Below are 57671 nucleotides of genomic sequence, written 5' to 3'. Positions count from 1 at the left end.
AGTCAATTTAACAGGGGATTTCGGATCACAAGGCGGTAGTACGATTACGCAGCAGGTGATAAAAAATTCATTTTTAACTCCAGAAAAAACATTAAAGCGAAAAATTCAAGAATGGGACCTGGCGTATCAGTTAGAACAAAAGTATTCTAAGCATGATATTTTAATGATGTACTTAAACAAAATCTATCTTGGAAACCGATCATATGGTGTGGCTGCAGCAGCGAAGAATTACTATGGTATTGAAGCGGATGAATTGGACAAATTGACGCTGGCACAGGCGGCAATGCTAGCGGGACTGCCACAAAGTCCAAATAATTATGATCCAACAAAGCCAGAAAACAGAGATGATGCCACGAAACGCCGTAATATTGTTTTAAGTTCAATGCTAAGAGATGGTTATATAACAGCGGAACAAATGAAGGATGCAGCAAAAGTTCCCGTAACAGAGGGGCTAGTAGGAAAGACCACACAACAAAGTATGCCTTACGAGGCCTTTTTGGATGCTGTGGTGAAAGAGGTAAAGGGAAAACTAAAGGATGTTGACATCAGCACAGATGGGTTATCTATTTATACGACACTGGATCCAAAGGCACAGGATTATGCAGATAAAGTGATGAACACCAATGAAGTCATTGCCTATCCAGATGCAAGTTTTCAGGGAGCTTTCGTCTTTTTAGATACAAAGACAGGGGAAGTCAGGGCGATTGGAAGTGGGCGAAACGAATATAAAGCACAATTCCTTGGCAACAATTTCGCCGTCGATTTAAATCGCCAGCCAGGATCTTCATTTAAGCCGATTTTTGACTATGGCCCTGCGATAGAAAAGTTAAAATGGTCCACTGCCCATTTAATCAATGATCAGGCAACTTTCTATTCAACCGGTCAGCCCATTTCAAACTGGGATCACCAATATCATGGTTTACTGACGATTAGGACAGCACTTGAAAAATCTTATAATATTCCTGCGTTACTAACGCTTAGAGAGGTTGGACTTGATAGGGCCAAGAACTTTGCGGAACAGCTGGGGATTACTTTTAAAAATAATCTAGTATATGAATCTTATTCAATTGGGAGTAATACCGTCAATCCTGTAGAAATGGCAGGAGCGTACAGTGCTTTTGGTAACGATGGTGTCTACAATAGACCACATTTTGTCCAAAAAGTTGTTTTTCCAAATGGAAAAGTCGTTAATTTTGCCGAAAAACCAAAACGTGTAATGCAAGATTACACTGCCTATATGGTAACGGATATGTTACGATCAGTCGTAAACGAGGGGACAGGGACTACTGCAAATGTCCCAGGATTAGATGTTGCCGGGAAAACAGGAACAACCAATTTTGATGCTAAGACGCGTGCAAGATATGGTTATCCAAGTACTGCAACAAATGACAGCTGGTTTGCTGGTTATACACCACAATACACCATGGCCGTCTGGACTGGATATGCACAAAACGGCTCTGGAAACTATATGGCTGGTAATACGACGAAAATTGCTCAGTATATGTTTAAAGCCATGATGCAATCCTTTGGAACGGACTCTTCCAATTTTCAGCAGCCAGAAAGTGTATACAGCTACAATAATGAACTATATATAAAAGGAAACAGCTCAGCAGAAATCCCTGTAAAACCTAAAATCAACAAAGAAAAAGCAACTCCTAAAAAGGTTGAAAATACTCAAAATATGAAGGAAAAAGGTAAGGATAAGGGCAAAGCCAAGGGGAAACATAAAAAAGACTAAGTGGAATGGAAGCATGGGGACGTATCTTATGCTTCCATATAACGAGAACTATCCCAAAATATTGGGTATCCCTTTAGTATTTCGAGTTTAAGAAACATTACAAAGAGTTTTTTAACCTCAATATTTCCAATGACATTTTTACAGATAGTTGAAAAGAATTTCCAAGATCTTATGATTAAATAAACTGACGAAACCTAATGAGAATAAAATTAAGCCAATAATCCAACAAATTGGCGCAGCTTCTTCGGTTAGGCCATTGTTCCAAAAGAACGATCCTAACAATATAAATAAGATTCCAATCACAATTACAATTAATGCTGCCAGCAAATTAAATCACCAACCTTTTTCACATCTTATTATTTTACTGCTCGTCAGTTGAATGATATGATATGAAGTTGATCAGAATAATTTAAATATATAAAATATTTTAATATTGACTGGATCTCATACATTGACTAAACTATTGTTAATTAACAAAAAAAGGCATTGAAGAGAAAAAGTAAAATGATGTTGTTTTCCACAGAGAGCTTCGGAAGCTGATAAGAAGCAAAAACGCTCATTTGAACAATGGTCATGGTTTCTGAGCTTCGTACTGAACATACATTAATGTATTAGTAGGCTGCGACGAGTTTTGGCACTCGTTATCAAAGTCACAGTATAAGAGCAGCTTTCTTACTCCGTACTTGTAAAGGCAACTAGTGTGAGCTATTTGCAAAATAAGGTGGTATCACTTGGAATTCAAACCTCGTCCTTAACATTACAGTTAAGGCCGGGGTTTTTTTGTTTTTTATTAAATTTGTTATGAAACAAGAAGGAGTGTGGCCAAAAGAGATTGCCGATCGTTATCATCAAGAATTTGCTGATTGTTTTTCCAGATTAGGATTTTCATTCGATACCTATACAAGAACGGATTCCGAACATCACCACAGAATCGTCCAAGAAATATTTATAAGTCTCCTTTCAAAAGGGCTTATTTATAAAAAAGAAATCGAACAAACCTATTGTGTACATGATCAGCAATTTTTACCTGATCGCTATGTTGAAGGGGAACTTGTCCCTATTGCGGTGCAAAAGCACGTGGAGATCAATGTGATTTTTGTTCAAGTGTTTTAGAGCCACTTGATTTATTAGAGAGAACTTGTAAAATTTGCGGAAACACCCCTGTAACGAGAAAGACGGAGCATTTTTACTTTTCGCTAAGTTCCTTCCAAGTACTCTTAGAGAACTACACTCAAGAAGCTGACATCAATAAACTATGGCGTGAAAATGCCATATCATTGACGAAAAGGTATTTAAAGGAAGGTTTGCAGGATCGCGCAGTTTCGAGAGATTTGCCTATTGGAGTAAGCGTTCCGGTTGCAGGTTATGAGGATAAGAAAATCTATGTTTGGGTTGAAGCCGTTTCGGGATATTATACGGCCAGTAAACTTTGGGCGAAAGAAAAGAATCAGGACGATTCAACGTTCTGGAATGCTTCGGCCACATCCTATTATGTTCACGGAAAAGATAATATCCCGTATCATTCGATCATATGGGCAGGAATCCTGGCTGGTCTTGGCATAGATCCATTACCAACACATATTGTTTCAAACGAGTATCTTACAGTGGAAAAGAAAAAGTTGTCGACTAGTAAAAATTGGGCCGTTTGGGTTCCAGAACTATTGGATAGATATGACCCTGATTCCATCCGTTACTTTTTAACCATCAACGCACCAGAAACCCGGGATGCTGATTTTTCTTGGAAGGAATTCATTTATAGCCACAACAGTGAATTGTTGGGGGCCTTTGGTAACTTTGTCAATCGCACATTGAAGTTTATTCAAAAGTCATTTGAGGGTGTTATACCTGAAAATGACATCACTCCATCCATACAAGAAAAGGTTAATCATTTATATAATGAAGTAGGATCCTTGATTGAACATACCTCTTTCAAACTAGGCTTGGAAAAGGTTTTTGAATTGGTTAGGTATGCAAATAAATACTTTGATGAACAGCAGCCTTGGAAGCAAATTCACGAAAAACCGGAGTCCGGTAAACAAACACTTGCCAATTGCGTTTATTTTATTGGAAATTTAGCACATGTATTGACTCCGTTTCTTCCTTTCTCAAGTGAAAAAGTTAAAAACATGTTAAATCTATCAGAAACAAATTGGAGTTCTACTTTGGTTAAACCAATACGAATATCAAACGTGGAACCGTTATTTGAACGAATGGATTTAATACGAATAGAGGAAGAGCTTGAGAGATTAAACAGTCCAACTGTTTAAAAATTTATCAGGACAGCGCCTAAGAGTATTTGAAGAAGATGTATTATTAATGAGCCTTTATGGGGATGTCGAAATTTGGTGAAAAATATTTTTTTACTGTATCCGTTTTCAGTTGTTAATATATACACATGCTTAAATATTTTAAATATTTACTCTCTTACGACTACTTTGAATAGTGTTGTGTATTCATTAGAACTTTTGCTAGGAGGTTAAATTATGCAGCAAGTACACAAATGCGAAAAACTGAATGAAAGGAAAGGTAATGAAGCCAATACAAAAACTGTTCGATTAAGTATTGAAATCCCAGAAAACATTAGAGAAAATTTCCGTGATGCAGTGGAAAATAACGGAAAGTCAATGAAAGATGTACTTCGAGTATACATGCAAAAATATATATGGAAACAGAGCGAATTACAAAGAAATAGACAAAAACGTCGTCAGAATATCTGATGTAAAAGAGTGAAAACCAAAGTGCCTTCCCACACGATGGTTTTCATACAAGGAATAATGTCACAAGTTTATTATAATTAAAAAACGAAGTATTTCCCAAGTATCTTGTAAGATTTACTAACACACTTTTTCTAAAATAGTGAACAAAAAGAGGCAGGCTTAACCAAAAGCCTGTCTCTTCCTGTATTTTTTACTAGTTTTCTAACTTCTTCAAGGTTTGAAGGACTTCTTTGATAGCCTCGTTTTCGTCATCCCCTGAAACCTCTAATGTAATCTCTGCTTGCTTAGGAATGGCTAATGATAAAACGCCGAGAACTGATTTTACACTTACAGTTCTTCCGTTGTGGGTAAGAAAAATATCCGAATTAAATTGAGAAGCCGTTTGAACTAATTGGTTGACCGGTTGAGCGTATAGTCCTGCTTTGTTATTAATTTTCACTGTTTGTTGAATCATTGTAGCCTCCTTGGGTGCCTTTGTACTGTTTATTTGGTTTACTATCACCATTCTCTTATGTATGAAACAAAATCATAAAAAATGCGGTTGATTTGTAAGTTAGGCAAAAATTTGTAGGGAACTCCAACTAACAGTGGGAAAACAATATAGCAGGGACACTGATATATTAAATTAATAAAAGGTTCAAGTTTATGCATTGAACCCATTAAACTAGTTGTTTTATGATATTTTGATTCCTGCGATACCACATAAACAGCCCCGCACGTAGAGCATTATCAACGGCAATAGAGCCCCATACGGCGGGTAAACCAAGGCCAAGCTTCCATGCGAATATATAAACACCCAGAGTGCGGATTAACCATATGCCAATAATGGTGACAACCATTGGATATTTACTATTTCCGCCAGCTTGGACTACAGATGTATCGACCGTCACTGAAGCTAGGAATGGCTGTGAGAGAGTGTCTATGAATAAGACAATCATGATTAAATGAATAACCTGTTCATTGGTTGTAAAAAATCTCCCCAGCCAAGGGCTTGTACTAGCTAATATAGCGGTTATGACTGTCATAGTTACCGCCGATTGAAGGTAACTCCACTTTCGATATTCTTGAACATCAGACCAATTATTTCGACCAATTGCTTGACCTATAAGAGTACTTGCGGCTACTGCAAAGCCACCGCCAATCGTAGAGGAGAAGGTGGTAATCGTACCGGCAATGTTATGCGCTGCATAGACTTCTGTTCCCATTCGGACAATGAATCCAAAATAGAGAACCTGGCCTAATCTCATGGATAACCTTTCAACCGTAGCAGGAACGGCAAAACGTATCATGCTGCGTGCTAATTTCCCAATGAACTTAAAATCGCTTCTTTTTAAAGCAATGTTCGAAATGTTTTGGGATTTTATAACCAAACGAGTAAATCCATATATTCTCGCAAAGATCATAGCTATTGCTGCACCTGTTAAACCTAAGCCAGCAAAAGAGCCTATTCCAAAAATTAAAAGGTAATCGAGCATAACATGGACGAAATTCATCTCAAAACCGATCCGAAGCGGGGTTTTGGTATCACCTATGGCTCGAAATGAAGCAGATTGGGCAGTAAATAAGGCCATGAATGGGGTTAAACCCAAAACAATCTTAAAGTAGGTTAAAGCGGCTTCTTTAAGCTGCTCGTTTGCTCCTGTAAATACTAATAATGGTTTGGCGAACAAGACTGAAATAACAGAGAAAAGTAAGCCAATTAAAAAGGAGATTAATAGCCCGTGAAAAATAACGTACTTACTTTGTTCAGTATCCTTTGCCCCAAAGGCTCTTGATAAAAAGACGGAAAGGGTGGCTGAAATCGCTGTAAAAACTCCAATATAGGTCATACTATATATATTTGTCAAACCGACTGCATTGATTGCTAATAGACCTAATCTTGCGATGAAAAAAGAGTCTGCTACTCCAAGTAGACTTTGCAAATAAGATTCAACTATCGCAGGTAATGCCACACCTAAGACTTCTTTTGCCTTAACGGGAAGGTTCATAATTGTATTCCTCATTTTTAAAGTTTAAGAGTTTATTTTATTTTCTCTCGTTTGTAAAGCAAATGCTACTTATGTATAGTGATTCTTTGGTGTTTGATATACGAGTAGACCCCGATAATAATAAAAATAATAATTGCCCCATTTGCAGTCATATTAATTATATTCATATCCGGAAATAGCCTATTCATTGTAGTGATCCAATCAGTCAAAACGGGATCCTTTAATATGCCGATAACCGCATTCTGTGCAATAAAAGCTCCCGCGATAATATTAATCCAAAAAAAGGTGGTGACAAGTTTTATCACTAATGGGAGAAATAGGAGGGATACTAAAAGACTAGAAAAGATTCCAAGCGTGACAGCTTCAACATGTTGAGATATTCCGGCAATAATGACCACACTGTCAAGACATATTAAAAAGTCTGTAGCCGCAAGAACCGATAAAACCTTAATTTTTATAAAGATTGATTGATAAGAAGGCCTTGTAAATGATTCTCCATCGATTGATTTTCGAACAAGTTTAAATGCTATAAATAGCAATATGATTCCCATCACGAGTTGGAGCATAGGAATATCTAATAATCTTTTTATAATAAATACATAAAAAGCTCTAGCGAGTGTAAGTACGATAATAGCTGGCAGGGTAATCTTTAAATGTGTATATTTACGTAATATAGCTCCTAATATTAACATATTATCAATGTCACTCACGAAAGTGACTAAAAAAACCTTAACTAGTTCATTCATTAGAATTCCCCTTTTTTTCATCTCCTTATTACATTTATGTAGAAATACATTTTAATATTAAACTATTTCGATTCACCAATGAAACTTTGGACATGAATCCCACTGGGTTCGTGTTCTTTTTTATTTGGCTGGTATTGAACTTGTGCATGTACAGTAGAAAAAGTTTCGGTGAAAATTTTTTAATAAATACTGGAAAATGATAAAGGTGTGTTATATAATTACAATCAATTAATTAAACTGTTATATAACAATTGAGAACGTAAAAAGTTAACATTAATTGAAAAGGGGAATGGAAAATGATGAAAATTGATGCGATTGCACGGAGAATCCTAGGTTGGAAGTTAAATAGATGGGACCGCTGGTATGATTATGAACAGGGGAGATTTATTCATGAGTCCGAGTTTCAGCCTGAGCAAAATATAGATCATGCCATGCTTATCGTCGAACGTTTACAGGAGCTAGGCTTTACGTATCAAATTAAAGGCCTCTCAAAAGTTTGCTTTAATGATATTTGTGCTACAGGGGAATCATTGGCGCAGGCTATTACTAACGCAGCCTACGAAATTGTGGAACGGCATTCCATTATGAATAGCACCAGGTTGTGGCAGAAATTGTGTTAGCTGTATTATTAATAGGTAGGATAAAAGTAACCCCCATCTTTGCGAAAGGGGTTATTTTTATTTTCGTGGGAATTTTTCGGATAGCATATCGTAAAGCAAACCTGTCCGTCTCGAATCTCGACCTCAGTCCTTCCTTTGTAGAAGTGAATAATTTTTTGCGTTATAGTTAGCCCAGGTCCAAAGTTACCTTTCGTACCTTTATAGAGTGTTTTAAATATCTGATTAATGCTCTTCTCAGGAATATGTGGTCCATCATTTTTAGCTCAAAAATCCATGAAGGACCCGAATCTGTGAAGTACTTTGCAGGAATTTCTTTTCGTCATCATCGGCCAATTGAAGGGCATCTTTTATTTCCAATATGTTGTTTCAATCTACAGATCCGAATACTGAGGTATTTTTGTGGAATTTCAAGTAAATATGTGAAATTCTTTTGAATGGTTTCAGTGGATTACAAATAATTGGTAGAATAGTGACATAAGACAAGGGGGGAAATGAATGAGTGAGTTAAGTAAATTGTTTCATGAAAGAATTGGCCTGTCACAGGGGCAAAACATTACTTTTGATTCATTAGATCGTGTTCTAGAAAAAACAGCGAAATCAATTCCGTTTGAAAATATATGTATTATTAATCGTAAGACAAGCGGGATTTCAAAGGCTAACTTAGTCGACAAAATCTTGATAAGAAGGGAGGGGGGAATCTGCTATGAATTGAATTCGCTTTTCTATTTCTACCTAATTGAAAATGGGTTTGACGCTGCCTTGGTCCGTGGTGTTGTTTACAATCATATTAAACAGGATTATCATGATCTTGGCAGAACGCATGTTAGTATTCTAGTGAATCATGAAGGTCGAGGCTATGTTGTGGATACTGGCTTTGGCGGGAATTTACCTTTGAAACCTGTTCCTACAACAGGAGAGACGGTCAGTTCTAATAATGGAGAATTTAGAATTCGCAAACTGGAGACGAATTATGGGGATTATGTGCTGGAGATGAAGTTAAAACATAAAGATACCGAGTGGAAAAAAGGCTATGCTTTTGACACTAGGAAGCTTATTTACAATGTAACAGAATTTAATGAGATCCAATCCATTATTTCCGAACATCCGGAGTCTCCTTTTAATAAAGTACCGTTACTTACTCGTCTTACTTGTAATGGAAATATAACTTTAACCAATTCTACATGGACAGAGTGGAAGGATGGGAATGCTTCAAAAGAAACCATCGATGCTGAAAGATTTAAGGAATTGGCTAAACAATATTTTGGTCTAAATCAAGAGTAAAATGAAAAGCAACGCCCAAAAGCGTTGCTTTGATTATTTTTCCGAAGTGTGAATGACTTGTACACGCCCTACTTGTCCATCTGTCAGGCGGACCTTAATACCATGAGGATGGGTCGCCGATTTGGTTAGGAGATCTTTGACAATTCCCCTCGTTAGCTTCCCCGTTCTTTGGTCTGCTTTTAAAACAATGTCAACGGTCATGCCCGGCTGCAGGTCGATCCGATTTCGTCCGTTCATTAGACACCCATTTTTCTGCGGGTATTGCTTGGCTTCTTTGATTGCTGGCTTTTCATTTTCTGTGTCGCTAGGCTGCCATTTGCAGTTCCTTTTCCTGAAGAAGATTGATTCTTTTTGTTTGCTAACTGTTGCTTCATTAGTTCTTGAAGACTAACCTTCTTTTTAGATTCTTCGGTTTGATTATTTTCAGTCATGGAAAATCTCCTTTTTCAAATTAGGTTTTGTTAATACAGTATAATCTATTTTTAAGGATAGGGAAAGGATCGCTAAAGTAAAATGTAAGTAATTCTTGGGAGAACAACTGTTAATTCAAAGCCTCTTAAATTTATAATAATATTGGTGGAAATATATGCTAATATCGTAAGATTTATTGTCTTTCTTTCAGAACAGTTTTAAAAAGGGGAGGTCACTTTAAATGATCGTGAAACAAAAGGAATTTTTCATTCGAAATTTGCGATATCTGGTAAGATCTGCAATGGAGAAGGATGCGAAAAGGTTGTCCAAAGTTAGAGTGCAGATCGATGGCGAAACGGAAAATATGGATAGGGAACAGGGGGAGGCATACATAGACGAATCAGGATTTATACAAAGCATTAAAAATGACACGGAAAGTTTAAATAATCTCTTTTTAGTGGCAGAAGTCAGTGGGGAAATTGTAGGATTCTCAAGATGTGAGGGGAACAAATTAAAACGGAGCTCTCATAAAGTTGAATTCGGTGTCTGTGTATTAAAGGAATATTGGGGATTCGGGGTAGGGAGAAATCTTTTAGAACAATCAGTTCAGTGGGCAGATAACAACGGTATTCATAAAATCATGTTAAATGTCCTTGAAACCAATGAAAAAGCTATTAAGCTTTTTCAAAAATATGGTTTTGAAGTAGAAGGGGTATTAAAAAAGGACAAACTGCTTTCTGATGGAAAATACTATAATACTATTTTAATGGGCAGGTTTAATGAAAATAAGTCACATTGACGTGAAATTCAACCTAAAAATGAGAACGGTCAATGAAAAATCATCTCATTGACCGCCAAGACTCCAAATTTCCTTAAATAATAAACAAAGCACTAACTAAATACAAACCCATCGCAATCGCAGCCCCAATCACAGAAATCTTCAATTTAAAACGAGCATAATCCACCAGCGGCATATCGAGAATAGAGGCCGTCGTAATCGTCGTATCGCCGAGCGGCGAAGTTAATGCGCCAAACGCTCCGCTGGCAAATACGGCACCGACTGTTAACGGAATCGATGCCCCAGTCGAAACAGCCAATGACATACCTAGGGGCATAAACAAACCCCAGGTTCCCCAGGAAGAACCGATGAAGTAACCAATCAAAGAACCGAGTACAAAAATCGTAACCGGGGTTAAAAAGGCTGGCAGAAATGACCCCAATGTTGAACTGATAAATTTTGAAAAACCGAGATCCTCAGCTGACAATGTCAATGACCAAATCAGGACTAGTAAACTAATGGCCTCCATCATTTGGTTCCCGCCATCATAAAAATGGTATAAGATTTCATGCAAAGGTTGGCGCCTTATGATGTAAAACACAAAGGATAGTACAAGTGTAATAAAAACAGCTAATAGCATAACGAAAGTCGCATCTGCCATCGAAAAAGCTTCGAAAACCGTATGAGCCCCTTTATCCGTTCCATCTTTCCACAATAGGAATAATGATAATCCCAAGAGTAAAAAGACTGGAAAAATTAAATGCCAAGGCTGTGCTTTTACTAAGGACAACTCTTTTTGAATGCCCGCCCGATGAAATTCATTTCCTTCCTCATCTAACAGTTCATGATCACGTTGTTGAGAGAGATTCCTTTTTGCTGGATTCCAAAAGGTTAAAAGGACCCCAATCACTAACATAACTATCGCAAAAAAATCAAACAAGATACTTAGCAAAAATACATGATAGGCCGACATGTTTAAGTGCAGCTTTCCGATACTTCCCTCGACTAAAGAAACCATGAATCCCACAAACGCTGTCGCAACGGGTAAAAGGACAATGACTGATTCCGTGGAGATATCCATCATCAAGCCGACCCTTTGTTTCGGAACGTTCATTTTTTTAATAAGAGATTTTACGACGGGCCCAATCATCATAATCCGAAACATCGGCATCATAAACGTGAACGGGAGGGTAAGCCAAATGAGTCCCAACAGTCCACGTTCAGTCTTAATCCTAGTTCCAATCCATTCCGAAAACCCTTTAATGCCTCCTGAAATATTCATCATGCCGACAAGCCCGCCAAATAAATAAAGAAACCCGATAATTTTAATATTGTTCCCATTGGAGAGGGTCGTGACGATATAGGAAACTGTTTGATAGGCTCCAGCTAATAAATCAGTTTGAACAATAAAAGCACCGGCCAGCAAGCCAACAACAAGACCCGGCAAGATGTTTTTCAGCCATATGGACATGGAAATAACAATAATAAAAGGTAACAGAGAAAGCCAAGTATGTTCCAAAGTCTCTTCCTCCGGCAATTAATCTTTAAACTATTTGTTTATTATTGCCAAGGCCGTGAACATTATGTTGCATGGCAGAATTAATTGCTCCTTTTGAGGGGAATGACACAAAAAAAGCCCGTATCACAAAGGATACAGGCCAATTATTGCTTTTAAAGTTTAGTCCTTTTTCAATCTTCCCGCTTTTTTGGCAGCCTCTTTTAAAATAACCTCTATTTGGGCGTTTACACTTCGCAGCTCATCTTCTGCCCATTTTTCCAATACTTCATATAATTTCGGATCCATTCGAAGCGGAAAAGCTTTTCTCTTACTCATTTCCTACACAACCTTAATAAATGCTTCCGGTATTGATGATTGGCTGCGTACCTTTCTCTGAGACAATCGCTACCATCAAATTATTGACCATCTGCGCTTTTTTCTCTTCATCAAGCTCGACAATGTCTTGTTCAGTAAGCTGGTCAATAGCCGCTTTTACTAGTCCAACTGCACCGTCAACGATGACTTTACGAGCGGATAAAACAGCTTGTGCCTGTTGTCGTTGCAGCATAGCAGAAGCGATTTCGGAAGAGTAGGCAAGATGCATAATCCGAGCTTCGATTACATCGACACCAGCAACATCAAGTCTTTTTTGAAGGTCCTGAACAAGCACATCGGCCACCTCATCACTATTTTGACGAAGAGTTAAAGTATTTCCGGTATTCTCAAACGAATCATAGGCATACCGGCTGGCAATATGACGAATACCGGTTTCACTTTGTATCTGGATGAATTTTTCATAGTTTTCTACATCATACAATGCTTTAGCAGCATCATTTACTTTATAAACAACAACAGCGGCAATTTCAATCGGATTACCTTCTAAATCATTTACTTTTAATTTCTCGCTATTAAAATTCGTCACACGTAGTGAGACACTCCGCTTGAACGTAAAGGGAATAGTTGCCCATAAACCTTGATCGCGAATGACACCGAGATAAGTACCGAAGAACGTTAAGACTTTAGCCTCGTTTGGTTGAACAATTGTTAAACTTGTTGCAATAACTAATCCTAAAATTAACACAATAACTCCGGCTATTTTTTCAGGGATTGTTGCACCAGTAACGAGTAAATAGATACCGAATCCAATACAGGCAAGTGCAATAATCATTGCGGCAAATCCATTGATTTTAAAAATTGATTTTTCCCTCATCTAGAACCCCTCCCAAAGGTAAAGTGATATAAAAGTGATATCACATTAATATCATAGTTCATTTGGTCAAAAAAGTAAATCATTACCAATGTAAAATTAATTACATAAGGGATGTATTAATTGATGGTGGAATTTGCTAAAATTAGTTAGAAATGGAGGAAGGGCTTTATGAAAGAAACCTTTTATCTAAAACTAAATGTTTATTTATTGCTTACAATCATTCCTTTATCCGTTCTTGGTTATTATTTTGCCGTCTTACATGAATCTATGTTTTTCTTATATGAATGGCTGCTTGCTGGTCTAGTACTCATTTCTATATTCATCTCCATTAAAAATATCGTATCCATCAGAAGTGGGCTAAAGTGGGTTGCTATTTCTATTCTGGCTTTCTTACTTCAATTTTCGGTTCTTGGATTATTTTTGGGACCATACACATATTTTCTAATGATTTATCTATATTATGTTGTGGCGATCCTTTCTTTTATTGTCTATATAGTAACGATGAGGAAAAGCAAAACCTTTAAGACGGTCCCAATCATCTTTACTATATTAACTGGACTATTTACGTTATATATGGTGTTTTTAGATGCTTTATGGGGAAGTAATTTAAGTTAAAAGTGATAATGATAGATTAGTTTTTTAGGAGGGTTCGTGTTGGACGAAAGGTATCCGATAGGGAAATTCGAATTTAATGGTGAAATGACGAACGAAGTAACAAGTGGTTGGATAAAGCAGATTGAAGAACTACCAGGACTTTTAAGAGAAGCTGTAAATGGCTTAAATAAAGAGCAGCAAGACACTCCATATCGATCTGGCGGCTGGACAGTCCGGCAAGTGGTCCATCACCTCGCAGATAGTCATATGAATGCTTATATTCGTTTTAAACTAGCTCTTACTGAAGACAATCCTGTCATCAAGCCTTATGAGGAAGGAAAGTGGGCAGAGCTTTCAGATAGTAAATTATCCATTGATGTTTCATTAGAACTTCTTGAAGCATTACATAAACGATTGGTCAACCTTTTGCTTCATTTAAGTCCGGCTGATATGAAAAAAACATTTATTCATCCTGCATCCGGCGGGATTTCTATAGGCAGGAACATCGGAATGTATGCTTGGCATGGCAGTCACCATCTTGCACATATTACATCTTTAATTAGTCGAAAAGGCTGGTAGGGACCACATGTCATTTTGAAAAATAAAAAGGGGGCATAGAATATGGAAGAAAATATGAAGATTCGAGAGGAAGTTTTGCAGTCTGTTAGTGGTTTATCTGATGAACAGTTGAATGTCCAAGTACAAGATGGACGCTGGTCGATTATGCAGGTTCTCCATCATCTGCACTTAATAGAGCGGGCCATTACATTTGCTATATCAGATCAACTGGCAAATGGAGAAACTAAAAGTGTAAGCGATAAACCAATACATGTAGCGATTAATCGGACAACGAAGATAAAAGCACCTTCAATTGTAGATCCCCAATACAAATTTATCACCCTAGTTGAAATGAAGAATAAGCTCTCACAATCTCGAGAAGCGTTAACGAAAGTGCTGGACACTGCTGAACCATCATTATTAGCGCAAAGAGCATATCCGCATCCTGTGTTTGGGGAATTAAGTTTAAAACAGTGGATTCCCCTTTTAGGATTGCATGAAAAAAGACATCTTGCACAAATTGAAGAATTGAAGGAAGAATTAAATTAACACTTTTTTTAGAGAATAAATTATTTATGCTGTCACATAATAAGAAGGAGTATTAGCATAGCAATTTGTCACACTAAAAGGAGGAAAAAAGTTTGATACAAGACAACTCTAACTCCAAAAATACGAAAAAAGCATCAACGGCAGACGGGGTAAACCAGCCTTTGATGTCAACAGGAACAACCGAACCAAGTTTTGATTGGGTTCCTAATGAATCCAACTCCACGACCGAACCGAAAATCGGAAATGCGGTGATCGGTGACAGAGACAGCAAAAACAAGTAAATCTTTGTTAGAAGGGGCACTATTTATTTAGTGTCCTTATTTTTTGATAATACGATCCTTTAGGAGGTTTCTATGAAATTTTGTTGAACTTGTATATAACAATAAAATTTCATTTCGGGGCGGTGGGAAGATGGAGGAAATTCAATATGCTTTTTTAGATGAATTGGGTGATTATCGTTTTGATTTTGAAAAGGGGATAGGATCAACCCACTTTATTATTGCGTCTATACTCCTAAAGGAATCAAATAAAGAGTCTTTAGAAAGGGAACTTGAGCAGATTTGCCAAAGGTACTTTCAAACTGGAGCAATCGATCCGAACATTATTGACCATGATCCAACTCAGACCATGCAGCTCATAAATGACCTAAAGGACTTACCATTCAGTATCTATGCCTATGTCATTGATAAAAGAAAAATAAGAGAAAACCATGGGATCTTGTATAAAGTACCTTTCCTTAAATACTTAAACAGACAAATCTATGATGACTTAAATCGAACGTTCGAACAGCTTGACTTTGCGGCAGATGAACAAGAATCTAAGCTATTTATTAGGTCATTTAACAATTATATTAAAACAAGAAGCATACCGGATTTATTTAATTACTCCACCTTCGGATTCAACCAAACTCGTTCAGACATCCTTCTTCAATTAGCGAACCTGTTAACCAGGATCCTTGCAACAGGATATGAAAGAACAATCTATACCGATCAATACCGTTCTTTTTCTAAAATCTTTAAAAGCAAGATTGCTGCCGTAAACCTTTTGCCCCAAGACTATAAAAACTTTCTTTTTGATTATCAACCAGAGCATCCTCACTCAAAAGATGATGAAATTATAATTAAGCAAGCGGTGAACTTAACTTATAAATATATTGAAAAGCATCGAAAAAGTGAAGATGAAGATGAGAGGCTTCGCTTAGATTTTCTAAAGTTACTTTTATTTAATTTAAAGGAAAATCCGGACGAGTATGTATATACGGAAGAGATCTTAGATAATCTGAATGCAATTAGGGATGTTAAATTAAATCCGCATAATTTCCGCTCTAACATAGTCTCTAAGCTGCGGGACAGCGGATTATTGATTGCAAGCAGTAATAAAGGCTACAAATTGCCGGTTTGTTTAAATGACTTATATGACTTTGTGAATTTATCAAGTCTCACGATTCATCCCATGATTCATAGAATAGCGAAATGCAGGGATCAGATTCTCCTTGCTACTAACAATGAGATCGACATTTTAGAGCAAAAAGAATATGATTATCTTAAAAGAATCATTGATTTAGGGAAAATGAAGATATAAAGTATCAGCTCAGTCAGCCGGCTGAGCTTTTTGCTATTTATAAATAAAAAATGACCTATTTACACTATATTAGCGTTCAAGTTCGAAAAACGTCATTTTAATGCTACTTTTTAAAAAGAAAATACGTTCTGCTTATGTTTATAAAGCGAAAGGCACAGGTCTATTGATAACTTTGCATATTTTTGCAAGTTTATTTATAAGGATCTTTTTGTAAATAGGGATTTACCCTAATAAACCTAAACAAAATTGAAAACGCTTTCGAAATAAATGTAATAAATATTCAAAAAAATATGCAAAAAAGGATTGTCAAACTAGTATTTTTAAAATATAATCTAGTTATTAAATGATGTGACAAAATATAACATGAAAATGAGAGGTAATGTGACGTGGCTGAAACACTAATTTCAAACGCAACTGCAAAAGCAACTTTAGAACAAATTAAAGAAGTAATCAAAGAAAAAAGTGTTGAACTTTTACACTTGCAATTTGTCGATATTGAAGGAATTTTAAAACACGTCACTGTTACAAGTGCGCAATTAGAAGATGTTGTTGAAGGAAAAATGATGTTTGATGGATCTTCTATCAAAGGGTTTTCACCTATTAATAAATCTGACCTTTATCTTCAACCAGATTTGAATACATTTGCTGTTCTTCCTTGGACAGTAGAAGAGGGATATTCAGAAGCTCGTTTCCTATGTTCAGCAGCAAATCCAGACGGAACTCCTTTTGAAGGAGATACTAGAAATGTTTTGAAAAAAACAGTAGAGCGTGCTGCTGATAAAGGATATACCATTTCAGTAGGCCCTGAGTTAGAGTTTTTCTTATTTAAAAACGATGACAATGGTTACGCAACTACAGAGTTAACTGATAAAGCTGGTTATTTTGAACCATCACCACATGATCTTGGCGAGCGCGTTCGTTTAGAAATCTACCGTGCGTTAAAAGCAATGGGCTTTACTATTGAAGCTTCTCACCACGAAGTAGCTGAAGGACAACATGAAATTAACTTTAAATATGCGGATGTATTAACAGCAGCTGACCTTGCAACTACCTATAAATGGGTTGTGAAAACAGTGGCGAAGAAATTTGGCATGCATGCTACCTTTATGCCCAAACCAGTATTCGGAATCAATGGTTCTGGTATGCACGTGAATATGTCATTCTTCAAAGGAAGCGAAAATGCATTCTTCGATCCAGCTGATGAGATGCAATTATCAGAAAAAGCGTACCAATTTATTGCGGGTGTTTTAGAAAACGTAAAGGGGATTGCAGCGGTAACAAACCCGTTAGTAAACTCTTATAAGCGTTTAGTACCTGGTTACGAAGCTCCTTGTTATATCGCTTGGTCTGCTTCAAACCGTTCAGCTCTAATTCGTATTCCAGCAAAACGTGGTCTTGCGACTCGTGTAGAATTGCGTTGTCCAGATCCATCTGCTAACCCTTATTTAACATTTGCAGTGATTGCATCTGCAGGTTTAGATGGAATTGAAAAAGGTCTTGAAGCACCAGCACCAATTAACGATGACATTTTCCACATGAGTGAAGAACAAAGAGCATTCAGGGGGATTGATAACCTACCAGGCAGCTTAGCTGAAGCTGTTAAAGAATTAGAAGCAGGAGAAATTGCTTTTAATACACTTGGTGAGCATGTTTACAATGAATATGTATCTATGAAAAAAGCAGAATGGGATAGCTACCGTACAGCAGTTCATACATGGGAAATCGATAACTATCATTCTAAATTCTAATAAGAAAAGCTGGGCAGGGGTAATCAAAGCCCCTGTTACCCGCTTTTTTTATTTGTTTTGAAAAAGGATGCCACTAAATATAGTAATGTCTTCAGTATTTTTGTTATTAAATGATTACTAATTTAACCTTCGCTTGATTAGCCGCGGTTATCCCACGCCCTCTTAAATAGGTATAATCCAAAGACAAGAAAAGCAAGCAAGCCAATTAAAGCAATTAGGAAGTTAATAACGGTAACAAGTAAACCGCCTAGGCCGATGATTCCAAGCAATGTGCTAATCCAGCCCAATACAACTGCTAGTACCCAAAAGACCCCTGTTAAAAATCCAAGAAAAAGTCCCCAGGAAGAAGAATTATGACTCATTTCATTTCACCTCCTGTCATCGGTAGTTCATCAACATTGTATGCGTTTACCTGATGATTTGTTTTATTAAAATAGAAAAAGAGGCATATGACCAACATAACTCAAGCTTGAAAACTGGGCATTCGGAAAATGTTTTACTCCATCATTCTTATGAATGGTGGATTTTTTCGTCATGGTTCTATCCCTATAAGATTTAATTAAAAAAGACCTGATTCTATACAGAGTCAGGTTTTGTTTGTAAAAAGAATTCTAAAAATTTACATGACTTCTACACTCCCTTCACATTGGCTTAATGGAGTTAATGTATTCAAAGGCATCTGTGAAGGTGACCTATAATGACGGAACAAAGAAGACGGTACCACTCAACTATGAAACCTTGTTCAAACCTGGAGATGTGATAAATGGTAAAATCGCGGGCGTTTCCATGAATGCAAACGGCCAAGTTATGACCAAATCAAATGGAACTCCATACGTATCGACAGCTCCTGATATGAATAGCTTGATGAAGGTTCCCGGATTACCAAAAAATACATATTATTTGATCAGCCACTATGAATCCATGCCCAAAAACGAAAATGGATTAGAAAATCCCGGAACCATGAGCCTGAGCACACTAAAGATGGACCCGGCTACAGGTGGATTGACTGTCATCGACATCAAACCTATTGATTTTTCAGCTGTTCACGGGATTTGGAAGCCGTGTGCTGGTTTATTGACTCCATGGAATACCCACCTTGGCTCGGAAGAAACAGACCCAGATGATAGAGCACATGAAAAAAATCCTTCAGCTTCTGCGGTAACTAATTTCATGAAAAACTACTATAATCATCCAACTATAACGGGCAATCCCTACTACTACGGTCACGTACCAGAAGTAACAGTGGACGCTAAGGGTGCCACAAAGGCGGTCAAACATTACAGTATGGGCAGAATGACCTTTGAACGAGTAAAGGTAATGCCTGATAATCGAACCGTTATTTATGGAATCAACAGCAATCCTGGCGGGTTGTTTATGTATGTGGCTGACAAAGGAGAAGGATTTATCCGCAGGTACACTTTATGCGGCTAAATGGGTCCAAACCCGCACAGAAAATGGCGGTTCTGCTAATCTTGAATGGATCAAGCTTGGACATGCAACTGATAAAGAAATACAAAGGCTCGCTGAAAAAACCAAATTCAGCGATATCTTTGATGCTACAGATGATGCTGTAAAAGGAAAAGCGGAAGGGTATAAAGCGATTAAAACAGCGGCGAATGGCGAGAAAGTAGAGTGGGTGAAAGTGAAACCGGGGATGGGTACCGCTGCCGCGTTCTTAAAAACTCATCGTTACGCAGCTAACCTCGGCGCAACAGTTCAATTTAATAAGATGGAAGGTCTTGATTTTAACGAAAAAGACAAGAAGGTTTACGTTGCTATCTCCTACCAAGAAAAAACGATGTTGGCTGACCCAACTGCACCTGCAGATGGTATCCATCTTTCAAAAATTAGTGCAGGGGGAGTTTAAGAGCTTTCCTTCAAATCTAATAGAAAAACAAGGGATGACAAGAAAATTAACAGTCATTATGTACCCGTAAGCATGACGGGAACCCTAATGGGCGAAGATTTAGCAGCTCCGGATGCGGATGGAAATACCGCCAACGTTGATAAGATTGCGAATCCGGACAATGTCGTATTTTCACAAGATATGAGGACGGCTGTTCTTTGCTGAGGACTCGGATAACCATGAAAATAACTATACATGGGCTTATAATGTTGATACCAAAAAACTCTCTAGAATTCTATCAGTGCCAGGCGGCGGGGAATCTACCGGCCTGCAAATGGTCGATAACCTTGACGGACATACCTATTTGATGAACAGTTCACAAAATCCAGGATATGTTGGTTATCTTTTAGGGCTTCCGTTTCTGGGGAAGGATCATAAATAATTGGACAGGTAGTATGGCGCAGTCTTGTTTTAAAGCGAGGCTGCTTTTTTTGTATGATAACCAAGTCGGCCGTTAATCTGATGTTAAAGGATCATCGTCAGCTAGTTTAACATTTCCAACAGTTTCTATGTGGACTTTTTCTTCCTTCAACGTTTCATGAACCTTGATAAGTTCTTCATATTGATTTTTACATATTTCAACATCATTCAGTATAGTTGGGGTCAATGAGACCTCAATCTGATCTTCAGATAAAGGAATGCGGATCGTTTCCATTTTTGTATCCGCAGGATTTTCTGGATTTGCTACTTTTTTCTCGATAATTAGGTCCTCACGGGTGACAGGAACCAGAATTTGCTTTTCCTCGGTATACTTTTTCTTATAAATGGTAACATCGGCTGTATCAACCCACTTTTTATTTATTTCGATTTCTTCCTTATGTAGTTGGAGTGTTACTTCATCTTGGTGGTCTAATGGTGAATTCTGCTGTTCAGTCAACTAAATTTCCCTCCATAGGAAAGTGATGGGACACCTATTCATTGCCTAGCAATGAATAGGTGCTTTTTTTTAACTGTTATTTATATCGCTAAAGCTTGACGAATCGGAAACGATATTCACACTTCCAGTTGTATCAACATGAGCCTCTTCGCGTTTGAGCGTCTCCTGGACTTGCTGTGTTTCCTCAACTTGACGTTTAGAAGCAGTGATTTCCTCAGTCGTTACCGCATACTTGTTTACCTCCACTTGTTCCTGAGATACAGGGATTGTGACGGTCTCCTGCGAGATGGCTGATGAATCGCTTCGTTCGTTATTCATAGGGGTTCTCTTTATGACAACTTCCTCATGCATGACAGGAACCTCAACCGTTTTTTGCTCTTCAACAACATCCTTAGAAATCACTACTTCTCCAGCATCGACATTATTTTTTGTAATGTCTAACTCTTCTTTATGAAGTTGAAGTGTGCTGTCATTTTGATTACTTTGGGTAGTGGAAGTGGTTTGGTTCCCTTGATTACTTGAATCAGTCTGGCTATTTTGATTGTCGGTATTTTTTGATTGGTCATCACTAAATAAACCTAAGAAGTCGCTCATAAAAATCCCCCTTGTAAGTTTGATATTGGTCAAGCCTCTTATAGAATGTGCTAGGAAGAAATCTTTATTCTTTAAAATTGTGTTGAAAAAATGGAAAAAGTATGAGGTTCACGAGTGGAAGGTGAATAAACATTAGAAATAATGTGTTGATTTTTGGACACAGAGCTTTGGGTGAGTTTGTGATATTCTGAACATAAATTATTAAATTCATTATTGGAGGATCATAAAATGAGCTGCAATTGTACATCGAAACTAAAAAGCGGGAAAGATGTTGTTGATCATGTGAAAAGTAAAGGTAAGGAAAACTTTTCCCCGACAGTGGCTCGTAAGATAACATGTGAGTGTGGAGAAACCTTTACATTACAAATTATTGTTATGAACTGTCCAAAATGCGAAATGACCTATGCTGTTACGCCTTGCGGTTCATCTGATAAAAACAATATTAAGGCAGCGGGTATTAAATACGCCTAATATAGGCTAACATTAATAAGCCATAAAAATACAGGTTCGAAGTCTATCCTGTATTTTTGTGGCTTATTTTTATGTTAAAATGACATAATCTGAAAACAAATCAGGAGCAAATCGTCTGTTGTAATTACAACCTATTTACTTTAATGAGAAGGAGATTTTAGCAAATGATGAAGTCTAATGAAAAAACCGCGTTATTAATTATGGATTTGCAAAATGGTATTGTTTCACGATACTCGGAAAAGCAAGACATTCTTGTTCCATTTCAAAAGGCGGTGGAAGCAGCGCGTGGGAACGATATTCCCGTAATATTTGTTCGCGTGGCCTTTAGTGAAGGGTATCCTGAGAACAATCCACGTAATAAAATGTTTTCAGTATTGTCTAAATCTGGTGGAATGACGGTTGTAGATCCAGGGACGCAAATTCATGAAGCTATTCAACCACGACCTAATGAACCAGTCGTAACTAAGTTTCGGGTTAGTGCTTTTGCTGGGAGTAACCTCGAAGTCATTCTTCGATCGATGGGAATTGACACTTTAGTATTGAGTGGGATTGCTACAAGTGGTGTTGTTCTATCAACATTAAGGGAAGCGGCGGATAAAGACTATGCAATTAAGGTCCTTTCGGATGCTTGTCTCGATGGTGACCCTGAGGTTCACCGTGTTCTGACTGAAAAAGTGTTCCCGCGTCAAGCAGAAGTGATGACAGTGGATGGCTGGGTTAATTCCTTGAAATAAGCATTTAACTATCTGGTGGCACGGTGTGCTACTGAATGCAGATGATATTCAGACAAGGGCAGGTGAAAAAATAAGAGCCCTATCCGAACAAGGGACGCCTTTGGACAAGAGAAGGCAAAAAACTGAGAGCCCTGTCCGAACATGAGGCGTCTTCGGACAAGAGAAGGCAAAAAAATAAAGTCCCTGTCCGAACATGGTGCGTCTTCGGACAAGAGAAGGCAAAAAAATAAAGTTTCTGTCCGAACATGGGGCGTCTTCGGACAAGAGAAGGCAAAAAAATAAAGTCCATGTCCGAACATGGGGCGTCTTCGGACAAGAGAAGGCAAAAAACTGAGAGCCCTGTCCGAACATGAAGTGCCTTCGGACAAGAGAAGGCCAAAAAATAAAGCACGTGTCCGAACATGGGGCGTCTTCGGACAAGAGAAGGCAAAAAGCTGAGAGCCCTGTCCGAACATGAGGCGCCTTCGGACAAGAGAAGGCAAAAAAATAAAGTTTCTGTCCGAACATGGGGCGTCTTCGGACAAGAGAAGGCAAAAAAATAAGGTCCCTGTCCGAACATGGGGCGTCTTCGGACAAGAGAAGGCAAAAAAACTGAGAGCCCTGTCCGAACATGAAGTGCCTTCGGACAAGAGAAGGCAAAAAGCTGAGAGACCTGTCCGAACATGAAGCGCCTTCGGACAAGAGAAGGCAAAAAAATAAAGCACGTGTCCGAACAAAGGTCACCTTCGGACAAGAGAAGGCAAAAAACTGAGAGCCCTGTCCGAACACGAGGCGCCTTCGGACATGAGAAGGTAAAAAAATAAAGCACGTGTCCGAACAAAGGGCTTCTTCGGACAAGAGAAGGCAAAAAATAAGAGAATCTGTCCTAACACGGTCCACCTGCAGACAAGAGATTGCAAAAAGTAATAACCCTGTCCGAATTCAAATCCACTTCGGACAAGGGCATAATGAAAATGGAGAACGAAAGTCTGAACCTTGTCCAGTTGGTACAAGGGAAAACACAAAGACTTAATCAAGTCCCGGGGTATTGAAAAATCATAAAACTAATATCTATTTATAATAGGTATCACTAGTAACTCCAAACGCAGTAAAGTGTTTCTTCAAAGCTCTAGAAAATGTCCTTCTATTTAAGTCCACATTGCACCACTCATAAATACTTTGAGTCGTTATCTTACGTTCAGGAAACAAAAGCATTAATTCCTTCGTATGCCGAAAAATAGCTTCCTCAATCTTTTCATGACATCCACACTTTTCGCAAACAAATTCATTATTTTTAATAGAAACCTCAAAAGACATACAAATTTTACAATAAACGCCTTTTTTTTGCTGTTCATAAAAATATTTAGGCAAAGTTGTAAATGGATTTTTGGTTTGATGTAATGAAATGAGTTTTTGGGCTAGTTTTTTATGACCGTCATTCAACTTAGAAGGAGTTTTATTTAAATCATTAAAAAAGCGATTTACCTGCGTTGGTAAAATAATAGGTAGATCCATGGGGGCTCGATATAATGTAAATTCAGGATTGATAAAAATAACGGAAGCTTCCACTAGGTAATTAAGCTTGAGGGATTGAAGAAGTTGGCGGAGTAGACTCGAACTTCTTTTTAACTGAACTACCGGATTTTTATATTCACGATCGGTCTTTACGGAAATAAGTTTGTCAGATTCTAAGTGGAAATCACATTGAAAATTTTTCACATCCAATAAATGAATAACTCCTTGTGAAATAATCAAGCTATCAATTTGAAAATAGGATTGTTTACTTTAAGGAACAAGTCATTTATGATATACCTTTCTTCCTGAAGACTTTCTGCAAGAAGGTCAAATTTCACTTCGCCTTCGTAGCCTTTTTCCAAGCTTAAATAGTGCCATTTTTCTTCTTCTGCTAATTCCATTCGTGCATTTAAAAATCTCATCATCAATAATTCATATGACTCTGATCTTCCTTTGAGTAACATATGCCACTTCCTTTCTTAAGCTCTAAGTTTATTTTATAAAAAAATATCAAACTGCCATTTACGAGATATGAATATTCTGTTACATTTCAATTATTTTTTTTTAATATCAATATAGGACCTTTTGAAATACCATTTATTAGTCACTAAACCAATTCCCACAATTTAAAAAAACTCGCCGTCGATCGAACATGGCGAATTTTTTACAGCGCTTAAATAAAACTTCTCACATTATTATTCCGGCTAAACTTATAAATCGCAATCATGAAGAACACAAGAGCGAAGGCCAATAAGGTTACCAGATTCAATGACAAACTGCTGAGCGTGTGTCCTTTTTGCAGATCGGAAATGGTGTCGAGCAGCCATCTTTGCGGCAGAAAATCCGCAATTTTTTGTGCTGCCTTTGGCATAATTTCCACTGGCCAAAAGCAGCCGGCCAACAGACAAGTGGGTGTCATGATAAGATTTTGCAAGGCACCTGCCGAATTGGAATTGGTGGCGAATGCAGTAATGACCAATGATAAACCGACAGAGACAAGCGAGAAAAACATCATCACACCAATCAATTCTAAGTAGGGGACTCCAGCTGAAATTCCAAAGATTTTCGTCATAACGGTCAGGGTGACTACCACTTGAATGGTCATAATGATCATATTGACAATCACATTAGAAAGAACATACTTTTTTCCGTCAATTGGTGCTGACATAATCCGGAAATAGGTACGGTTTTCTTTTTCTTTTAAAATCAATTCAGATAGGCCGCCTGCAGAGTTAAGCATAACCATCAGCAGAAAGCCAATCGTTTGAATGGTCATATCGTTGTTATTAGATGTATCTTTTAAAGAATGGGTAGATACTTTAAACTCCGAATTGTGGTAATTTTGATAGAGAGTATTAAACACCGTAACATCCCCATTGGCAGCAGAGCTTAAGGACGAGAGGTTACCAATATAGTTGTTTAGGTAAGCCTTAATATAAGTCGTGACCTGTGCCCCTTTAATGGAGACGATTTGCACCTCCGGCTCTTCACCGTTCATGATCGCTTCTGAAAAACCTGGTTCGAGGATAATTGCGCAATCCAGGGCGCCAGAAGCGATTTTGTTTTTGACCTCAGATTCTGCTAGTTTACTTGTTTTTACATTATTTAAATCGCTGATAAACCTGCTGGTATTTTTCGAAATCGTCGTCTGATCCAGATCGACAATCCCGGCATTGAGATAGGTGGGACCTGTATTGCCATACGCCATGAAGGCGATGAAGATGCCCAATAACGGCACAAGAACGTATGCGAAAATTCTTCGCTTGTTTAAAAAGATGGAACGTAATGAATTGGATACCAGCCACATAATTTCCTTCATCCTAGAGACCCTCCCGTTTTCTGAATGCAACAATGGCTATCAAAAGAAAAACAATGGCTATTCCTATATTTAATGAAATCGCAGGCAGTGCCGCCATTAAGTCATTGTTATAAATAATTTTTGTTAACGCATCCCTTGCCCATGTAAGTGGTGACAAATTCATCATGAGCTTAAGAAACCCGTCCGCGTTGTCAATCCTGAAATACGCCCCGCCAAAAAAGGCAGCAAGCTGCAGGACGATCATGACAATGGTTTGCATACCTTGATCCGTCTTAATAATATAGCTGAGGCCGAGCCCAAAGCTGACAGCAAGGAATACGAGCGTAAACAGAATGAGCACCACCATTCCGGGATGGCTGCCCCAATTGGCGCCAAAAGCAAACCGGCTGAAAGCCATTACAAGCAAGATGCAAACAAAGTTAATACCGATTCCTCCCAAAATTTTACCCAGAAAAATTTCAATTTTGTTGATAGGTGCGATGGCGAGTCGAATGGCTGTATTCCGTCTTCTTTCCCCTCGGATCAGGGAACTGGCGGAGATGGCACTGTATAAGGCTATCATTGTTGTCATTGCCATCGCATAATAATCCATTGATCCTGGTGCTTTATCAGCATTTAAGGATGTTTCTTTTACATAGTCGCTCGAGGTACTGGCCAATACGGCTTGCACTTGTTCAGGTTTTTCCTTTGCTACCTCGGTGATCAAATTGTATTTATCGGTAAAAGCATTCAGCATGCCTTCAACCATACTTGCCTGGATGCTGTTCCGCTCACTGCCAAAAAATTGAATTCCTTTATCAGTAACTATCACATAAGCATCATATTTGTTTTGTTGAACAGCCCGCTGTCCATTTGTACCATTCGCTGCTTCTGAAAAATGTATGTCATGCTTTTTCGCTTCCTTTATAAAATTTTGGAAAGGAACTGAGAAGTTACTATTATTTTTTTCGGTATATAACACATTGATTTTTCCAATTTTAATGCTTGTGTCAAAGGTACTAGACAAAGCGGTTCCGAGTATTAGCATTAATACAATAGGGAAGGCCAGCATAAACACCAGCGTTCTAATATCTCGGATGTTGCGTTTGAATTCATTAAGAGCAATATTGATGATATTCACGATGGTCTCCTCCTAATCTCTTAAATTTCTACCTGTTAAAGTAAGAAAGACGGTTTCAAGGTTTGGTGCCAGCTCCTGGAGTGAGCGGATTTCCTTTTCTCTGTTAATGAAAAACTGAATAATTTGGTTCAAGTTGATTACTTCCGATTGGGAGTTAATTTTCACCACGTTTTCCTCGATGAGAACGGAATTGACGCCTTGGATTTCCTTTAATGACGCTTCATCGAGGTTTTCTGAGCTTTTCACTTCAATTAATATATCCTTTGTATCCGTAATAATCGCTTTTAATTGCTCCTTTGTTCCTTCCGCAATGACCTTACCATGATCGACAATGGCAATCCGCGAACAGATTTCTTCCACCTCTTCCATGTAGTGGCTCGTGTAAATGACAGTACAGCCCATTTCGTTTAACTTGCGGACAGAGGTTAAAATATAGTTTCGTGATTGTGGATCGATGCCAACAGTTGGTTCATCCATTATAATCAGCTTTGGTCGGTGGGCAATTGCACAAGCAATATTCAATCTGCGTTTCATTCCTCCGGAAAAGTTCTTAGGATAGCTCTTTTGCTTATCTAGCAGCCCGACAAACTCGAGTGCCTCTTCGACCCTTTCTTTCAACTCTGTACCTCGGAGACCGTATAATCCTGCAAAGAATCTCACATTCTCGTAAGCTGTCATATCCTCATAAATCGCTAGGTCCTGCGGTACAATCCCGATATTCATTTTGGCAAACTTACTGTGCGAAGCAATGTTCTTGCCGAGGATATGGATCTCTCCGCTGTTATTTCGTAATAGACCCGAAATCATATTAATCGTTGTACTCTTGCCAGCTCCATTGGATCCAAGGAAACCGAAAATTTCACCTTCTTGAATCGCTAAGGACATATTATCAACAGCAATAAAATCGCCAAATTTCTTTGTTAAATTTTTAATCTCCAACACGTTCATAAACTCACCTCATATGGAATGGTGCCTGACACCATTTCCTGTATTTGTAATTTAATTATAAGGAAAAAGGGTGAACTAACATAAGTGCATTAGTTCACCCTTCATACATGAGAAATTTCATGTCTTTCATATGAATGCTTTCATTAGGCGATGGGGAGGAGGGTGGTGACCGAGAATCCATTGGTTCCATCGACGATAATTGTGCCTTTTATGGAGGCGGTCCGTTCTTCCATTCCTACGATGCCGAGCCCTTTTACTACTTTGCCGGATCCAATCCCTTTGCCGTTATCCCGGACCTCGACACGAACTAGCTTATTCAATACCTGAAAGTCAATCGATATTTCCGATGCACCTGAGTATTTTAATGAATTCGTGAGGGCTTCGGTGATATTCTCAGTAATAATCTTCCATTGAATCGGCGTAATCAGATCTATGTTTCCTTTGTATACAAACGGCATTCGTAACTGGTGCTGGATGGAAAACTCTTCTATGAACAGTTTTAGGCGCTGCAAGCCGATTTGTTCGGAGGGAGGCTTCATATTTTTTAAGGTAATCCTAATATCCTCAATGCCTTCTTTTGAAATGTTTATCGCATTCTGAAGCAGCTCCACAGCTTTAGTCTGATCAATGGCCACAAGAGTCTTCGCGGCTTCCATTTGAATCAGTGCGCCAGTCATGGAGTGGCCGATGCTGTCATGAATCTGCTGGGAAATCCGGTTGCGTTCCTCTAAGCGATAGGTATATTCCGATTGCCTAATGTACTCTTTATTTTCATGAAGGCTTTTGGAGAGCCGCTGCATATCAACGCGCATCTTATCAAGCGTATTCTCATAGCTGAGCAGCCTTTTCGAGAAATGGATGCTCATAAAATATACTACAAAGCAGAAGAGGGCAACCAAACTGTATGATGCCTGTTGCAGAGGGACAATCAATACAGGCATCAATCCCACTACCAATAACAACCACTTTTTTCCGAAAAAAGGCCAGGTAAGCTCATAGATATTATTTGGAAGGAGCAGGATGAATAACGAATTCACTTCCCGAAAGAAAATAAAAATAAGCGTCATTGACACGAGGTGAATGCCAATCTTCACTTTTTCCGATTGAACAAGGTAAACAGTAATATTGATACTGATATACACTAAAATCGAAAGGACAATCCAAGCCAGATTGCCCGTTTCGGATTGGACATAGGAAAAGCTGAGAAACAGGATAATAATAAGCTTGCTGAAAATGATCCATAATTCCATCGCCTGGTCCTCTTAATCTACTGAGCCAGTAAGAAAGTAAATGGCAATTTGTGTTCGATGCTCCAAGCCAGTTTTACCTAGAATTGAAGTAATATAGTTAGCAACCGTGCCTTCCGAAATAAACAGCTCCTTTGAAATCGCCTTGTTGGAATAGCCCTTTGCAATCAGTGTCATGATGTCCATTTCCCGCTCGGTGAAGAGGCTCGCATCCACCTTGGACTCGGGTTTTGCATTGCCAGTCATTTTGGATTTAACCTTATCGAGTACGACATCCTGCATAACGGTGTTACCATAGTAAACACTTTTAATGGCATCGCGGATCCGTTCCGGGTCGGTATTTTTCAATAAGTAGCCTTTTGCCCCATTCTTTATCGCATCCATAATGTACTCATCATCATCAAAGGTAGTCAGAATCATCGGCTTAGTCTTTGTTGTTTCCGTCAGAAGTTTTGTTGCTTCAACGCCATTCATATTGGGCATCCTTACATCCAGAAGCGCAATGTCAACTTGATGATGTTGACAATATTTAACTGCTTGCTTACCATCATCTACGGTTGCCAGTACCTCAAACTCTCCGTATGTACTTAAAATGATCTTCATACCCTCGCGAATAAACGAATTATCGTCCGCAATCAAAATTTTTATATTCATCTCACAGCAGGACTGACCTGCCCTTCACATCCTTAAATTGGTAGTAGGTAACATAAACATAGCAGAAAGAAGGATTTTTGAGGAGTACCTGATCATAAATAAATTTTATGATACAAAGAATTAGTGCACATTAAAAAGGAGCTTTATTTTTAGCTCCCCTTTTAAAACATAATGAATCTTTATTAATTTTTTATCCAGGTCAATAATCGTAGTATGTCAAATGGTTGATTCCAAGTAACAATAAAACTCAAAAGGAAAAATGAAGAAACTGCTAAAAACTTTATATTACCTTGCTCCATTTTATACAATGCAGCAAAACTTGCAAATAATCCAAATAAACAAAATACTAAATCCTGAAACCATTAGTGACTCAAAATAAATTGAAAAATTATAAGCAGAACTTATGAATAGGACACCTAAAATAGTAAATATAATAGATAGTTTACTAATAGTTTTCATAAGAAACTCTCTTTTTACCAAATTATACCAATCTCAAACAAGTACGCTAATATTTGTTGAGGGTGCATAAAAAGATTTGGTCCCTTTTTTGAAAGAAAAGTTAAAAAACGCCAAATGATTGGCGTTCAATTGTCAATAATTATCTAGATCAGTATCGATTTGTCCTCCATACTTGCCACGTGGTTCAGGAACCTCGTCTAATATGATCGGCTTTTTAGAAGCATCGGTTGTTGAATCGTTATTGCTTTTATCATTCGATTTATGATTTTTATCCAAAGGTATCACCTCCATGTGTTAAGGTATGGAAAAATCGGGATAATATACAGTTAATTCCATAAAATTAGTTGAAAAATTATTAGTGGTCACAGTCTGAATAATTAATATATAATGGTAGAATCACGCTTTTGGAACATATGGAGTGGAAAGATATGCTTAATGAAATATTCATGTACAGATTTACCGTTATCATAGCAGGCGTATTAAGTCTCTTTTTATGCTTTTTCGCACAATTCAGGCTCAAGGATGCGCCTGGCGCAAGGCCTTATATATTAGTAACTCTGTTCTCGGCTTTTTTTACTTTTTCATATGCCCTTGAACTAGCAAGTCCGTCGCTAGAGCGAATTAAATTTTGGTTAAACATCGAGTACCTTGCTATGCCTTTTATCCCCGTATTTATTCTATTAATGTGTTTTGAATATGTGGAACAAAAGCTAAAACGATATTTATACTATGTCCTTTTCGTAATTCCAATCATAACCATCTTTATGCATGAAACAAATGACTTGCATCACTTATACTATACCTCCATGGGGCTGAATAGTGACAGTCCATTCCCGATTCTAAAGGTAGAACACGGTCCTTGGTTTTACGTTCATTCTATCTTTCTCTTTTTATGTCTAATGATCAGTATTATTACATTACTCATGAAACTAAAAAGGGCGAAATTTCGTTTTCGAATCCAAATCATCTTGATGGCATCAGGAATAGTTATGCCAATCATAGCGAATTATTTTTATTTAAATGGATTAAGTCCATACGGCATCGACCTAGGACCGGTTTCCATGAGTATTTCTTTTATTTTCCACGGTGCTGCGCTTTTATCCTATCAAATGTTCAATGTCACTCCCATTGCAAGGGACTCGGTATTTGAAAGCATGAAGGATGGAGTACTTGTTTTAAATCAAAATGGTGTAATCGTCGATTTTAATAATGCTATGCTAGATGTCCTACCAAATTTAAACTCTCAAGTAATTGGAAAATCAATAGATAATGGATATGGTCGACTTGCGGACATTATTAGGCTTGAGGAGGAATTGGATTATGAACTGTGCGTAGACGAAGAAAAGACTTACTACCATATTCGTTTTTCCACTGTTAGTAATAAAAATAATAAACTAATAGGGAAGATCATCACTTTTGTGAATGTGACAGAACGAGTCCTTCTTCAGGAACAGTTAAAGAATTTAGCTAGTATCGATGGCTTAACAGGAGTATACAATCGAACCTTTTTTATGCAGGAATCGGAAAAAATGCTGGCTTCCCGTAACTTAACCGGGGGAAAAGTGTCCGTCATCATGTTTGATATTGATCATTTTAAAAATGTAAATGATTCGTTTGGACATCAAGCTGGAGATAGGGTTTTAGCGCATGTTGCTAGTTTGGCAAAGGAAAGTCTGCGAAGCACCGACATCATAGGGCGGTATGGCGGTGAGGAGTTCATTCTATTACTGCCAGATACACCTTTAAACGTGGCATATGAGCTTGCCCAATCCCTTCGTGTAAAAATAACAGAGAGTGTAACTCCTTTTATGGACAAAGAAATTTATGTCACATCAAGTTTTGGGGTATCATCAGCTAAAATTATGGGGGGAGATCATGGTCAAACCTTACAAAACCTAATGAGAGAAGCTGACCAAGCGCTCTATGGAGCTAAACGCAAGGGGAGAGACCATGTTGAACTTTTTGAGCAAACTTTAGAGTATTCAAGTTAGGAGTAACTGAGAATAGATCGGGAACTTTCTGGTATAATATTACAGGATTTAGCTGTATCTGTAAAAATTTTTGTTATTTTGACATTAAAAAAGACAAGCTGCTCTTCATATATTCTAATGCATGATAAATTTATTTGAAGGGAGCATACATTTATGGTTTTTCTTTGTGTTTTACTTGCGATCCTATTGGTGGGAATTATTGGTTTCTTCATAGTGAAAAAGTCAAAAGTAAAGCAGGAAGAATTTCAAAACGCTGACACTTCAGAGGCATTACCCAAATTTAGATTTGATGATTAATAAGATGTTTCTATGAAAATTAAATGGTTTACTATTAACGGGTTCATTTCGGCTGTCACATTTTTGGCAGCCTTTTTGTTTGTATTGATAGAGGATTAAAGTCAAATATCTGTAGGGTGCTGATTAAACTATTTTGCTCTAAAAGTTAGCCCACATGTTTCCAATGCAGTCCTGAGCTTGGGGATAGAAGCTGGTCCCATACCATGAAATTGCAAAATCTCATTTTCGCTATAGTTGGAAAGCCGTTGTAAAGAAGTGATCCCATTGTCTTCCAACGCACGTCTGGCTGGTGCCGAGAGAATAGACAGAAATCCTTCTGCAGGTTTCCGTTCTTGCTCACAAATTGGGCAGGTTGGACAGTCGCTGCTTTTATAGAATTTGTGGCCTTTATCGCAAGTCCTTAAACTATTTATTGAAGTTGTCATTTTTTTAGACCCCCTGTTTGATCGTACATTAGTTAATTTAATCATATATTAACATAAAATCCCATTAACTTAGAAGAAGGTTAGATTTTATAGTGTTGAAAGGTCGGAAAAATAATACATTTTTTTCAAAAAATAGATAAGTGTGTTATAATTTCAACTAATTTAATAAAGAGGGTGAAAAGAATGATTAATATGTTAGGTCAAATCATGTTGTATGTGAATAATCAAGATGAGGCAGTTAAATTTTGGACAGAAAAAGTAGGTTTTAAGGTGATTTCAGAGGAAAATAATGCTCAGGGGATGAGATGGATTGAAATTGCCCCAACCAATGGAGTCGAGACAAGTATAGTCCTACATAATAAGGAACTAATTTCTAAAATGCAGCCAGAATTAAATCTTGGTACACCCTCCTTAATGTTTTTTTCAAAAGACCTAGATCAATTATATACTGACTTATCAAATAAAAATGTTACTGTTGGTGAAATGGTCACTATGCCTTCAGGTAGAGTATTCAATTTTGCAGATAGTGAAAATAATTACTTTGCCGTAATGGAAAGAAAGTGAAAATTAAATTACAATGTTCAGCTGTCATGTAGGAAAAACGATTAAATAAATCAAAGCGTTTCTACTAAAAGTGGAAGCGTTTTTTTTACTTTTATAATAATCAGAACATCACAAATATATAAAAAAGTATACCAATGTGTGAGTTATATAAAATGGATTTACTTGGAAGTTATCCATATGTTTTAATAGAATTATACCTGTTATTTAGGATATCTCAGTGTAAAAGTGGGTGTATCGGTTTGACGAATAATGAGACATACGACGTGCTGACCATTGACACGGTTTCACGACAACTAGGCATTACACCGAGAACGCTTCGTTACTATGAGCAATTCGGGCTAATTTCCCCTGCATTACGTACAAATGGCGGGCATCGTCTTTATGAACAAAACACGATTGATCGTCTTAAGCAAATACTGCGGCTGAAAGATTATTTGGGTATCTCCCTTCAAGAGATTCAGGAAGTGATGGAGGCGGAAGAGTCGCTTAAAGACATAAGACAGACGTTTCATGAGAATGCCGAGAGTGCCGATGTACAAAGAGTGCTGGTGAATGAGTACATCGATGTTTTGCACAACTTAATTGAAAAGATGAATTCGAAAATAGAAAACGTTGTAACCATGCGTGATATGTATCAAGAGCAAGTGGAACGTTCTTTACACTTTATGGACGAATTGAAGAAAAGGTAAAAGTCCCAATCTAATTCCTTGGAGCAAGGTCATTAATAAGATGATTAATGACCTTGCTCCTTTTTTTTATTTATTAAAAGATATGAAACAAGGAATATATTTTTCTAAAAATTCATATTATTTAATGACGTTGACGTTAACGTCAATTATGAATGAGGAGGTTTTTATGATGTGGCAACTTTGGCTTACTGGACTAATCGGTATCTGGCTCATCATTTCTCCGTGGGTGTATGGTTTCACAATTAATGTTGGCGCTATGTGGAATAGTGTCATTTTTGGAATCATCGTCTTAATACTAGCTATTTGGTCAGGCTCGGCGAACAAAAATAATTCTTAGAACAGTTTTAAATCTGCCAACAGCAAGCTATCTTTATTTTTTGCCGCTGTTGTTGGCAGAAATTATAAGTATGTATAGGAGATGCACAATGGATTGAATCAATAACAAAAATAGATAGCAAACAAGTGAGATGATTTCTAGCATAGGATTTCCATAAATCAGAGGAGCGGATGCGTTTTGGAATATACAGTTCGAAAGGTGAGAACAAAAATATTTACAGGTTCCCCTAATGATGTCGAGGAACAGGTAAATATTTTTTTAAATACGCTTGACCAAATGAATTATGTAGATGTCAAGGTAACAACTTTGGACGGAGGCATAATTTCTGCAGTGGTTGTGTATAAGGTCGTGCAAAAACTATAGAAGAATGGTCAAAGCTTGAAGAAAATATTTTAGTCACAAAGGGCAGCTCTATTTGATTTTTATAACCCAATGGTTTAGTTGCAGAAGGAAAAATAAAAAAGAGTTGAATGCTGTTTTTTTATTTTTCTTTTATTTGAATTAAATAGTAGGTTATTTTGCATTTGAATATGATTTCAACTGGAGGTAATACTAACCAAAAATGTGGATGAAGGAGTTCCCATGCAAACGATCAAAACTATTAAATTAAGTTCAAATAAAACAAACACGAAAGAAAAATTAACTTCAGCAGAAATGGGCAAACTTTGGGCAACTTATACGGGAAACAGTATGGAAAAATGCGTTTTAAGTTATTATCTCCAACACGTTGAGGATGAGGATATTAAAACTTTATTAGAGAATGCATTAAAATTATGCGAAGAGTTTATGAAAGTATCCAAAGAAATTTTTGAAAAGGAAAACTTTCCTATTCCTATAGGGTTCAGTAAAGAAGATGTAAACCTTGGTGCCCCTAGGTTATTTGAAGATCAATTCTATGTTCATTAATTGAAAAATATGCAGCTAAAGCCGGTATGAGTATCTATAACGTAGGATTACCTCTTGTTTATCGAAAGGATGTAGTGGAGTTTTTTACTTATTGTATGAATTCCACCATGGCTTTGATGGAACAAATCAAAGAGATACTAATGAACAAAGGTTTTATCATCAAACCACCTCTTATTCCGGTTCCGGATAAAGCGGAATTTGTTCATCAGGACTTTTTAAATGGTTTTTCGGACATGTCAGGCCTTTGCATGCTTTAGAAATAACTCATTTTTACGATAATATTGAAAATAATGTAACGAGTAAAGCGCTCATTATGGCATTTGCACAAGTTGCAAAGGATGAAAAGATTAGGAAGTTATTTGAAAAAGGCCGAGACCTGACAACTAAAAATATTGAAGCATATATGCAAAAGCTTTCTGGTGAAAATCTGCCTTCCCCGCCTTTTCTTGACCATTTAGTAACGGCATCTACATTTTCTCCCTTTTCTGACAAGTTAATGTTATTTCATAAGATGGATATGTTTTCAATGAAAATAAGAGCTTTTGGAAATTCAGTGGCTGTAAATGGACGACATGATATAGGCATGATCTATTCAAAATCGTTTATGAAAATCTCCCTATTTGTTGAAGAGGCTGCAAAAACGATGATTGAAAAGGGGTGGATGGAACAACCACCTCAAGCAGTGGATAGAAAAAATTTAACAGCAAATTAGTAGTTATTTGAGCTGAAAAACTGATACCGTTTCAATTACTTAACCCGTCCATTTTTACTCTTGTCCATCATTCTTAATTTAGAGATGACGACATATTAATAGATTAAAAAGACAGGACAAGGTGATATAAATTTTCCAGAAATTAGTGGCTACTCTTATTGGCAGTTTGCTATTAGGAATTGGGGTAAATGGGTTTTTAGTACCCCATCATTTAATTGACGGCGGAGTCCTTGGAATTGCGCTAGTACTTCATTACTTTTTTAATTTTCAGACTGGAGTTACAATGGTGGCTCTGAGTTTGCCAATCTGTATAATCGCATCAACAACGGAAAGAGGGTATTTTTTTAGCAATGTACAAGGGCTGTTGTTTTCTTCTCTGTTCATTGATTTGCTTTCACCGCTGCGTAATCAATTTTTCCTATCACACCTTTCAAGTGCATTAATAGGAGGAGTCATGATTGGAACGGGTGTTGGTCTAATGCTCAGATATAAAACTAGTACTGGAGGCACTGACTTACTTGCTAAAATCATTGCTGAAAATTTCACCTTAAATATTGCCCTTGCCATCATAATCATTGATGGACTCATTGTTTTAGCAGGTTTTACTGTACTGGCATTAGACACATTCCTTTATTCATGCGTGGCTATTACGATTGTTGGCATAACAACTTCCTTGATTAAAGGGTATTCTTCTTAGGAAAGTTGAAAAAAATAAAGCAGCGTAAATAATGTGTTTTGACTTAAAATTAAGTTTTAAGGGTTGACTGATGTTAAAAAAAGTAATAAAATGGTGAAAATTCAAAAAAGTTAAACGCAATGATTGGGAGTATTAAGGGATATTTATTGTTTAGAGAGCTGTCGGTTGGTGTGAGACAGTCAATAACGCCCCCAACTCACCCAGGAGTGGTAAGGCTGAAATGTAGGCCTTAACGGTTGATCACCGTCATAAAGTCGTTAAGTGGATTCGTTTGCTTTTTAAATGAATCAAAAAGAGTGGTACCACGTAGGCAAAGCCTGTCGTCTCTTATGAGATGATAGGCTTTTTTTATTTAAAAAGGACAAATTAAATTGATAAAAAAGGTGGGCAACAGAATGAAAAATATTGAAAAGTATTCCAGAGGATATTTTATGCCTCCAGTAAAAAGCTTAAAATGGACGGAAAAGGAGTATATTGAGGAAGCTCCAACATGGTGCAGTGTGGATCTGAGAGATGGAAACCAAGCCTTGGTTGTGCCGATGAGTCTAGAGGAGAAGCTGGAATATTTTCAATTACTGTTGGAAGTAGGCTTCAAGGAAATAGAAGTGGGCTTTCCTGCGGCATCTGAAACAGAATATACTTTTTTACGTACCTTGATTGAACAGGAATTAATTCCTGAAGATGTGACGATTCAAGTTTTGACCCAGTCAAGAGAACATATTATCAAAAAAACGTTTGAATCGCTTCAAGGCGTAAATAAGGCTGTCGTCCACCTTTACAATTCAACATCCGTCCCGCAGCGTGAGCAGGTGTTCCAAAAAACGGAGGAAGAAATTATCGACATTGCTGTAACCGGGGCAAAAATGGTTAAGAAATACGCTGCCGAAACGGAGGGGAATTTCCAGTTTCAATATTCACCGGAAAGCTTCACGGGCACAGAAATGGAATTTGCGCTTGAAATTTGCAACCGGGTACTGGATGTATGGCAGCCTACAGCTGACAACAAGGTGATTATCAATCTTCCAGCTACAGTATCCATGTCAATGCCACATGTTTATGCGAGTCAAATCGAATACATGAGTGATCATCTAAACTACAGGGACAATGTGATTCTTTCCCTTCATCCACATAATGACAGGGGAACCGGGGTCGCAGATGCAGAGCTCGGAATGCTTGCAGGAGCACAGAGGGTAGAAGGAACACTGTTTGGAAATGGAGAAAGAACAGGAAATGTAGACATCGTCACACTTGCCTTAAACATGTATTCGCATGGAGTGAATCCAAAGCTTCATTTTGAAAATATCTATCATATCCTTGCCAAGTATGAAAAATTAACAAGAATGAAAGTTCATGAAAGACACCCCTATGGCGGTGAACTTGTCTTTACGGCCTTCTCAGGATCACACCAGGATGCTATCGCAAAAGGAATGAAGTGGCGTGAGGAAAGAGAAAATGAGTTTTGGACAGTCCCTTATCTATTAATTGATCCAAAAGATATTGGCAGACAATATGAAGGCGATATTATCCGGATTAATAGCCAATCTGGTAAGGGCGGTATCGGATATGTGCTGATGCAGAATTTTGGACTTGATCTGCCGGCCGAGATGCGTGAAAGCTTTGGGTATAGTGTTAAACATGTTTCGGATCATTTGCACAAAGAACTTATGCCAAATGAAATCTATGATATTTTCTTAAAAGAATATGTCAATATTCATACCCCTGTTGAGTTTCTCAATTACAGATTTACTCAAAATGAAAAATATGAAACAACTGTATCAGTTAAAATAAATAACGAGGCTCATGAATTTACTGGTGTAGGGAATGGGAAACTTGATGCCATCAGCAATAGTCTGCAGACCACACTTGGTATCAATTTTAAAGATTTAGTTTATAAGGAGCATGCACTAGAAAGAGGATCGGAATCAAATGCTGTATCTTATGTCGGGTTTACGGCGCTAGATGGTGCTGTTTATTGGGGCTGTGGGATTGATGCTGATATTATGACTTCTTCCATAAAGGCGTTGTTTAGTGCCGTAAATAAAATGGTATCTAGTGTTGAATCTACCATTGGAAAAGATTATTCTCTTTCAAAGAGATAAGTTTTCCAGATTTATTTTATAAGTATCGATTTGGGCAGCTGCGTGATCTGTTGTATACAGTTAATGCGGCAGCCCTTTATCTTATTTTGAAATTAATCTTTTAAAAGCTAAAGCTACTTTAACTAATACGATAATTTTGGTTCTGGAAGTGTAAATACATATGAAAATGATCGATGCTCATATTCATTTAGATCAATATGAAGATCAAGAAGTAGAGTTGATATTGGAAGGTTTAGATTCGATTGAAGCATTGCTGTCCGTTTCATTTGACCTTGAGTCATGTAAGCAAAATTTAGAATTATCGAGAAAGTATCCAAAGGTAAAGCCTGCATTTGGGTTCCACCCTGAGCAAAGTCTGCCCACTGAAAAAGATTTCAGCATCCTGATAGAATGGATGAATCAACATCGAACAGAAATGATGGCGGTTGGAGAGGTGGGTTTGCCATACTATCTAAGATTGGACCAAAAGCTATCTAGGCTTCAGTACGGTCAATATATTGAACTCCTTGAGATGTTCATGAAATTCGCAAAGAAATGGGATAAGCCGATTGTTCTTCATGCAGTCTATGATGATGGCCCGATTGTTTGTGATCTTTTAGAAAAACATTCAGTGACAAAGGCCCATTTCCATTGGTTTAAAGGGGACGAAATGACCGTTACGAGAATGATTCAAAATCGATACTATATTTCAGTTACACCAGAGATTGTCTATAAAGAGAAAATCCAGACCTTAGTTCAAAGCTGCCCATTGGAGCAAATGATGATTGAAACAGACGGTCCATGGCCGTTCGAAGGTCCATTTTCGGGAAAAATGACTCACCCTGCTATGATGAGGGAATCAATTTTCAAGATTGCAGAAAAAAAAAATCTTTCAGAAACAGAGGTCTCTGAAAGATTAGTTGAAAACACTAAGAAATTTTATGGGATATAGATCAGCTAACTGTCTATTAGTTACAAGATGGATTCAGCCAATAACCTATATATTTCAATTTTGTCCTCAAAGTTATATATATTACTAATAATTATGAATTCTTCAGTCCGGTATTTTTCGCTCAACCGAAAGATTTCGCTTTTAACTTTTTGCGGTGTCCCAATAATCATCCGCTTTCGATTTTCCTGTATTTTCGTCCGTTGATCATATGTTAATGACGTGCCCTTTGCCTCTTTAACAGACGGTATTTTTGTGTCAATGCCTTTTTCAACAGCTAATAGCCATAAATCCTGGCTTAAAGCTAATTCTTCGGCCTTTTCCTGGGTTGAGGCACAAACGACAAAAACACAAACATTTGCTTTAGGCTCTGCTAACGCAGCTGAGGGTTGAAAATGCTGATAATAATAGTCTATTGCCCGCTCTCCATTGACTGGAGTAATAAAATGTCCATAAGTAAATGCTGTCCCATTTTCTGCTGCCAGCCTTGCACCGCGGTGTGTGATTCCCAGAAGCCACAGTTCCGGTAAACCTGCAGTATCAGGGAATGCTTGTACATCATGGAAAGGGTGGTCTAAAGGTAAATGATTCTGTAAAAACCCTTGGAGGTCTTTAACCTGCCGAGGGAATTCATTCAGGCTTTTTCGTAACCCATCTGTCAACGCCAGTCGTGTCGTCGCGGAACCGCCTGGGGAACGCCCGATTCCTACGTCAATTCGATTCGGAAACAAGGCTTCTAAGACCTTAAAGTTTTCGGCAATTTTATAAGGAGCATACTGAGGGAGTAATACACCGCCTGAACCGACACGAATTTTTCTAGTATTGGAAGCAATATGAGATATCAGGACTTCTGGAGAAGAGCCGGCCATTCCATTGGTATTATGATGTTCGGAAACCCAAAACCGAGTATATCCTAGCTCTTCCGTTATTTGTGCTAGTTTAACCGTTTTTTGTAAAGCGGTACTTGCTGATTCACCTTTACATATGACTGATTGATCGAGAACACTTAATTTCAATTGTTAAACCTCCAGCTAAACAAGCATACCGCATCGTTTCAAATTTGTTCTATCGTCTATGTTGTCTAATTTTACCTTTTTTTACTGCCATATATAAACAAATAAAAAAAGATATAATACACAATTATATCTTCGAAAATGATTATATTTCATTGTTTATAGAGAATAAAGCTCGAGTACCGTTTAGGTATATGTTTGACCCAATACTGATGGAATTCATCCAGTACTTCTTTTGCAAATAAGTCTCCTTCACCTTCATCCCTTATTACCCCGTAATCCAATCTGCTTTGATTGGTAGCACCATTAAGCTGAATGGAATTTTCTAAGTCCAATTCAATATAGAATTGCACTTCAATGCCATCCAAATTGGTGATAGCAGCAAGATAATTGCCGAATTCTTCGATAAGTATTTCGATGCTCCAGCCTTTTTGTTCACATTCTTTTAAAAATGCTTGATATAATCTGATAAAGGTATTTAAATCCATTTAGACTCCACATCCTTTACAGAATGTTAAATGTTTTTCTATCTGACAAATGACTAGAAGTTCACTCCGGTTTTGTTCCTTATCAAACTATATGCATTAAGTCCAACGAAAAGAAGACTCAGATGAAATATGTGGGACAATATAAGAAATCTGGTTTTATATTCCTTCTATGTTCAAATTGTATTGATAAATTCTTGTTAATTGAATAAAATTCTTTAAGCTTCATTTTTAAATAGAGTAATTGTATGATCATTAGATAGGATACAATAGTTTATAAAAAGAAAGGAACTTTCATGGAAACTCAACAATCCCTAAGTACTGAAAAAAGCAGAACATTCTTAAAGGTAAACCCAAAATACAATTATTATCTTTTACTCAGTATCGTTTTTGGAGGCTTTCTGATCTTTGGTTTATCCGAAAACATTAAAGGTCCTGCTATTCCAGTCATACAAAATGAACTTAAGTTAAGTCAGTCACAAATTGGTATTTTATTAGCCTTGAATTCCTTAGGCTATCTTCTTGCCTGTTCATTTACATCGGCATTAAGCAACAAAATAGGGGTCAAATGGACGGGAATCATTGCGTTTTTATCAATGGCTTTAGCAGGTTTTGTGATTTATCTTTCAGTCAATTATGCCACTTTGTCTGCTTCGTTCTTTTTACTCTATATTGGCAATGGCGTTCTTGAGATTGGGCTGGGCATCATGGCTGCTCGAATTTTCACTAAAAATACGGGAACGATGATGAACCTTTCGCACTTTTTTTACGGGCTTAGTTCAACCGTAGCTCCGACGATAGCGGCATCGATCATGGGCTGGAGTATGTTTGGTGATAAAATTGGATGGAGAGGGATGTACCTTTTGGTTTTACTATTGTCTCTTCTGCCAATTGTTCCTTCACTGTTTGGTAAATTTCCAAAAGAAACTCATGAAATAGAAGAAACTACTTCCTACAAGTCTCTAATCAGGGATCCTGTCGCATGGCTCATCGTCGCAGTATTATCTTTCGGTGTGGTCTCAGAGCTTGCAATTGGAAGCTGGCTGGTGCAATTCTTGGTGAAAGCTTATAGTTGGAACATTCATGATGCATCGAGGATGTTGTCTATGTTTTTCCTATTCTTTATGCTTGCTAGGCTTTTCTTAGGAGCTGTTACCGATAAAATTGGTTTTACCTTATCGATTATTATTGCTTCCGCTTTTTCAGGTATTTGTAGTTTAGCTGCCATTTTGACAGGCGAAAAAGGAGCGATTTTATTTGCCATTTCAGGAGTGGGCATAGCGTTAATATATCCAACGGTTATGGCGCTATTAGCCAAGAGGTACCCAAAAGGTACAGGAGCGGCGATTACGTTTACGGTAACCCTTATGGGAATCGCCAGTGTGATTGGTAATCTATTAATTGGTTTTATTATTGATTTAGTTAGTAAGATGTTCAAAAGTGAGAATGGTACAGTGAACGAGATCATGGGATTGCAGGCAGGATATGGATTTATTGCTGTTCTTGCCCTTATATGTTCGGGGTGCAGCATCGTCTTGTATATGATATTAAAAAAGAAAAATGAATTAATCTGACTTTAAATGTAAGAAGGTACAACACCATTTATGTGTGTGTACCTTCTTTTGTTGTCTGGCATTATTTTTAGTTATTCATCGCTTTTTGTATTTCTGGATGATTCATGAGAATTTGATTACCAAAATAATAACTAATCGTCAACGCTATGACTAAACCAATATAAATTAAAAATAATTGCATTTTCGTTTTTTTATCGGTTTTATAATAGCTTTCTGTAATTTGTACATCTTTTTTAAAAGCTGTTAATCTTTTTTCTAATTGGTTAAGGAGGCCTAAAATAACTTGTTGATTTTGATGGCTATGTTCTTCACTCAAAGAAAAGGTACCTGATAATTGCTGAAGATAATGATCTTTTTTCATTTTATCAATTTCCACATTCAGTGTATTTAAAAGTTTAATCATCTCCATATCGGTGGTGTTCCACTTTGCCTTTCTAACCAATTCTAGAGTCGAGTCTAGAGAATGGGATTCCTGTTTTAATTTTTTTAGCAAGTTTTCAAGTTCTTGCACTTCTAATTGATCGTCTTTTAAACGTTTTTGTTTTTTATATAATTTGTACCATTCTCTTGAACCTAGGATGACGATGATAAAACCTAATATACTAAGATGATAAATAGAGTAGGCAAATAACAAAATGATTCCTATGCCCCAAAGCTTAGTGCTAATCCCGGCGGCAATTCTCCCGCCATCTAGCGGGGTAATGGGGATTAAATTTAATATAATGAGAAGGGCCCAAAATGGCTCATGTGTATAAACATACAAAGGGATGGCCGGCAAAAAGGAAAACAATCCAAACAAAGGTCCCATGTAGGCGACAAATCCCTCATCTTTTGCACTCTTCGGCATTTCCTTCATTCCAATTACCGCACCCATAAAAGGAATAAATAAAGCAGGGCTAACGGGCAGTTTAATTTTTTTAGCTGCATACGCGTGGCCCATTTCATGAATAAATAAGAGATAGACTATAGCTACAGCAAACTTCCAGCCAAAAATGAGAGCGTATGTCCCAAGATAAATAAACATGCTCAAAAGTGTTTGAAGTTTAAGGAATTTTAAAATGACTAAAACATATTTTAATTTTCCTAATAATAAAACTCCAATTGTACCTAATACTCCCCAAGAGGTACTCTTCCCGTTTTTGATGGTCCTTTTTTTAAAATAAACAGCCCCTTTAAACACACATTATCGGAAAATTAGTTGTATGACTATTATACAAGAAAGGATGGGAAAATAAGTTAACAAATAAGCAATCATGGATATAAAATTTGAAGGAAACAAAGTGAGAAGGTTTTTGTTGAATAGGATCTAACAGCTCTTATGGGCGTTTTTTTTTTATAACAATTGGATATCTTAAACAAGAATAGAAAAAGTAGGTTGAGGTGAAATCAATTATGATATCAAAGAGGCACAAGGTATTTAATTTATCTATTATCTTGATTCCATGGTTATCGTTATTGTTGATAGGAAAGCGCAGTTTCAAACGTTATTCTTTAGCGGGTGTATTTATTGTTATCTTTGAGATCATAAACCATTTGTATGGACATAAGCGGAAGTTTTGGAAGTTTTACGACAAGCGCAGATCGTTTTTTAAGGATGAACTTCCTTTTAGTGTGGGGCCTTATATGCCTTTTTCCATGTGGCTACTTAAATATTCGTACGGAAATTTTAAAAAGTTTGTCTTACTAAATGTTATTTCAGATGGACTTTTTGCTTTTCTTTTCATTGATATTCTGAAAAAATTTAAAATTATCAGTCTAAATCGGTTAAGCCATTTTCAATTTTTTATTTATTTGCACTATAAAGCCTATTTATTATATGGAATACAGTATTTGATTGAGAAAATAAAAAGATTTAGTTGGATTTAACAACCGAAAAAGCCCCAACTCATCTTGTATGTGTGGGCTTTTATAGTCGTACGGGCTATGTCACAAACTGAGGGTTAAATGGATGTAATCCCTAAAAGGTAGAAGAAATGGGACTTTCTAAAAAGAGGGTCCCATTTTTATATTTTGTTGTTTGTTTGTCAATCTAGTTGACAATGATCGGAGTGTTTTGTATAGTAGTGGCGATATCATGATTGGAGTGATAGGATGAACGCTGAATTACAACATTTGGATTTAATTGATTTGATCAGTGAGCGGCATGTCCAACTTCGAAGAATAACAGAAAAACTGTGGAACAATAACAGTGAAGTATCCATTTCAAATTCTGAATGGTTTATTATGGCTAGAATCTATAAAAAACAGCCAACCATATCAACTGTTTCAAGAAATGTAGATATTTCACGCCAAGCGACTCATAAGTTTATTAGAAGCCTAGAGTCTAAAGGATTAGTTGAAATTAAAAATGTAGAGAATAATAAAAAAGAAAAATGCCTTGAGTTAACAGCATTTGGAGAAGAATGTTATGTGAAAAACGAGACGTTAAAGGCGGAACTAGAGAGGAAAATTGCAGATGAGATTGGAGCAGAACAGGTAACACTGATTAAAGAGATACTCAAATTGGATTGGGGATTATAGCACTTGCTATAATCCCTAACTTGTTTCTCAACTAGAGATTACTAGATTAATAGTTTATTGTCATACCAACAGTTTTCTTTTTACCTAACAGGTTTACCAATAATACACCCGAAACGGTAACGATTCCTCCCACAATAGAGAGGGTGCTTGGCCATTCATGTAGCCAAACCCAAGCTACTAGTATGGCAAATACAGGCTCAATGTAAAGAATGGTTGAAACAGAGCTGGCATTCCCCATCGAAAGAGCTATAGCCCAAGTAACATAAGCGATGCCTGCTGGGAATATTCCTACATAGACGGCTGACAAGTTTGCTTGTAAGGTTGCGTGCTGAATCCCTTCAATCAGTCCTGGTGAGAAAACAAGGAATGGCAGTGTGCCAGCCCATGTAAAATAGGCTGTTAATTCAATGGGCTTGTAGCGATCAAAGAGCGGTTTTTGTAAAACAAAGAAAACGGATGTAGCCGCAGCAGCAATTAATATAAGGATGATTCCCGAAGAAAAAGTGAATCTGTCATTTGAGCCCACGGTTATAATGGCAATGCCGGCAAAACCAATAAAAAGTCCAATCCATCCCATCACCTCAAGCCGTTCTTTTAACACAAACATGGCGATAATGGTGGTAAAAATTGGTGAAGACGCTACAAACATGGCAGCCGTACCGGCCGATACGGTTTGAGTACCAAAGGTAACACCTATATGGTAGGTGCTGATCCCAATCCAGCCCAAAATTAATATTCTAAACCAGTCTTTTTTGGCTGGAATTTGGAATTTAACTCCGGGAAGAAGTGCGTAAATAACAAAAGAAAGTGAGGCAATTAAATAACGAAATAACACTAAGTGGCCGGATGAATAACCACCTTCCAGGCTTGCGCGGATGGCAGCAAACGCGGAGCCCCATATGATTACCGTTATCATTGCCATAGCAAGTGCTTTTTTATTCATAAAAATCCCCTTTACAGAAACGCAATTGACCGTTTTAATCCGGTAAGGTCATATGCTTTTTATTATATCATTAATAACCAGCAGGAAATGTTTACAGGAGAATATATTGGAATTACAGCATTGAATGAAAAGTCGCTTTCTGTAAAAAATAGAATATCAAAGGGATAACAAAAAGGGAGGTACTAAAATGCCCAATGTAGAAGTTTCATGTGCGATCTCGAACTGTACATTTTATGGAGATGGAAACGTCTGTACTGCAGATAAAATTATGGTCGAACTAGATCGCCATGCAAGATATGATACTGAAATGTCTGCCGAGTTAGGCGAAAAGAATCATCAAGATACAGCTGACCATTCGGCGGAGACTTGTTGTAAAACATTTAAACCAAGGCGGAGCTGATTTTAGTTCAGACTACTGTTTATGCCCTGGCTAAAGCAGGGAGGATTCTAAACAGTTCCTTATTATATCATTAATGTATAACTGGGAAAGACACACGGCGTTTGGCGCAGGTGTGTTTTTTCTTAGTTTGAAGCTTATCTAAGGGAGGAGGACAAGGAGGACAGTAACATCTAGAGAGAGCTAAAGGTCTGTGAGAAGGAAAGGCCGATTCATACAGCAGTAGCTCAAAAAGCGAAAAGCTGTTCGAAGGCAAGGCTAATTCAGGCAGAACCATCAAGAATTAAACCGCTTAAGTCCAAACTGATTTTTTATTAAAATCCACGATATATAGTTAATATCCTAACAAAGACCTCTCATTAAATAATTCCCATTAATCCTTTTAAAAACTCCCTAAAATGGCAAAACTGAATCTAAAAATCAAAGTAAAATTAACTCTACAATTTTTTTACATTTAATTACTAATATCAATGTTATACAATAATAGTAATACAGCTTTATAAGGATGATGACATGTTGGAATCGACAATGAAAAAAATAATTGAAGCAAGCTATTTAACAGCTGATTCTGCGGCACACTATCGTACCATTCTTCGCTATTTTTACCATCAGCATGAGAGAATGAGAGATTTTATCGCCCCAGAGGAATTATTGGAATATATGCATACCATACCATCTTTCTCTGACTACCAAGAAGAGCTGCTCCATCAACAACTCGCACAGCTTGTGAAATGGAATAACCTAATTGCACGACAAGATATGACAAATGCCAAAACAATTGAGGAATACAAAAAGAAAAGATTCCGCTACCAATGTACCCCCTATACAGTTGAAATAGAGAGAATGCTAGTACAACTAGAAAAAATCGGGGATACGTTCCAAGGTTCCTTGGAACGGTCACAGTTTGAACGGCTGCTTCAAGCACTGACAACATTTCAAAAAGAATTGAAACAGAACTTGAATAAACCTGCAGAAGAATATATGCGTATTTGGGAAGATGCTTTTCGCTATTTTCAATCGATCCGAACGAGTACCGCCGATTACATTGCCTATATCAACAGCGAACAGACCGATCAGCGCATGCAAACAGAGGCCTTTCTAGTCTATAAAAATCAATTTACGACCTATTTACGAGATTTCATTGTTTCCCTTCAAAAAACATCACTGCAAATCCAGCAATTGTTAACAGAACTATCCTCAGCACATTTGCATGGATTTTTTAAAAAGCTGATTGAGCATCGTCAGGCCGTCCCTCGTCTAGAAGACGTTTCTTCGTCTGCGGATGATTGGTTGACTGAATATCAGGAATATTGGTCTTCTCTTCGTCAATGGTTCCTAGGTTCCCCTGTCCATCAAAGTGAACTTGACACCCTTCAATGGCAGACCAATGAAATGATTCGCAGGATGACGCGCTACGTTCAGCGCATCGGCGAAAGACAGCAGCATTTTCGGAGCCGGAAAAAGGATTATTTGCACCTAGCAAAATGGTTTACAGATTGTAGAAATTTAGAGGAAGCGCACAAATTGTCCTCCGTTGTGTTCGGCTCCATGTCGATTCAGCATTTACAGCTGGAGGAAGGTACCACTGAAAACCTTCACGTCGATACATGGGAAGAAGCACCGGTGGAATTAACGATAAAACCGAGAACCGTCCATTATCGTGAAAAAACGAAACCAGGTTCTTTCAACTCCAATGAGAAACGTAAAAAAGCACAGTTGGAGCAATATTTACAAGAACGAGAACAAGAAAGAAAACTAATAGAAACATATATAAACCAAGGAATGATTAAGCTATCATCTCTTCCAACGGTAGAACCCTTCATCCGAAAGGTATTACTAAGCTGGATCGGGAAATCGGTGGCCACCAAGAATCGGACCGTTAAGACAGATTATGGGCTACTGGTTCAAGTGAAACTTGATAAAAATCAAACGATCACACTTAAAGCAGAAGACGGAGACTTAATTATGCCGGATGCCACATTCGTATTTGAGGAGCAGAGGTGATTTAATTGGAAGAAACGCAGCTATTTGATGAAAAAGCCATGCAAGGAATGGACTTATTGTTCTATCATTATTGGATTTTACGCGCCGACCAGCCGGAATGGTATCAACTAATTCGCGAGCGGGAAAAGGTGCTTCGCCGTTATATAAACGAAAAGTTCGGACTAAGGCTGATTGTCCACCAGCATTTTATTAAACTAGAAAAAATCCCCGTTGAACCTGAGGTATGGATGGGGATTAGGGACTTTCAAGATCCGATGGATTATGCCATCTTTTGTTGTGCACTATCCTTTTTAGAAAGTAAGGCAGTGGACGAACAATTTCTGCTGTCGGAGCTTTGTCAAGAGACCCAAGCAGATTACCCCGGAGATTTTCCGCTTGATTGGACTCTCTATACTCATCGGAAATCCTTGATTAGAGCGGTTAAAGTACTGATGGATTTTCAATTGATTCGAACCATTGATGGCGATATTGGACGTTTTGATCATAATGAGGATCAAGAGGTTTTATATGAAGCAACCATCTACAGCCGTTATTTTATGCGGACCTATCCAGAGGATTTCTCCAGTTTTCAAAATTGGACGGAGTTAGTGAAAGAAGATTGGAAAATAAATCAAGAGGATGAGCGAAGGAAACGGGTTTATCGCAAGCTGTTCTTTTCACCAGGCTTAGAACGAAAAGATCAGCAAGACCCTGATTTTCTTTATATCCGAAACTTTCGAAATCGGCTGGCAGAAGATATTGAGAAACATAGTGATTATAAACTACATGTCTATAAAAATACTGCCTTTTTATCGATCGCAGAACCAAGGCAGTATCACCAAGTATTCCCTAATACAAAGGCATCTACAGATATCGTCTTACAGCTGTCCAAGTTTATTCATACTCACCCTGACCGTTTTAAAGCTAATGAAAATGGAGAAATCCTGATGACAGAAGGAGAGTTTGAACAAGTTATCGATGAATTACGTCAAGCAAATCGAACAGGCTGGTCGAAGTATTTTCGGGAAAGTAGTACGAGCGGAATCCGCACAGAGTTACTAACGGCCTTGAAGGAATGGATGATGGTGGAAGTGGATGAAGCAACCTCTCTTATTCGATTTAAGTCGTTATTGGGAGTTTTGACAGGCGAGTATCCGGTTGATTTTGTAAAAGAGGGGGCAAAACAATGACAGAGGCAAAATGGATCATGAACCGTGCAGGATTATTAAATTTCTGGTATTACGATGACGAAACGTTTGAGTTTTCCGATGGTAAGCTCCTCCTTAGAGGGACAAATGGTTCGGGAAAATCCGTAACCATGCAAAGCTTTCTACCGGTATTGCTTGATGGAAAAAAAACGCCTGACCGTCTCGATCCGTTTGGCTCAAAGGCCAGAAGGATGGAGGACTATCTGCTTGGCGAAAAAGAAGTCGTCGACCGCGATGAACGAACGGGCTACCTGTTTATTGAATATAAACAAGCAGGTTTAGAACGGTATATCACAACAGGGATTGGCATGCAGGCAAAAAGACATAAAGGCATTAAATCGTGGTATTTTGTTATGACCGATAACCGCAGGGTTGGGTATGATTTTGAGCTTTCCCAAACCCATTCGGGCGACCGTGTGCCGTTTTCTGCAAAAGAACTGGAGAATCGGATCAGCTCTGGCGGCTATGTCGTCCACACACAGCGGGAATACATGGAATTGGTCAATAAATATATTTTTGGATTTCAATCTACTGAGGCCTACGAAGACCTGATTAAACTGTTAATTCAGCTGCGCAGTCCAAAGTTATCAAAGGATTTCAAGCCGACTGTTATTTATGAAATTTTAGAATCCGCTTTGCCGCCATTGACTGATGATGAATTAAGGCATTTGTCTGATACGATTGAAAATATGGACCAAACACAGCAGCAGCTCGAGCAGTTAGAAAGAGAATATGAGTCAAGCAGCAGGCTGCTCAACCAATATCATGTGTACAATCAATATATTTTGGCAGAACGTGCAGAAAAATGGCAGAATGCCCTAATCAAGCACGAGGATGCTAGGGAAAAAGTCTCGGTATTATCCAATCAAAATCAGCAGCTCATTCAAGAAATCGGCCATCTTCAGGAGAAAAAGCAAACCTTTTCTCAGCAAAAAGAGGTTGCCGAGGCTGAAAAGAAACGGCTTGAGAGGCATGAGGTCTGGAACCTAGAAGAGGAAAAACGGAAAAAACAGGAAAATATTCAATCCTTAAAGACTGAAATCAACACACTTCAAACAAAATGGGATAACAAACATAATCAGTATCAACGTATAAGGCAGGAGCACGAGCAAGCTCGAACAGATTTAAACCACCTTAATAAAAAGTTCGATGAAGTTCTGGATGTGCTGCAATATGATGCGGAGGAATCAGCTTTCACTCAACATGAAGTAAATGCCCATGATTTGCAGCGCCATCAGCAGGAAGAGTTTGATTTTTCTGTCTGGATCCAAGAAATTAACCATCATGAACAATTGCTTAGCACGTTAAAACAGCTGTCAGATGAAGAAGCTCGGCTATTTGAGGATCATAACCGTTTACAGAGGCAATCCTCTGACAAAAAGAAGGAAATCGATGAACTACGTAAAAGTTTGGATCACCTGGCAGAGTGGTTTACCGAAGAAAAGCAAAAGCTGGAACAGCAGCTATTTTCCTGGATGGAAGAGCATCCAAAGCTTGTTTTTCCAACCGAGAAAATGCAGACAATTGCCCGTCTCATTGAAGGATTGTATGAGGAAAATCGATACGAACAAGTCCGTGAACAGCTATTTGCGGTGCTCAATGATTATAAAGCCAGATTGCTGACTGAGAAAAATCTACTGGAGAAGTCGATAGACGATAAAAATATTGAGGTTGCAACAGCACGAGACGATCTTCAATATTGGAAAACATTAAAGATGCCTAATCCTGAACGGGCAAATGATACAGAGTTGTTTCGTGAGAAGCTGCAAAAGGATGGTCAGGCATTTATTCCCTTTTATGCAGCGGTAGAATTTCAGGATCATGTGACAGAAGAACAGCGAGAACGGATTGAATCTGCCATAAAACAAACGGGCCTACTGGATAGTTTAATAACCGAACAGGACATTGTCCCAACTCATGACCGCATCATCCGGCCTGAACCGAAATTACTCGGCTTTACGCTGGCGGATTACCTTTGTCCTGATTTAGATGAAGACAGCACGATTACCAAAACCAAAGTAGATGAAGTTTTAAGAAGTATCTCAATCGAACAGGATGGATCGGGTTTTCATGTAGATGTAGATGGTACCTATTCACTTGGCTGTTTAATGGGACATGCACCGAATGAAGGACCGGCCAAATTTATCGGACGTTCCTCACGCAAGCGATATCAGCAAGAGAAAATTAAAGAATTTGAACAACTGATAGAGCATCTTCAAATTGAATTTAACCAGTTGCTTAAAGAGCGTCTGTTATTGGATGAAGCTATTCATCTCGCGGAGGAATGGAAACAATCAATCCCTTCTGACAAAGTGCTTAGCGATGTAAACGAGCAAATTGAAAAATTGGGACATCAGTTAGAGGAAAAGAAAAGTGTCCATCAACAGCTGGATGAACAGTGGAAAAACGTTCACAGCCAGCTCCAAGCAGTGAAAGTAAAGCTTCATCAATTAGGCAGCCATCTCAATCTTTCCCTGACCAATGACATTTTAGAACATGCCTTAGAGATGGCGAAACATTACAGAACAGAACTGTTTAATCTAAGAGAGCTATTCCAAAGAGGTCAATTTACCCGAAAGACCATCAGCCGGTTGACGGATAGAATTATGGAAATGGAAACGGAATTGGACGAAATAAAAGGTGATCAGAACATCAGGGAATCCCTTTTACGAAAAGAAAAAGCAGAAGTGGAATCGATTGAGAAACAATTGAAATTAAAAGGAATTGATGAAATCCGCCTGCAAATTCAGCGGGTACTGCAATCGCTTAGGGAAGCAGAGGATGGATTTACCCAATTGATAGTATTAATCCCCAAAAAGGAAATGGCCCAGGCCACTTGTCAAAAAGAGTTAGTTGCAGCCAAAACAAACTCTGAATTTTGGTCCCATATGGCGAATGAGTGGGAAGAAATGGTGAAATCGGAATTGGCAAAAGGTTTTATGGAAATAGAAGAGGTCAATTCTGAACAAATGGTTAAAGAGCTGGCACCCATTTTGAGGAAATATGACCGCTCTAAGTTAAATGAACAATTAACCAAAGCTTTCATTAATGAGCAAGTATTCCTAACTGAATACAGAATGTTTGAATACTCGGAAGAGAGAGAACGCCCTGAATGGTTTTCGCAGGATTGGGGTGAGTATTATGAACCCATCTTGAATGAATGGAACCAGCTAAAGGGACGGCGGATCATTCAAATGGAATATAAAGGACAGCGGGTCAGCCCATATTTTGTATTTGCCTCTCTAACCAAAGAAGTAGAAGACCAAAAAGGCTGGCTGGATGAGCAAGACCGTCAGTTGTATGAAGATATCATCGTTAATACCGTTGGGGTTATCCTGAGAAATCGGATCCAGCGAGCGGAGACTTGGGTCCATGAAATGGATAAAATCATGAAAAGCCGGGATAATTCATCAGGATTAACGTTCTCCATCGCTTGGAAGCCATTGACGGCAGAATCAGAACAGGAATTAGACACAGAGGACCTTGTAAAACTGCTGCAAAGGAATAGTAAATTTTTAAACGAAGAAGATTTACACCGAATTACTAAGCACTTCCAATCGAGAATTGCCAAGGCCAAGGAATTGATCCAGCTAAGGAACGAGGGTTCAACGCTTCATCAAGTGTTAAAAGAAGTCCTTGATTATCGAAAGTGGTTTACATTTGTCCTATCCTTCAAACGGGTGAATGAACCGAAACGCGAACTGACCAATAATGCGTTCTTTAAATTCAGCGGTGGTGAGAAGGCCATGGCGATGTATATTCCGTTGTTTACAGCTGCATATTCCCGTTATAAAGAAGCAGGGGATATGGCACCTTTTATCATTTCTCTTGATGAAGCCTTTGCAGGTGTCGATGAAAATAATATACGTGATATGTTTGAAGTAGTGGAACAACTGGGTTTTAACTATATAATGAACTCACAGGCATTATGGGGGGATTATGATACTATTTCCAGTCTTTCGATATGTGAGTTAGTCCGGCCGAAGAATGCAGATTTCGTTACGGTAATCCGCTACCAATGGGATGGGAAAAAGCGGTCCTTGGTATTGGATGATATTCCTGCGATGGAGCTGGTAAACCATGAATAGCAGGGTCCAAATTCTTAGGGAGGAACCTGGCTTTCATAAGCTTTTTACCCTTTTTAAGGAAAAATACCGGTCACTCGGGAGAATCAGTGGTACTGTTAGTACTCGCAGCTTCACGAAGGAAGAACTGGAATCGATTGCCGGTTTTTTGGGTGAATCCACAGACAAGCTCATAAAGAAAGGGAAAATCTCATTACTCGACTTTGAACAGGAACTAAAGCAGACGGTTTTCTCCTCCTATACGCTGTTGCAGCTGTTAGAAGAGGTGCTCCAAGAGTCGATTAAGACAAAACAGGAAGAAAATGATTTTGTAAAACAGAGTGAGCGAGATTTTTTTCAAAAGCTTAGAACTGCGTACCCAGAAGGAAGCTGGTGGTGGGACTGGATGGAGTCCAGGCCACCGGAAGCTAGATGGATTTGGTCGATGTATAAACAGGATCCAGTCGATTTTTATGAAAAGGTAACAACCGTATGGAGGGCCTATCAACAAATTCCTTCAGCAACTGATAAATTTGAAAGACTACCATTATTCGCTCAAAGGACAACTGGAAACCCTCATTTTTTTGATAATGGCAGTCTTACAGGAAAATTACTAATTAACTGTATGTCCGTGGATCAGCAAATAAAGGGGCTTCGTGAATCAGGAATGCCTTCAGCAACAGAAGAACTCAATGAATTATTAAGCAGCTATGGGATAATGCGAGATGATTTATGGAGTTTTGTTTCCTGCCGTGGTTTCCTTGCTGAAGGTGAGATAGGGATTCATCCCGTATGGAAAGGGGCTGCAGAAACGAATACCGTTTTAAACGTACCGATTAAAGAATTATTGAAGTTAAAAAGAATCTGGCCCGTCAAAGGGAAAAAAGTATGGATTTTAGAAAATTCAAGTGTCTGTTCGACGATCGTAGACGAGGTTCCAGGTGCTCCCGTTATTTGCACGCATGGTCAATTTCGTGCGGCAAGCTGGGTTTTATTGAATTTATTGGTGGAATCTGGCTGCTATTTATATTATTCAGGAGACCTGGATCCTGAAGGAATTGCGATGGCACAACGACTAAAAGACCGATTTCCAGATCGAGTCATCTTTTGGAGAATGGATACAGTTGCCTATGAAGTATCCATTTCCGACGAAGATATTTCCAGTAGACTATCGAAAATGCAAAGCATTACTTCGCCAGAACTAATTGAGGTCGCTGCTACTTTAATAGATAGACAAAAAGCAGGTTACCAAGAAGGCTTGGTTAATCGACTTATAGAGGATATCAAGCGGGAGTATTAAAGTGCAAAAAGGAATTTGACCAGAGTCAAATTCCTTTTTTAAAAGATAAGAAAGTATAAATGTTTTTGACTTCGAAAATTGTCCAGCTCCAGCGCCTAGCCCCTCGAGGTCACAAGCCAATCCGTCCAAAAGGTTAAAGAGCAACCTTTCGGCCGGCTCGTCTTGTGCTTGTCGGGGCTGACCAAGGCGCTTGCGCTTTTCTTAGTGCCTGAATATTTGATTGGCTGAAATTCTAAGGCTTTTGGCTGATTTTTAGGCTAGATTGGCTCAATATGGCCTACATTAGCCGGTTTACTTCCATCATTGGCTCATTTTTAAACACTATTGGATCTTTTACCAGTATTACCCAAAAAGAACAGGCTTTTTACTTGATTAAAGCCCCAGCTTTCTCCCATTGAATCGGCAAGCCCACATAATTTTCAGCTATCGTACATAATCCAGCTTCCGATGAAGTATAGTAATCAAGTTCTGCCAGCTGAACACCCCGTTCAAAGGAATCAAATTTAGGATTGGTATGAAGAAGTCTTGTCATGAAATAAGAGAAGCGTTCTGCCTTCCAAACACGGCGAAGACAAATTTCCGAATAACGATCCAGTATATCCGTACTGCCATCCTGATAAAACTCGGTAATTCCACGCGACATGACTTTTACATCCGTAGCGGCAAGGTTAAGCCCTTTGGCACCTGTTGGCGGAACCGTATGGGCAGCATCACCCGCAATAAACAGGCGGCCATATTGCATCGTTTCACAAACAAAACTGCGCATTTGAAAAATTCCTTTTGAATTAATCGGTCCATCTGGCACCTGCCAGCCATCATTTGTTTTAGTTCGTGCGGTTAATTCCGACCATATTCGATCATCTGACCAATTGGCAATATCATCATATGGGTCTACCTGAAGATAGTGACGCTGTAAAATCGGTGTACGTGTGCTAAGCAAGGCAAACCCCTGGTCATGATTCGCATAAATTAATTCATCCGCTGCTGGTGCGGAATCGGAGAGGATTCCTAACCAGCCATACTGATAAAAATGAACATGTTCTTTTCTGATATTGTCAGGAATGGCGAGGCGGCTTGGTCCATGGTAGCCGTCACAGCCTGCGATAAAATCACAAACAAGTACTTCGTCCAACCCATTTTTACGATACCTTATTTTCGGTTGGTTTGAATCGATATCATGTAGAGTGACATCTTCTACGTCAAAGATAATGTCTTTGCCATTTTTGTAGCGGGCATTGACCAGATCGATTATTACTTCATGCTGTGGATAGACCACAACCTGCTTGCCGCCTGAATATTTTTTTAAATCAATATGGCGTCTTTGACCATTAAATTGAAAGTAGTTGCCATTATGAAAATGACCTTCACGATCCATCCGGTCGCCAACACCGATTTCTCTTAAAATATCAATCGTCGTTTGTTCTAAAATACCGGCCTTTACGGTTCCCTCGATATTGTTTCTTGATTTACGCTCCAAGATAACAGAATCAATGCCTTGTAGATGAAGTAGTTGTGCAAGAATAAGACCAGCTGGGCCGGCCCCGATAATCCCAACTTGTGTTTTCAATTTTTCCAGCTCCTTTAATTGAAAGCGTTTTATGTTTTGATAAAAATATAATATAATTAAAATATTCTGAATAGTAGTATTAACTTCTTATATACGGAACAAATTAAATCTTTTGAGGTGATTTGTATCATTCCGACTCATAAAAAAACATCTGTTTTACAATCGGTCCAAAATGGACTGCAAATACTCAAACTTTTTACCATTGAAAAACCAGTGTGGGGAATCACTGAGATAGCCAATGCTCTTGAAATGAATAAAAGTTCAGTGAGCAGGCTAATATCCGATTTGACTGCCGAAAGTTTTTTGCAAAAAGAAGGGAATAAATATAGTCTTGGATTTTCGTTACTTTCTATTAGTGGAGTGATTACTTCCCATTTAGAAATTCATCGAGAGTCCAAAGATATATTAAAAAAATTAGTAGCTGATTTAGGGGAATCGGCTCATGTTGCGATTTTAGAAGGAATAGAAATTACCTACGTCCATAAAGTAGAATGCTTAAACCCAGTACCTCTTTTATCATCGATTGGAAAAAAGAATCCCGTATCTTGTACAAGTGCTGGCAAAGTTTTATTGGCATTTGGGAAAAAGAATATCGTTGACAGCATCATCAGGGAAGGACTTCCACGAATGGG

General features: G+C 38.0%; 57 protein-coding genes, 2 pseudogenes and 1 other annotated feature (2 of these 60 cut by a window edge). Of the genes and pseudogenes, 34 read left to right on the top strand and 25 right to left on the bottom strand.

Translation table 11 applies throughout. The annotated features are described in order from the left end of the window. The 3 genes and pseudogenes from M3226_RS19310 to M3226_RS19300 all read left to right on the top strand — a co-directional run. Nucleotides 1-1738: the 3' portion of a transglycosylase domain-containing protein gene (locus M3226_RS19310; protein WP_251568256.1), read on the top strand. It extends 407 nt beyond the left edge of the window; 1738 of the gene's 2145 nt are visible here — the last part of the coding sequence; the start codon falls outside the window, past its left edge; its stop codon occupies nt 1736-1738. A gap of 804 nt (nt 1739-2542) precedes the next feature. Further along, nucleotides 2543-4005, top strand: a pseudogene (gene metG / locus M3226_RS19305) (methionine--tRNA ligase); the annotation flags it as partial. A 216-nt stretch (nt 4006-4221) separates the two neighbouring features. Beyond that, on the top strand, nt 4222-4455 hold the full coding sequence (locus tag M3226_RS19300) for a hypothetical protein (RefSeq protein WP_251568254.1): 234 nt from the start codon (nt 4222-4224) through the stop codon (nt 4453-4455). 193 nt (nt 4456-4648) lie between these two features. Here M3226_RS19300 and M3226_RS19295 read toward each other — a convergent pair whose 3' ends face one another. From M3226_RS19295 to M3226_RS19285, 3 genes are all read right to left on the bottom strand, one after another. Further along, on the bottom strand, nt 4649-4909 hold the full coding sequence (locus M3226_RS19295) for an HPr family phosphocarrier protein (protein ID WP_251568252.1): 261 nt from the start codon (nt 4907-4909) through the stop codon (nt 4649-4651). A gap of 205 nt (nt 4910-5114) precedes the next feature. Beyond that, nucleotides 5115-6443, bottom strand: coding sequence for an MATE family efflux transporter (locus tag M3226_RS19290; RefSeq protein ID WP_251568250.1), 1329 nt, complete (start codon nt 6441-6443; stop codon nt 5115-5117). Between the two features lie 65 nt (nt 6444-6508). Further along, complete coding sequence (locus tag M3226_RS19285; RefSeq protein ID WP_251568248.1) at nt 6509-7189, bottom strand: TerC family protein; 681 nt, start codon at nt 7187-7189, stop codon at nt 6509-6511. Nucleotides 7190-7485: 296 nt separating this feature from the next. Here M3226_RS19285 and M3226_RS19280 point away from each other — a divergent pair, with 296 nt between their 5' ends. Then, nucleotides 7486-7809 (top strand): BC1872 family protein, encoded by a 324-nt coding sequence (locus tag M3226_RS19280; RefSeq protein WP_251568246.1) that lies wholly within the window; start codon nt 7486-7488, stop codon nt 7807-7809. A 495-nt stretch (nt 7810-8304) separates the two neighbouring features. Further along, complete coding sequence (locus M3226_RS19275) at nt 8305-9090, top strand: arylamine N-acetyltransferase family protein (protein WP_251568244.1); 786 nt, start codon at nt 8305-8307, stop codon at nt 9088-9090. 33 nt (nt 9091-9123) lie between these two features. Here M3226_RS19275 and M3226_RS19270 read toward each other — a convergent pair whose 3' ends face one another. Both M3226_RS19270 and M3226_RS19265 read right to left on the bottom strand, forming a co-directional pair. Continuing rightward, nucleotides 9124-9327, bottom strand: a complete 204-nt coding sequence (locus tag M3226_RS19270) for a YwbE family protein (protein WP_251568243.1) — start codon at nt 9325-9327, stop codon at nt 9124-9126. Continuing rightward, a complete protein-coding gene (locus M3226_RS19265; RefSeq protein WP_144566570.1) occupies nt 9327-9521 on the bottom strand; it encodes a hypothetical protein in 195 nt (64 codons plus the stop codon). The genes M3226_RS19270 and M3226_RS19265 overlap by 1 nt, the downstream gene beginning before the upstream one ends. Nucleotides 9522-9742: 221 nt before the next feature. Here M3226_RS19265 and M3226_RS19260 point away from each other — a divergent pair, with 221 nt between their 5' ends. Continuing rightward, nucleotides 9743-10300, top strand: a complete 558-nt coding sequence (locus M3226_RS19260; protein WP_251568241.1) for a GNAT family N-acetyltransferase — start codon at nt 9743-9745, stop codon at nt 10298-10300. A gap of 73 nt (nt 10301-10373) precedes the next feature. On the opposite strand, the gene M3226_RS19255 is transcribed toward M3226_RS19260, so the two are convergent. From M3226_RS19255 to M3226_RS19245, 3 genes are all read right to left on the bottom strand, one after another. Continuing rightward, the gene (locus tag M3226_RS19255; RefSeq protein WP_251568239.1) at nt 10374-11798 is read right to left on the bottom strand and encodes a Na+/H+ antiporter NhaC family protein; all 1425 of its coding nucleotides are present in this window, start codon (nt 11796-11798) and stop codon (nt 10374-10376) included. Between the two features lie 159 nt (nt 11799-11957). Continuing rightward, the gene (locus tag M3226_RS19250; protein ID WP_144566568.1) at nt 11958-12113 is read right to left on the bottom strand and encodes an Arc family DNA-binding protein; all 156 of its coding nucleotides are present in this window, start codon (nt 12111-12113) and stop codon (nt 11958-11960) included. Between the two features lie 13 nt (nt 12114-12126). Then, a complete protein-coding gene (locus M3226_RS19245) occupies nt 12127-12987 on the bottom strand; it encodes an SPFH domain-containing protein (protein WP_251568237.1) in 861 nt (286 codons plus the stop codon). A 168-nt stretch (nt 12988-13155) separates the two neighbouring features. Between M3226_RS19245 and M3226_RS19240 the strand changes: the two genes are divergently transcribed. The 6 genes from M3226_RS19240 to glnA all read left to right on the top strand — a co-directional run bounded on the left by M3226_RS19240 (nt 13156) and on the right by glnA (nt 18017). Then, a complete protein-coding gene (locus M3226_RS19240; RefSeq protein ID WP_251568235.1) occupies nt 13156-13602 on the top strand; it encodes a hypothetical protein in 447 nt (148 codons plus the stop codon). A 36-nt stretch (nt 13603-13638) separates the two neighbouring features. Further along, nucleotides 13639-14160 carry a YfiT family bacillithiol transferase gene (locus tag M3226_RS19235; protein WP_251568226.1) on the top strand — a complete coding sequence of 174 codons (522 nt, stop codon included), beginning with the start codon at nt 13639-13641 and terminating at the stop codon, nt 14158-14160. Nucleotides 14161-14202: 42 nt separating this feature from the next. Continuing rightward, nucleotides 14203-14688: a DinB family protein gene (locus tag M3226_RS19230; RefSeq protein ID WP_251568224.1), complete on the top strand. Its 486-nt coding sequence runs from the start codon at nt 14203-14205 to the stop codon at nt 14686-14688. A 92-nt stretch (nt 14689-14780) separates the two neighbouring features. Then, on the top strand, nt 14781-14969 hold the full coding sequence (locus tag M3226_RS19225; protein ID WP_251568222.1) for a hypothetical protein: 189 nt from the start codon (nt 14781-14783) through the stop codon (nt 14967-14969). A gap of 130 nt (nt 14970-15099) precedes the next feature. Next, nucleotides 15100-16269, top strand: a complete 1170-nt coding sequence (locus M3226_RS19220) for a DUF3800 domain-containing protein (RefSeq protein ID WP_251568220.1) — start codon at nt 15100-15102, stop codon at nt 16267-16269. A gap of 386 nt (nt 16270-16655) precedes the next feature. Then, nucleotides 16656-18017 carry a type I glutamate--ammonia ligase gene (gene glnA / locus M3226_RS19215; RefSeq protein WP_251568218.1) on the top strand — a complete coding sequence of 454 codons (1362 nt, stop codon included), beginning with the start codon at nt 16656-16658 and terminating at the stop codon, nt 18015-18017. Between the two features lie 137 nt (nt 18018-18154). Here glnA and M3226_RS19210 read toward each other — a convergent pair whose 3' ends face one another. Continuing rightward, nucleotides 18155-18379: an ABC transporter gene (locus tag M3226_RS19210; protein ID WP_144566557.1), complete on the bottom strand. Its 225-nt coding sequence runs from the start codon at nt 18377-18379 to the stop codon at nt 18155-18157. Nucleotides 18380-18680: 301 nt separating this feature from the next. On the opposite strand from M3226_RS19210, the gene M3226_RS19205 reads away from it, so the two are divergent. Next, nucleotides 18681-19448: an alkaline phosphatase PhoX gene (locus tag M3226_RS19205; protein WP_251568208.1), complete on the top strand. Its 768-nt coding sequence runs from the start codon at nt 18681-18683 to the stop codon at nt 19446-19448. Continuing rightward, entirely contained in the window at nt 19396-19884 is a 489-nt protein-coding gene (locus tag M3226_RS19200) for a hypothetical protein (RefSeq protein WP_251568199.1), read from the top strand. The genes M3226_RS19205 and M3226_RS19200 overlap by 53 nt, the downstream gene beginning before the upstream one ends. 493 nt (nt 19885-20377) lie before the next feature. Here the strand turns inward: M3226_RS19200 and M3226_RS19195 are convergent, their stop codons facing one another. Then, nucleotides 20378-20800, bottom strand: a complete 423-nt coding sequence (locus tag M3226_RS19195) for a YsnF/AvaK domain-containing protein (protein ID WP_251568197.1) — start codon at nt 20798-20800, stop codon at nt 20378-20380. 69 nt (nt 20801-20869) lie between these two features. Next, on the bottom strand, nt 20870-21394 hold the full coding sequence (locus tag M3226_RS19190; RefSeq protein ID WP_251568195.1) for a YsnF/AvaK domain-containing protein: 525 nt from the start codon (nt 21392-21394) through the stop codon (nt 20870-20872). A 228-nt stretch (nt 21395-21622) separates the two neighbouring features. On the opposite strand from M3226_RS19190, the gene M3226_RS19185 reads away from it, so the two are divergent. Further along, entirely contained in the window at nt 21623-21865 is a 243-nt protein-coding gene (locus M3226_RS19185; protein ID WP_251568193.1) for a hypothetical protein, read from the top strand. 164 nt (nt 21866-22029) lie between these two features. After that, nucleotides 22030-22599, top strand: a complete 570-nt coding sequence (locus tag M3226_RS19180) for a cysteine hydrolase family protein (protein ID WP_251568191.1) — start codon at nt 22030-22032, stop codon at nt 22597-22599. A 1050-nt stretch (nt 22600-23649) separates the two neighbouring features. Here M3226_RS19180 and M3226_RS19175 read toward each other — a convergent pair. The 8 genes from M3226_RS19175 to M3226_RS19145 form a co-directional block, all read right to left on the bottom strand. Next, nucleotides 23650-24297 carry an NERD domain-containing protein gene (locus M3226_RS19175; protein ID WP_308211964.1) on the bottom strand — a complete coding sequence of 216 codons (648 nt, stop codon included), beginning with the start codon at nt 24295-24297 and terminating at the stop codon, nt 23650-23652. 32 nt (nt 24298-24329) lie between these two features. Further along, the gene (locus M3226_RS32525) at nt 24330-24557 is read right to left on the bottom strand and encodes a hypothetical protein (RefSeq protein WP_308211959.1); all 228 of its coding nucleotides are present in this window, start codon (nt 24555-24557) and stop codon (nt 24330-24332) included. Nucleotides 24558-24766: 209 nt separating this feature from the next. After that, nucleotides 24767-25912, bottom strand: a complete 1146-nt coding sequence (locus tag M3226_RS19170) for an ABC transporter permease (RefSeq protein WP_251568189.1) — start codon at nt 25910-25912, stop codon at nt 24767-24769. A gap of 1 nt (nt 25913) precedes the next feature. After that, the gene (locus M3226_RS19165; protein ID WP_251568187.1) at nt 25914-27032 is read right to left on the bottom strand and encodes an ABC transporter permease; all 1119 of its coding nucleotides are present in this window, start codon (nt 27030-27032) and stop codon (nt 25914-25916) included. Between the two features lie 12 nt (nt 27033-27044). Next, a complete protein-coding gene (locus tag M3226_RS19160; RefSeq protein ID WP_251568185.1) occupies nt 27045-27980 on the bottom strand; it encodes an ABC transporter ATP-binding protein in 936 nt (311 codons plus the stop codon). Nucleotides 27981-28123: 143 nt separating this feature from the next. Next, nucleotides 28124-29230 (bottom strand): sensor histidine kinase, encoded by a 1107-nt coding sequence (locus M3226_RS19155; protein WP_251568184.1) that lies wholly within the window; start codon nt 29228-29230, stop codon nt 28124-28126. Nucleotides 29231-29242: 12 nt separating this feature from the next. After that, on the bottom strand, nt 29243-29881 hold the full coding sequence (locus M3226_RS19150) for a response regulator (RefSeq protein ID WP_251568181.1): 639 nt from the start codon (nt 29879-29881) through the stop codon (nt 29243-29245). A 591-nt stretch (nt 29882-30472) separates the two neighbouring features. Next, nucleotides 30473-30616 carry a hypothetical protein gene (locus M3226_RS19145; RefSeq protein WP_251568179.1) on the bottom strand — a complete coding sequence of 48 codons (144 nt, stop codon included), beginning with the start codon at nt 30614-30616 and terminating at the stop codon, nt 30473-30475. Nucleotides 30617-30768: 152 nt separating this feature from the next. Here M3226_RS19145 and M3226_RS19140 point away from each other — a divergent pair, with 152 nt between their 5' ends. Continuing rightward, nucleotides 30769-32331: a histidine kinase N-terminal 7TM domain-containing diguanylate cyclase gene (locus M3226_RS19140; protein WP_251568177.1), complete on the top strand. Its 1563-nt coding sequence runs from the start codon at nt 30769-30771 to the stop codon at nt 32329-32331. Between the two features lie 153 nt (nt 32332-32484). Next, nucleotides 32485-32628 (top strand): hypothetical protein, encoded by a 144-nt coding sequence (locus M3226_RS19135; protein ID WP_251568174.1) that lies wholly within the window; start codon nt 32485-32487, stop codon nt 32626-32628. A gap of 128 nt (nt 32629-32756) precedes the next feature. On the opposite strand, the gene M3226_RS19130 is transcribed toward M3226_RS19135, so the two are convergent. Then, nucleotides 32757-33041 (bottom strand): RNA polymerase alpha subunit C-terminal domain-containing protein, encoded by a 285-nt coding sequence (locus M3226_RS19130; RefSeq protein ID WP_251568361.1) that lies wholly within the window; start codon nt 33039-33041, stop codon nt 32757-32759. Between the two features lie 195 nt (nt 33042-33236). On the opposite strand from M3226_RS19130, the gene M3226_RS19125 reads away from it, so the two are divergent. From M3226_RS19125 to M3226_RS19090, 8 genes and pseudogenes are all read left to right on the top strand, one after another. Continuing rightward, nucleotides 33237-33617 carry a VOC family protein gene (locus M3226_RS19125; RefSeq protein ID WP_251568172.1) on the top strand — a complete coding sequence of 127 codons (381 nt, stop codon included), beginning with the start codon at nt 33237-33239 and terminating at the stop codon, nt 33615-33617. Nucleotides 33618-33856: 239 nt separating this feature from the next. Continuing rightward, nucleotides 33857-34306: a helix-turn-helix domain-containing protein gene (locus M3226_RS19120; protein WP_251568170.1), complete on the top strand. Its 450-nt coding sequence runs from the start codon at nt 33857-33859 to the stop codon at nt 34304-34306. Nucleotides 34307-34346: 40 nt separating this feature from the next. Beyond that, nucleotides 34347-34643, top strand: a complete 297-nt coding sequence (locus M3226_RS32980; protein WP_445165002.1) for an SPW repeat protein — start codon at nt 34347-34349, stop codon at nt 34641-34643. A gap of 177 nt (nt 34644-34820) precedes the next feature. After that, the gene (locus M3226_RS19110) at nt 34821-35006 is read left to right on the top strand and encodes a hypothetical protein (RefSeq protein ID WP_251568160.1); all 186 of its coding nucleotides are present in this window, start codon (nt 34821-34823) and stop codon (nt 35004-35006) included. A gap of 219 nt (nt 35007-35225) precedes the next feature. After that, nucleotides 35226-36261: pseudogene (locus M3226_RS19105) on the top strand (DUF3231 family protein). Between the two features lie 145 nt (nt 36262-36406). Continuing rightward, entirely contained in the window at nt 36407-36958 is a 552-nt protein-coding gene (locus M3226_RS19100; RefSeq protein WP_251568158.1) for a YitT family protein, read from the top strand. 110 nt (nt 36959-37068) lie between these two features. Continuing rightward, nucleotides 37069-37289 (top strand) — a binding site (T-box leader). 64 nt (nt 37290-37353) lie between these two features. Then, the gene (locus M3226_RS19095; RefSeq protein WP_251568156.1) at nt 37354-39057 is read left to right on the top strand and encodes a 2-isopropylmalate synthase; all 1704 of its coding nucleotides are present in this window, start codon (nt 37354-37356) and stop codon (nt 39055-39057) included. A 160-nt stretch (nt 39058-39217) separates the two neighbouring features. After that, the gene (locus tag M3226_RS19090; protein ID WP_251568154.1) at nt 39218-39988 is read left to right on the top strand and encodes a TatD family hydrolase; all 771 of its coding nucleotides are present in this window, start codon (nt 39218-39220) and stop codon (nt 39986-39988) included. A gap of 20 nt (nt 39989-40008) precedes the next feature. Here M3226_RS19090 and M3226_RS19085 read toward each other — a convergent pair whose 3' ends face one another. Both M3226_RS19085 and M3226_RS19080 read right to left on the bottom strand, forming a co-directional pair. Further along, nucleotides 40009-41001 (bottom strand): LLM class flavin-dependent oxidoreductase, encoded by a 993-nt coding sequence (locus tag M3226_RS19085; RefSeq protein WP_251568152.1) that lies wholly within the window; start codon nt 40999-41001, stop codon nt 40009-40011. A 149-nt stretch (nt 41002-41150) separates the two neighbouring features. Continuing rightward, the gene (locus tag M3226_RS19080) at nt 41151-41486 is read right to left on the bottom strand and encodes a hypothetical protein (RefSeq protein WP_251568143.1); all 336 of its coding nucleotides are present in this window, start codon (nt 41484-41486) and stop codon (nt 41151-41153) included. A gap of 293 nt (nt 41487-41779) precedes the next feature. Here M3226_RS19080 and M3226_RS19075 point away from each other — a divergent pair, with 293 nt between their 5' ends. Then, nucleotides 41780-43057 (top strand): MFS transporter, encoded by a 1278-nt coding sequence (locus M3226_RS19075; RefSeq protein WP_251568141.1) that lies wholly within the window; start codon nt 41780-41782, stop codon nt 43055-43057. A 67-nt stretch (nt 43058-43124) separates the two neighbouring features. Here the strand turns inward: M3226_RS19075 and M3226_RS19070 are convergent, their stop codons facing one another. After that, entirely contained in the window at nt 43125-44081 is a 957-nt protein-coding gene (locus M3226_RS19070) for a site-2 protease family protein (protein ID WP_251568140.1), read from the bottom strand. Between the two features lie 1067 nt (nt 44082-45148). On the opposite strand from M3226_RS19070, the gene M3226_RS19060 reads away from it, so the two are divergent. After that, on the top strand, nt 45149-45577 hold the full coding sequence (locus M3226_RS19060; RefSeq protein WP_251568136.1) for a MarR family winged helix-turn-helix transcriptional regulator: 429 nt from the start codon (nt 45149-45151) through the stop codon (nt 45575-45577). 46 nt (nt 45578-45623) lie between these two features. On the opposite strand, the gene M3226_RS19055 is transcribed toward M3226_RS19060, so the two are convergent. Then, nucleotides 45624-46520 (bottom strand): DMT family transporter, encoded by an 897-nt coding sequence (locus M3226_RS19055; protein ID WP_251568135.1) that lies wholly within the window; start codon nt 46518-46520, stop codon nt 45624-45626. A gap of 187 nt (nt 46521-46707) precedes the next feature. Between M3226_RS19055 and M3226_RS19050 the strand changes: the two genes are divergently transcribed. The 5 genes from M3226_RS19050 to M3226_RS19030 all read left to right on the top strand — a co-directional run bounded on the left by M3226_RS19050 (nt 46708) and on the right by M3226_RS19030 (nt 55472). After that, nucleotides 46708-46920 (top strand): DUF1540 domain-containing protein, encoded by a 213-nt coding sequence (locus M3226_RS19050; protein WP_251568133.1) that lies wholly within the window; start codon nt 46708-46710, stop codon nt 46918-46920. Nucleotides 46921-47433: 513 nt separating this feature from the next. After that, nucleotides 47434-48921: a TIGR02677 family protein gene (locus M3226_RS19045; RefSeq protein WP_251568359.1), complete on the top strand. Its 1488-nt coding sequence runs from the start codon at nt 47434-47436 to the stop codon at nt 48919-48921. Nucleotides 48922-48959: 38 nt separating this feature from the next. Then, the gene (locus M3226_RS19040; protein ID WP_374110644.1) at nt 48960-50090 is read left to right on the top strand and encodes a TIGR02678 family protein; all 1131 of its coding nucleotides are present in this window, start codon (nt 48960-48962) and stop codon (nt 50088-50090) included. Continuing rightward, on the top strand, nt 50087-54196 hold the full coding sequence (locus M3226_RS19035) for a TIGR02680 family protein (RefSeq protein ID WP_251568128.1): 4110 nt from the start codon (nt 50087-50089) through the stop codon (nt 54194-54196). The genes M3226_RS19040 and M3226_RS19035 overlap by 4 nt, the downstream gene beginning before the upstream one ends. Continuing rightward, nucleotides 54189-55472: a TIGR02679 family protein gene (locus M3226_RS19030; RefSeq protein WP_251568126.1), complete on the top strand. Its 1284-nt coding sequence runs from the start codon at nt 54189-54191 to the stop codon at nt 55470-55472. Before M3226_RS19035 ends, M3226_RS19030 begins: the two co-directional genes overlap by 8 nt. Before the next feature lie 364 nt (nt 55473-55836). On the opposite strand, the gene M3226_RS19025 is transcribed toward M3226_RS19030, so the two are convergent. Further along, complete coding sequence (locus tag M3226_RS19025; protein WP_251568124.1) at nt 55837-57039, bottom strand: 4-hydroxybenzoate 3-monooxygenase; 1203 nt, start codon at nt 57037-57039, stop codon at nt 55837-55839. Nucleotides 57040-57156: 117 nt separating this feature from the next. On the opposite strand from M3226_RS19025, the gene M3226_RS19020 reads away from it, so the two are divergent. Then, nucleotides 57157-57671 carry the 5' portion of an IclR family transcriptional regulator gene (locus tag M3226_RS19020; RefSeq protein ID WP_251568123.1) on the top strand. It continues 286 nt past the right edge of the window, so the window shows 515 of its 801 coding nt (coding positions 1-515); it begins with the start codon at nt 57157-57159; its stop codon lies beyond the right edge, outside the window.

This window comes from Neobacillus cucumis (assembly GCF_023715505.1).
This window is presented reverse-complemented; position numbering and strand designations above follow the sequence as displayed.

Coding starts and splice junctions, on each gene's coding strand:
- M3226_RS19300 (WP_251568254.1), top strand. CDS start 4,222: ATGCAGCAAGTACACAAATGCGAAAAACTGAATGAAAGGAAAGGTAAT.
- M3226_RS19295 (WP_251568252.1), bottom strand. CDS start 4,909: ATGATTCAACAAACAGTGAAAATTAATAACAAAGCAGGACTATACGCT.
- M3226_RS19290 (WP_251568250.1), bottom strand. CDS start 6,443: ATGAACCTTCCCGTTAAGGCAAAAGAAGTCTTAGGTGTGGCATTACCT.
- M3226_RS19285 (WP_251568248.1), bottom strand. CDS start 7,189: ATGAATGAACTAGTTAAGGTTTTTTTAGTCACTTTCGTGAGTGACATT.
- M3226_RS19280 (WP_251568246.1), top strand. CDS start 7,486: ATGATGAAAATTGATGCGATTGCACGGAGAATCCTAGGTTGGAAGTTA.
- M3226_RS19275 (WP_251568244.1), top strand. CDS start 8,305: ATGAGTGAGTTAAGTAAATTGTTTCATGAAAGAATTGGCCTGTCACAG.
- M3226_RS19270 (WP_251568243.1), bottom strand. CDS start 9,327: ATGAACGGACGAAATCGGATCGACCTGCAGCCGGGCATGACCGTTGAC.
- M3226_RS19265 (WP_144566570.1), bottom strand. CDS start 9,521: ATGACTGAAAATAATCAAACCGAAGAATCTAAAAAGAAGGTTAGTCTT.
- M3226_RS19260 (WP_251568241.1), top strand. CDS start 9,743: ATGATCGTGAAACAAAAGGAATTTTTCATTCGAAATTTGCGATATCTG.
- M3226_RS19250 (WP_144566568.1), bottom strand. CDS start 12,113: ATGAGTAAGAGAAAAGCTTTTCCGCTTCGAATGGATCCGAAATTATAT.
- M3226_RS19245 (WP_251568237.1), bottom strand. CDS start 12,987: ATGAGGGAAAAATCAATTTTTAAAATCAATGGATTTGCCGCAATGATT.
- M3226_RS19240 (WP_251568235.1), top strand. CDS start 13,156: ATGAAAGAAACCTTTTATCTAAAACTAAATGTTTATTTATTGCTTACA.
- M3226_RS19230 (WP_251568224.1), top strand. CDS start 14,203: ATGGAAGAAAATATGAAGATTCGAGAGGAAGTTTTGCAGTCTGTTAGT.
- M3226_RS19220 (WP_251568220.1), top strand. CDS start 15,100: ATGGAGGAAATTCAATATGCTTTTTTAGATGAATTGGGTGATTATCGT.
- M3226_RS19210 (WP_144566557.1), bottom strand. CDS start 18,379: ATGAGTCATAATTCTTCTTCCTGGGGACTTTTTCTTGGATTTTTAACA.
- M3226_RS19205 (WP_251568208.1), top strand. CDS start 18,681: ATGTATTCAAAGGCATCTGTGAAGGTGACCTATAATGACGGAACAAAG.
- M3226_RS19200 (WP_251568199.1), top strand. CDS start 19,396: ATGTGGCTGACAAAGGAGAAGGATTTATCCGCAGGTACACTTTATGCG.
- M3226_RS19190 (WP_251568195.1), bottom strand. CDS start 21,394: ATGAGCGACTTCTTAGGTTTATTTAGTGATGACCAATCAAAAAATACC.
- M3226_RS19185 (WP_251568193.1), top strand. CDS start 21,623: ATGAGCTGCAATTGTACATCGAAACTAAAAAGCGGGAAAGATGTTGTT.
- M3226_RS19180 (WP_251568191.1), top strand. CDS start 22,030: ATGATGAAGTCTAATGAAAAAACCGCGTTATTAATTATGGATTTGCAA.
- M3226_RS32525 (WP_308211959.1), bottom strand. CDS start 24,557: ATGTTACTCAAAGGAAGATCAGAGTCATATGAATTATTGATGATGAGA.
- M3226_RS19170 (WP_251568189.1), bottom strand. CDS start 25,912: ATGAAGGAAATTATGTGGCTGGTATCCAATTCATTACGTTCCATCTTT.
- M3226_RS19160 (WP_251568185.1), bottom strand. CDS start 27,980: ATGAACGTGTTGGAGATTAAAAATTTAACAAAGAAATTTGGCGATTTT.
- M3226_RS19155 (WP_251568184.1), bottom strand. CDS start 29,230: ATGGAATTATGGATCATTTTCAGCAAGCTTATTATTATCCTGTTTCTC.
- M3226_RS19150 (WP_251568181.1), bottom strand. CDS start 29,881: ATGAATATAAAAATTTTGATTGCGGACGATAATTCGTTTATTCGCGAG.
- M3226_RS19140 (WP_251568177.1), top strand. CDS start 30,769: ATGCTTAATGAAATATTCATGTACAGATTTACCGTTATCATAGCAGGC.
- M3226_RS19135 (WP_251568174.1), top strand. CDS start 32,485: ATGGTTTTTCTTTGTGTTTTACTTGCGATCCTATTGGTGGGAATTATT.
- M3226_RS19125 (WP_251568172.1), top strand. CDS start 33,237: ATGATTAATATGTTAGGTCAAATCATGTTGTATGTGAATAATCAAGAT.
- M3226_RS32980 (WP_445165002.1), top strand. CDS start 34,347: ATGATTAATGACCTTGCTCCTTTTTTTTATTTATTAAAAGATATGAAA.
- M3226_RS19095 (WP_251568156.1), top strand. CDS start 37,354: ATGAAAAATATTGAAAAGTATTCCAGAGGATATTTTATGCCTCCAGTA.
- M3226_RS19090 (WP_251568154.1), top strand. CDS start 39,218: ATGAAAATGATCGATGCTCATATTCATTTAGATCAATATGAAGATCAA.
- M3226_RS19080 (WP_251568143.1), bottom strand. CDS start 41,486: ATGGATTTAAATACCTTTATCAGATTATATCAAGCATTTTTAAAAGAA.
- M3226_RS19075 (WP_251568141.1), top strand. CDS start 41,780: ATGGAAACTCAACAATCCCTAAGTACTGAAAAAAGCAGAACATTCTTA.
- M3226_RS19070 (WP_251568140.1), bottom strand. CDS start 44,081: ATGTTTATTTATCTTGGGACATACGCTCTCATTTTTGGCTGGAAGTTT.
- M3226_RS19060 (WP_251568136.1), top strand. CDS start 45,149: ATGAACGCTGAATTACAACATTTGGATTTAATTGATTTGATCAGTGAG.
- M3226_RS19055 (WP_251568135.1), bottom strand. CDS start 46,520: ATGAATAAAAAAGCACTTGCTATGGCAATGATAACGGTAATCATATGG.
- M3226_RS19050 (WP_251568133.1), top strand. CDS start 46,708: ATGCCCAATGTAGAAGTTTCATGTGCGATCTCGAACTGTACATTTTAT.
- M3226_RS19040 (WP_374110644.1), top strand. CDS start 48,960: ATGCAAGGAATGGACTTATTGTTCTATCATTATTGGATTTTACGCGCC.
- M3226_RS19035 (WP_251568128.1), top strand. CDS start 50,087: ATGACAGAGGCAAAATGGATCATGAACCGTGCAGGATTATTAAATTTC.
- M3226_RS19030 (WP_251568126.1), top strand. CDS start 54,189: ATGAATAGCAGGGTCCAAATTCTTAGGGAGGAACCTGGCTTTCATAAG.